The sequence below is a fragment of the Pseudaminobacter soli (ex Zhang et al. 2022) genome, assembly GCF_014595955.1.
GTDB classification, from domain to species: domain Bacteria; phylum Pseudomonadota; class Alphaproteobacteria; order Rhizobiales; family Rhizobiaceae; genus Kumtagia; species Kumtagia pseudosoli.
Map to the genome: position 1 here is coordinate 56,924 of NZ_JABVCF010000009.1, position 54,557 is coordinate 111,480.

Genomic DNA, 54,557 nt, shown 5'->3' on the forward strand with positions numbered 1-54,557 from the left:
ATCGCCCAACTCCAGAGTTCACGCGACAACCAACTCGTCGGCTACGGACTGGTGATCGGTCTTCAGGGCACGGGGGATGGCCTCCGCAACTCGCCCTTTACCGAACAGTCGATCGCCGCCATGCTTGAAAATCTCGGCATCGCCAGCGGGGGCGGCCGGTCGCGTGCAAAGAACGTTGCGGCGGTCATCGTGACGGCCAATCTTCCGCCTTTCGTGGAATCGGGCGCACGCATCGACGTGTCCGTATCCTCACTCGGGGATGCGACCTCGCTCCAGGGCGGAACCCTGGTGATGACCCCGCTCAAGGCGGCCGACGGCGAAATCTATGCGGTGGCGCAAGGTCCCGTCTTCATCTCCGGCTTCACCGCCCAGGGCCAGGCTGAGACGCTCACGCAAGGCGTGCCGACCGCGGGCCGCGTCCCCAACGGCGCCATCGTCGAACGCAGCGTTCCGGCGAACTTCGCCGATCAGGACAAGCTTTGTCTGCAGTTGCGCAACGCCGACTATTCGACCGCGGTGCGCATCGCGGATGCCATCAATGACTACTCGATGGAGCGCTTCGGCACCCGGGTCGCCAGCGAGCAGGACGCGCGTACCGTCATCATCAAGAAACCCGCCAAGATTTCGACCGCGCGGTTTTTCGCCGAACTCGAGAACCTGATCGTCGACACGGATGCGCCCGCGCGCGTCGTCGTCGACGAACGCACCGGCACGATCGTCATCGGCAACGAGGTCAAGATCTCGCGCGTCGCCGTCAGTCACGGCACGCTCACCGTGCGGATCACCGAGACCCCCACCATCGTCCAGCCCGAACCCTTTTCGAAGGGCGTGACCGCCGTGGAGCCGTCCACCGCGATCAGTGCGAGCCAGCCCGATGCGCGCGTTGCAGTGCTCGACGGTCCCGACCTGGAGATGCTGGTCGACGGCCTCAACCGTCTCGGCGTCAAGCCGGACGGCATCATTGCCATTCTTCAGGGCATCAAGTCGGCCGGCGCGCTCCAGGCCGATCTGGTGCTGCAGTAGGTGACAGAGATGACCAGCGCCTCTCGATTCCCGCTCGCCAGGACAAGGTCGGCCGCCGCACTTGGGCTGCTCATGGCGCTCGCATGCGGACCCGCCGCCACGCAGACCTTTCCGCTTTCCGGCACGGAATCGGCTTCCGAAGTGGAGAAGTTCTGTACGGGCATCGCCGACGCGGCGCGCGATCGCCGCTACTCGCTGCAGGCGATGGAACTCAAGAAGCTCAAGGACGAAGTCGACGAGAGGATCAGGCAGCTCGAACAGAAGCGCGCCGAGTACGAAGATTGGATGGAGAGGCGCGAGAAATTCCTCGAGGAAGCCCAGGAGAACGTCGTCAAGGTCTACGCATCCATGAAGGCCGACGCGGCCGCGGAGCGCCTGGCCGAAGTCAACGTCAATCTCGCGGCAGGCATCCTGATGAAGCTCGATTCCCGCAAGGCGGGAGTCATCCTCAACGAAATGGACAGCAAGGCCGCCGCGACGCTCACCGGCATAATGGCGAGCGCGGCGCGCAGGGAAGATCCCTCATGACCAGCCCCGATCAGTTCCTCCCCCCGCACGCCAGAGGGCGGATGATCGTCATCGGCAGGAGCGTGGCGGCGATCGCCGCTATCGGATTCCTGGCCGGCTGCGCCAGCTTGAACGAAGTCGGCAGGGAGCCGGCCATGACGCCTGTCGGGGCGGGTGTCGCAGTGGTGCCGGCCCCATATAGCTACGCCGAGCCGCCCGCACGCCCGGTCAAGCGCTTCTCGCTCTGGGACGACAGGCAGAGCCGGCTCTTCACCGATGCCCGCGCCATCGCCACCGGCGATATCCTGACGGTCTTCATCCGCATCAACGATCGCGCCCGCTTCAAGAACGAATCCGACCGGAGCCGCATCTCGGCGCGGTCGCTGAGCGTGGGGCTGGCCGGCGATTGGAACGGGACCAAGACCGGCACCGCGACCGCAGATGGCGCCATCGACTCCGCCACGAGGACCAATGGCGCCGGCGCCACCGAGCGCTCGGAGGACATGGTGCTGAACGTGGCGGCGGTCGTGACCGACGTGATGCCGAACGGCAATCTGCTGATCAGCGGCTCCCAGGAAGTGCGGGTCAACTACGAGCTTCGCGTGCTCACCATCGCCGGCATAGTGAGGCCCCAGGACATCGGACCGAACAATACGATCTCCTATGAACGCATCGCCGAGGCTCGCATCTCCTATGGCGGCCGGGGCCGCCTGAGCGAAGTGCAGCAGCCGGCCTGGGGCCACCAGATCGTCGATCAGGTCCTGCCCTTCTGAGCGAGGCTTTCAATGGCGATCACCGATCAAAGCGCACCGCCGCCCAGGGGCCCTTCCCTCGTCGTCCAGGGGGCGGTGCTCCTGTTGATGACCGCCGCCGCGGTCGGGGGCGGCTGGTTCGCCGGAGACTACCTCGGCAAGAACAGCGCGCCGGCGGTGGCCGAAGAAGCGACCACCAGCCAGACCCAGGCTGGCGCGCATGGTGCCGCAGGTGCGCCGGGGCAAGCAGGCGCTCATGGCCCCGCAGTTGGTCCCGTCCTGGTTCCTCTGGAGTCGATGACGACCAACCTGGCCGCGCCGACAACGGTGTGGATCAGGCTAGAGATGTCGCTGCTTCTGGAAGAGCCTCTGCCGCTGGAGCTTGTCGAGACGATCCATCAGGACCTTCTCGCCTATCTGCGCACCGTCAAGCTGCACCAGATCGAGGGCGCGAGCGGCTACCAGCACTTGAAGGAAGACCTTGAGGAGCGCGCGCGCATCCGCAGCGACGGCAAGGTGAAGCAGATCCTGGTACGCACGCTGTTGTTCGAATGAAACGCTTCCTTACCACCCTGGTCCTGCTTGCCGCCGCGACAGGAGCCGCCCACGCGCAGCAGCTCGACCTGGGACCCCTGTCCCGGGCCGACGGCACCACGATCGGCTACATCATCCAGATGTTCGGGCTCATCACGGTCTTGTCCGTGGCGCCGGGCCTGCTCATCATGGTCACCAGCTTCACCCGCTTCGTGATCGCCTTCTCGATCCTACGCGCCGGCATGGGCCTGCAGACCACGCCGGCAAACCTCATCCTGATCAGCCTGTCGCTGTTCATGACCTTCTATGTCATGGCCCCGACCTTCGATCAGGCCTGGACCAACGGCGTGCGGCCACTGATGAACAACGAGATCGATGAGACGGTCGCCCTCGAGCGAATCTCGACGCCGTTCCGCGACTTCATGGTCCGCAACGTCCGCGACAAGGATTTCGACCTCTTCGCGGATCTGGCGCGCGAGCGCGGCCAGACGGTATCGGTCGAGGACCCGGACCTGCGCGTCATCATCCCGGCCTTCATGATCTCGGAGATCCGGCGCGGCTTCGAGATTGGCTTCCTGATCGTGCTGCCATTCCTGGTCATCGACCTCATCGTCGCGACCATCACCATGGCGATGGGCATGATGATGCTGCCGCCTACCGTCATCTCGCTGCCCTTCAAGCTGCTGTTCTTCGTGCTCATCGACGGCTGGAACCTGCTCGTCGGCAGCCTCGTGCGGTCTTTTACCTGAGTTCGCTGCCCGACTGAAAATTACCGCCCAAGAGCATCCGCCCCGCAAACCCGCCGGGCGGATATTTTTATCGCGTTAACCATGCCGGTTAGGTCTTTCGTAGGATTCGAAGCCTAAGTCTGAACCTGCATGGCGGGCTGAACTTTCAAGACAACGTTCAAGGCATGATGCCGCCCCGTCATACCGGTCTCGCCCGGTATGTTCCTAGAAAGTACGAATTCAAAAGGAACAGGACTGATGTCCAGTCTTCTCACCAACGCCTCTGCGATGACGGCGCTGCAGACGCTTTCGAACACCAACAAGAACCTTGCCACTACCCAGAACCGCATCGCGACCGGCCTGAAGGTTTCGACCGCTTCGGACAATGCCGCCTATTGGTCAATCTCGACCGGCATGAAGGCGCAGAACGCCGTCAACCAGGCGGTCAAGGAATCGCTGGGCTTCGGCTCCGCCGTCGTCGACGTTGCCTACACCGGCCTCGAAGAGGCGATCAAACTCGGCGAGAAGATCCTTGCCAAGCTGGTGTCCAACGAGCAGGGCGGCATCGATACTGGGGCTACCGACAAGGAAATCACCGCGCTCACGGACCAGATCGCGCAGATCGCCCTCTCGGCCGACTTCGAGGGCCAGAACCTGTTGAAGACCGGTGGTGCCGCCCTGGATGTACTCGCCGGCTACGTCAAGGATTCGGGTACGGTTGACAAGATCACCGTGGCCGCCTACGACCTCGAAGCCGCGGCCTTCACCGATATCGCGACCGCCGAGGCGACGCTCAAGACCATGCGTGAAAACGCCGCCGATTTCGGCGCAGCCAAGATCCGCATCGACTCGCAGCTCGAATTCACCTCGAAGCTGATGGACGCCGTCGACCGCGGCGTTGGCGCACTCGTGGACGCCGACATGGAAGCAGAGTCGGCACGCCTTTCGGCTCTGCAGGTCCAGCAGCAGCTCGGCATCCAGGCGCTCTCGATCGCCAACGGGAGCGCGCAGGGCGTCCTGTCGCTCTTCCGCTAAGCGGCACACAAGACTCTTATCGATCGGGCCGCCCTCGGGCGGCCCGATTTCATTTTCGCACAAGCTTGAACGGCTAGCCTGGCATCGGAATGTCTTGGAGCCGTGATCCGTGCCGGAGCAAATCCAGAAAATCGTCGACAACCTGCAGAGTTTCGGGCCGCGCCGACTCGCCATAATGGGCGGCGTGGCAGCGCTCATCCTGTTGGTTTTGGGCACCGCCTCGTTCTACCTGAACCGCCCCGCCTACGAGACGCTCTATGTCGGCCTGGAGCGGAGCGACGTGAACCAGATCGGCCTCGTGCTGAGCGAAGCCGGCATCGGCTTCGACGTCGCCTCCGACGGCACCACCGTGCTCGTCCCGGCCGGCAAGACGGCGGCGGCGCGCATGCTTTTGGCCGAGAAGGGCCTGCCCACCAGCGCCAATGCCGGCTACGAGCTCTTCGACAATGTCGGCTCGCTCGGCCTCACCTCCTTCATGCAGCAGGTGACGCGCGTCAGGGCGCTCGAGGGCGAAATCGCCCGCACCATCCAGTCGATCAACGGGATCAAGGCGGCGCGCGTGCACCTCGTCCTGTCCGAGCGGGCAAGCTTCCGCCGCGACGAACAGCAGCCTTCCGCCTCGGTCGTGATCCGCGCCGGCGAACTGGATGCCGCCAAGAGCGCAAGCGCGATCCGCTACCTCGTCGCAGCCGCGGTCCCCGGCCTTGGCGTCGAGAAGGTAACGGTCCTCGACGCAAGCGGCACGCTGCTCGCCGCCGGTGACGATCCTGCGAATTCGACCGTCAGCCGCTCCCTCGGCGTGGAGCGCAACGTCGAGATGCAGGTCGAGGACAATATCCGCCGCGCGCTGACCCCATATCTCGGGCCGGAGAACTTCCGAGCCAGCGTGAAGGCGGACGTCAATACCGACATGCGCCAGTCGGAAGAGATGATCTTCGATCCGGAATCGCGCGTCGAGCGCTCCGTCCAGGTCGTTCGCTCCAACGAGAACTCCAGCCAGCAGTCGTCGGCAACGCCAACCTCGGTCGACCAGAACCTGCCGGAAACGCAGACACAGACGACACAGGGCCCCCAGTCTTCCGAGCAGGCCGAGCGTAAGGAAGAAACGACCAACTACGAGATCAACTCCAAGCGCATCCAGACCACCAGCAACGGCTACACGCTGACGAAGCTGTCGATCGCAGTGGTGGTGAACCAGCAGCGCCTGGCCGCCATTCTCGGCAAGGATGCCACGCCGGAGCAGATTGCCCAGCGCATCGAGGAGATTCAGAAGGTGGTCGCCTCGGCCGCTGGTCTCGATTACACGCGCGGCGATCGGCTGAACGTCTCGGCGGTAGAGTTCATCGACGGGCTCGACGGGACCGAGATCGCCACCCCCGGGATCGTGGATAGCATCGGGCAGCATGCCGGCACCATGATCAACGCGGCGGCCTTCGTGCTGGTGGCCTTCCTGCTGGCCTTCTTCGGGCTGCGCCCGATGATCGCTTCGATGCAGAAGCCTGCCGATGTGCCAGCGCTGGCCGGGCCGTCCTTCGAGGAGGTCCAGCAGTCGCTGCCGAACCCGAACTTCGCCGGCCTGGCGAACGCTGCGCTGCCGGGCATGCCCGATGGATCGCAGATCGACGACCTGCGCCAGAAGTTCAAGCCGGCGCCCCAGGAGCGGCTGGCCCGCATGGTCGATCTCAACGAGGAGCGCACCGCAACCATCCTGCGCAAGTGGGCGCATCCGGAACTGGCTAGCTGATGGCCGCCCTCAGGCTCATAGACGCGCTCCCCGACTTCGGAGCGCCCTCGCCGTCGGAGGGAGTGCATGACGCCGCGCCGGGCCCGGCCGTACCCAACGCTCTCGCGCCGTCCGGCCCGTCTACGGACGAACTCATACGTGCCGCGGTAGAACGGGCCGAGCAGGAAGTCGCTATGCGCCTGTCGGTCGAACACGAGGCCACGCTGCTCGCCGAGCGTCAGCGGCATGAAGCGGAGATCGCTCAGATGCAGGCGACGCTGGGCGAGCAGGCCGGCGTAACGATATCCGCCCGGCTAGACGAGCTTGGTCGCGAGGCGAGCCAGCATGCTTCCGCGGCAGTCGCTCGTATCCTGAGCGGCGTCCTCAGCGAAAACCTCCTGGAGCGCTCGGTCGAAGCCCTGGGCCGCTCCGTCGCCGCTGCCATCCAGGACTCCGAGGCGATCCGCGTCGAAGTGCGGGCACCGCAATTCCTGTTTGAAGCGCTGAGCAAAGCCTTGGCCGGCCGGGCTGCCAATCTTCATCACATCGAATCGGAAGGGTTCGATCTCTCAGTTTCCCTTGATGGAACGGTCATGGAAACGAGGCTGTCCGAATGGTCGGCCACATTGTCCAGGATCCTTGAATGAGCGCCGACACCCCCCACGAGATCGTCATCGTCCGACGCGCGCACGGCGATCACGACGACGGCCATCATGGTGGCGTCTGGAAGATCGCCTTCGCCGATTTCATGACGGCGATGATGTGCTTTTTCCTCGTGATGTGGCTGATCAACGCTTCGAACGAGGAAACCAAGGCAGCGGTCGCCAGCTACTTCAATCCGGTCAAGCTGACCGATCGGACCGCCAGCCGCAAGAGCCTCGAGGAGATCGGCCAGGGTCCCGAGCAGGGTATGGATGCGCAGGAGCCGCAGCCAAAGGGCGGCGAGTCCGAGGCGGGTCCTTCCTCGTATGAGGGCACCGTCGAGAGTTCCGAGATCAAGAAGGAAGCCGACGAGCAGCTCTTTGCCGACCCCTATGCCGTTCTCGCCGAGATCGCCTCGGACACGGGCATCAGGCAAAACATCAGCGAACAGGGAGACGGTGGCGCGCAGCTTGCCGGGCCGGCGACGGGCGCCTCGGGCGGCGAGGCCTATCGCGATCCTTTCGCCCCCGACTTCTGGTCGCAGCAGGTGGCCCTGCCCAACGATGCCGAGGCGAGCGCCGAACCGCAGCGGACCGCACACACCGGTGACGGCGGAGACCTCGATGCCAAAGGTGAGGTCGAAGCCAAGCGCGACGCGGCCTCCGTCAGCGCCGAGTTCGAAGCGACGATGAAGGCGTTGGAGAAGCCCGAAGCGGAGCAGCACCCGGTCAAGGCGCCCGATGAGGGTGCCCCCTCCCCCGAAGCCAAGGAGGCCGCGGATCAGATCCGGCGCGAGCTCGCTGAAGCTTTGCTGCCCGGCGACAAGATGAAGGACGGAATCTCGGTCGTGGCGACGGACAAGGGCGTCCAGGTATCGGTGACCGACCAACTGCAGTTCGGGATGTTCGAGATCGGATCGGCGGTGCCACGGCGCGAGTTGGTGCTTGCGATGGACAAGGTCGGCCACGCGATCGCGAAACAGAAGGGCACGGTAACCATCAGCGGCCATACAGATGCGCGACCCTATAGGGGAGAGGCGTATGACAATTGGCGGCTCTCTACCGCCCGCGCCCATTCGGCTCAGTACATGCTTGTGCGAGGGGGCCTCGATGAGGGACGTATCAAAGAGGTCGCCGGCTTCGCCGATCGCAAACCGAAGGATTCCTCAGATCCGCTCGCTGCCGTGAATCGGCGCATCGAGATCCTGCTCGAGATCGGCGGATGAGTTTGCCGTCACGCACTGCTGCGCTACTGCTTTCCGCGTGCCTGGCCGGCAGCATCGTGGGCCCTGCCCGCTCCGAGGGACGGGCCCCTGAACTGCAGCCCTACCAGATGGTCCGCTCGTTGCAGCACGTCCAGGATCGCGTAGCCGCAGGCGATCACGCCGCCCTGCCCATCCAGCGGCGACTGCTCGAACTGGTCGACAAGCGCCTGCGCACCGCGACCGCCGCGGAATTGATGCAGCCGGCCAACCTGCAGTCGATGCTCGTCTATGCAATGAGCGGCGGAAATCCCGACACGTTGAAGTCAATCCTGATGAGGCTGCACCTCGGCCAGAAGGACAGCCTGATTGCTGCGGCGATCCTCGGCTACCTGAATGGAGCGACGCGCAACGCGGCCGCCGCGCTGAAGACGATTGAGCCTATGCAGGAGGCTCGGGAGACCGGCGCATTCCTCGCCCTTCTGAAGGGCTCGCTGGTATCGCTTGAAGATCCCCGGAGCGCGCTGAAGCTCATGGACCAGGCCCGCCTTCTTGCCCCCGGCACCCTCGTAGAGGAGGCGGCGCTGCGAAGGTCGGTGGGTCTCGCCGCCACCATCGACGATCCCGACCGCTTCATCCTGGCATCGAAACAATACGCAATCGCCTATATCCGCTCGCCCTATGCGAGCCAGTTCGCCGATTCAGTCGTGTCGGGCGTGATCAAGCTCTACCCTAAGCTCGATATGGCGGCGCTCGACGGCGTGACCGCTCTGATGCGTTCCGAACAGCGCAAGGTGATCTACCTGCGCATCGCCAGGCGGGCGGCGATCGAGGGTCTGGTCGAACTTGCCAACCTTGCGGCCGAAAGAGCCAGAAAGCTCGAGGAAGCCGATCAGACGGGACAGGACCCGCGTCTTCTACTCTACACCGCCCTAACCGACGTCACGGCGGAATCGGGCGAGGCGCTCCGCTCGAAGCTCGCCGGGATCGACCAATCGAGCCTGTCTGCCGGCGATCGGAAGCTGATGGATGCCGTATTGGCAGTGGCAGACCAGATTTCCGGGAGTCCTGCGGCACCAGTTGCCGGACACTCCCGAGTCCGGCGCATGGAAGCCGCGAGCGATGATGGACCCGGGGCGGCTGCCGGGGAAACGCCTGATGCCGCCGACGAAGCCGAGTTGATTCCAGAGACGCCGGAAGTTGTTGAAGCGTTTGAGAAGAAGAGCGCCGAGACGCGGCGTTCGCATCCTGAGAGCGATCGAACCGGGGCTCCACCAGTCCAGAAGGTCAAGGCCGCATCTGCGGCCCCCACTGTCCAACAGCGGCGGGAAACTCCCGATCTCATCGACGACGCTGTCCTAGACGGACGACGGAGACTCGTCGAAATCGACGAACTGCTCGCCGGAGCCGCAAAGTGAAAACACCTCAGCTCCCCAGTTTTGCATCAATGCCGGGAACGAGCCGGCAACCGAGCACCTCAACCTCCAGCAGTCATGGCGATGAATTTCGCCGCCTTGTCCGCAACGAGGATGCAGCAGGCCACCGCGACATTCGCTCGCCCATAGATGTGGGGCACTCACGCACGCCGGGCCACTCGACATCTGCGATCGAGGTCGAAGACCCTGATGCAGCTTCGCCGGACCGCGACGACGGCGAGGAAGGCGAATCCGAGGGCCAGGACGATACTGCTCAGTTCTCGGCAATCGCCGCGCTTATCATCGAGTCGCGGCAGTCCCATCGGCAGTGGTCCAATACGACCGGCAACAGCAAAGCTGAGGGCCGCACTGGCGAGGCCGGGCAGTCGCATCAAACGAATGAGTCGATGAGTAGCACATCGCGCGTGGCAAAGGGTGCCGATGATGTCGGCCTCCTTACCGGAAACCACTCTGATGCAGCGATTACTCGCCAAAATAGGCCCAGCTCAGCGAGTGCTGTGAACGCGACCGTGGCTGGCGAGTCAGCTCAGGCTCACGCCATCGACGGCTCTGACGCGCCATCGAGTTCGAATCCACTGGCTCCGGAGCAGATACGAGGTTCATTAGGCGCCCAGCAGGTGTCCGCGCAAGGGAACATGCGGAGACCAAACGATGGCACGCTCGGTCCGGCGGGCCTCGCGGCCGCTCACCAGGCTCTTCTCGAGGACAGCGGTGGCACAGATACGTCGCTCGAGCCCCGGCTCCACGGACCTCTTTCCAACTCCCGCGGCAACGATGGCGTCGCTGGCGTGCCGGTAGACGAAGAGAGCGGGGCGACAGTTGGAGGCAAAGGTGCTCGGCCAGACATTCCGCGGGCCGGTGCCGCACTTTCCGCAGAAATCACACTGGCCGCGGCAAAGTATGGCGTGAAGACAGCCGAACGGAATGCAGCGCAGGCTGAACCTGCCGCCGTCATACTGCCGCGTGCGGAACTTCTGGCCCAAGAAAGGCCCGCTTCAACCCTGACACCCGCTGGCACGGTTGCTTCCGCAATGGGCTCGGAGCCGAGTTGGCGCCCTGCAGCTGTGGCGGCAATGTCACAGACACTATCCCAAGTCACTCAGACTGGCCCTGCCACCCTGCAGGTGCAACTCACACCCCATGATTTGGGAGTGGTCACGGCCCGCTTGATCCTGTCCGGCGGACAACTCGAAGTCGAGATCGAGGCCTCGAGCCCCGCCGCACACGAACATCTGAAGGGCGAGGAACACGTCATCGAAAAGGCGATTCGAAGCCTCGGCTACGAGGTCAGTCAGATAAGAATTACTCAATCTCTCGTTGTATCCGCGCCTGTTGGTAAAGACGACTCCGCACTCCCGGGTTCAGCCACGTCAACGAGAGACCAGGCTTCCGGCAACGCCATGTCGTCGGGCAGCGAAGGGCGGTCGAGTGGTCATCATGGAGGACGGAATGATGGCGAACGCTCGGGCGGCTTTGGGGATCGTGCGCCGCGCGATGCTGATCGCAGTCGCCGCGGCATCTATATCTAGCGTTGCCGGCGGCTCGGCTGCCGCGGCAGGCAATGCCTGCGAGCCGGAGATCTTGAAAGCTGCTGACAGGTATGGAGTTCCCGCCGGAATTCTCTACGCCGTCGGCCTCACCGAGACCGGGAAGAAGGGCAGCCTTCAGCCGAACGCGCTGAATATCGAAGGAAGAGCCGTATTTCCTTCCAGCCGGCGCCTGGCGATCCTGGAGGTGGAGAAGGCGCGAGCGGAAGGCGCCAAGCTGATCGATCTCGGCTGCATGCAGATCAACCATCACTATCATCGCCAGCACTTTGCGAGCCTCGAGGAGATGCTCGACCCGCGCAGGAATGTCGACTATGCGGCGCGCTTCCTGGCCAGCCTGCACACGAGGCATGAGACCTGGTCGATGGCGGTGGCGCGCTATCATGCCGGGCCGGACAACGACCCGGCCCAGAAGCGCTATGTATGCCGCGTCATCGCCAACATGGTAGCGACTGGCTTCGGCAAGTGGACCCCGAACGCCAGCGCCTTCTGCAATCCTGGGTAGCAGGTCGATAATGCTGATCGGGCATATCGCGGGCCCTCTTTTCGCCCGCGATTCGGGCAATCGGTTAGTCCTCACGCACGCTTTCTTCTCTCAGTCAACGCGGCTCTGAGTTGCGGAGACTCCCAAAAAAATATCCACAAGATTTGGCGGTTTTTTTGGGGTCCCGGTCACGATTACGCCTTCCAGAACAAACTGCTGCGAATGATTCGGAGGGCGGCCCGATGATTGTGATTGTGGACGAGCGTGAGCTCGTCACCGAAGGCTATTGTTCGATGTTCGACCGGGAGGGCGTCGCCACGACCGGCTTCAAGTCGAACGAATTCGGGGAATGGGTATCGAGCGCCCCCGACGAGGACCTGAGTTCGGTTCGCGCCTTCCTCATCGGCGATTGCAGCGGCGAGGCGGTCTCGCCGCGCACGATCCGCGACCGGACCAAGGCGCCAGTGATTGCGCTCAGCGAACATACTACGCTCGAGAATACGCTCCGGCTCTTCGAGTCAGGCGTAGACGACGTGATCAAGAAGCCGGTGCACATCCGCGAGATCCTGGCGCGCATCGCTGCCATCCAGCGGCGCGGCGCCGAGCAGAAGCCGGTGGCGGCGGGCCGCCTGCATGTTTTCATGGACGGTCGCGATCCGGAGGTCGACGGACAGCCCTTGCCGCTGCCGCGTCGCGAGCGCCGCATTCTCGAGTTCCTGGCGAGCAATAGCGGCCGTCGCGTCACCAAGACCCAGGTCTTCAACGCCATTTACGGGCTCTTCGACGAGGAGGTCGAGGAGAACGTCGTGGAAAGCCACATCAGCAAGCTTCGCAAGAAACTCCGCGAGCGGCTGGGTTTCGACCCAATCGATTCTAAGCGGTTCCTTGGATACCAGCTTGTCGTCTGATCGCGTCAAAGCCGCCTCGCAGCAAAGCGGCTTCCCGCCAGCCTCGCGCAAGACAGGCAGGCTAATCTCTGCACCTGCGGCCTGTATCGAGGAGAGTTTTCGATGAGCCTTTACGGAATGATGCGCACTGGCGTCTCAGGCATGAACGCCCAGGCCAACCGCCTCTCCTCGGTGGCGGACAACATCGCCAATTCCAACACTACCGGTTACAAGCGGTCCACCACGGAATTCTCCTCGCTGGTGCTCCCCCAGACCGGGGGCAACTACACGTCGGGCGGCGTCACCACGACTGTCCGGAACTCGATCACGCAGCAGGGCGACCTCAGGTTCACCACCTCCGGTTACGACCTCGCCGTCAGCGGGGAAGGCTTCTTCGTCGTCCAGGACGCGGCGGGAAAGACCTTCATGACGCGCGCCGGAGCCTTCACGCCGGACGACCAGGGCAGGCTCGTCAACGCGGCCGGCTTTACGCTGATGGGCTATAGCTATGCGAACGGCGTTCCGAGCGCCAACGCGAACGGCTTTGGCGGGCTGGTGCCCGTGAACGTGAACCTGAACGAGATCACCGCATCGCCAAGCCAGCAGGGCGTTTTCAGTGCCAACTTGCCCGCCGCTGCGACGCCCGTTCCAGCAGCGAATCTTCCGTCCACAAACGCGGCGACCGCCCAGTACACGTCGAAATCCAGCCTTCTTGCCTACGACAACCTCGGGCGTGAGGTTATCCTTGACGTCTACAGCACCAAGACCGCCGACGACACCTGGCAGGTCACGATCTTCAATCAGGCCGATGCCGCGCCGGACACGTCATTCCCCTACGGGGCGCCAGCCTTGGCCACTCAGACGCTGACGTTCGATCCCGCCAACAAGGGCAAACTCGCCGGTGGCAGTGCCGACAGCGTCACGTTCACCGTCCCCGGAGGCCAGAGCCTCACTCTTGATCTGTCGGGAATGACGCAGTTGGGCAACACCTACTCGGTTGGCGCCGCAACGATAGACGGCTCGGGCCCGACCACGATCGAAAACATCGAAATCGCCAACGACGGCATAGTGTATGCCCAGTACGGCGATGGCTCAATTAAGGCGCTGTACCGCGTTCCGCTGGCTACCGTTCCCAGCCCGGACCAGCTTACCGTGCTGCCGGGGAACGTCTTCGCAGCCAGCGCGCTCTCCGGCGGTGCTCAGGTCGGCTTCCCGGGCGAAGGAAAGCTTGGCTCGATCATGTCGGGCGCATTGGAAAGCTCGAATGTCGACGTGGCGGAAGAGCTTACGAACATGATCGAGTCCCAGCGCGGATACACCGCCAATTCCAAGGTGTTCCAGACCGGCGCCGAACTCATGGACGTTCTCGTCAACCTGAAGAGGTAGCCTGACGAAGAGGGGCCGTTCCCCTCGCCGCAGGCTGCTCCGGAGGTAAAGCAGGCATGTCGCTATCAACCGCTCTCAACATTGCGCAGTCCTCTCTTCTCAATACGGGTCGCCAGACCAGCGTCGTCTCGCGCAACGTCCAGGAGAGCAACAATCCGGACTACACGCGGCGCATGGCCATGCTGGGGAGCCTGGCGCCTGGCTCGCGCGTCCTGGAGATCCAGCGGGCGACGAACGAGCAGCTTTTCCGCCAAAATCTGGCCGCGCTTTCCGCATGGAGCTCTCAACACGAACTGTACGAAGGGCTGGAGCGGCTCGAAATTGCCGTCCACGGGATCGATAATCAGCAGTCTGCCGCCGCTGCGATCGGCAAGCTGCAGCAGGCACTGCAGACCTATTCCGCCTCGCCCTCCGATGCCACCGTCGCCGAGGATGCCATCGACGCAGCGCGCCAGGTGGTCCGCACCCTGAATGCGGCCACCTACTCCATCCAGTCGTTTCGCGCCGAGATCGACTCGCAGGTCGCCGGGGCGACCGGCGAGCTCAACCAGTTGCTCGCTGCCTTCAAGGATGCCAATGACGCGGTTGTCAAAGGCACACGCGCCGGCACGGACGTGTCGGATGCGCTTGACCGACGCGACGGGCTGCTGAAGAAGATCGCGCAATATGTCCCCGTCTCGACGCTGTCGCGCCCCGGCAATGACCTGGTGCTCATGACCAAGGACGGCGTAACGCTCTTCGAGACGGTGCCGCGATCGGTGACGTTCCAGCCGACGTCCTCCTACACCCCGGGTCTGCCGGGGAACTCGATCTATATCGACGGTGTCCCGGTCGGGCTTGGAACCGGCGGCAACACCGACGCTTCGGGCAAGCTAGCGGGCCTGGTGCAATTGCGTGATGGCGTCGCGCCCAAGCTCCAGGGGCAGATGGACGAAATCGCACGCGGGCTGATCACGGCCTTCGCCGAAGAGAGCACGACTCTTCCGGACGCGCCTGGCCTCTTCACCTGGCCCGGCGCACCTGGCATGCCGCCCGCAGGCACGCTCGTGAACGGATTGGCAGGCTCGATCCGCCTCAATGCCGCTTTCGACTACGGCGCTGGTGGAAATCCGGAGCTGTTGCGGGATGGGGGTGCCAACGGCGCGGCCTATGTGGCCAATACCACCGGTGTAGCCGGATACGCCGATCTCCTGATCGCCTATGGCGACCGGATAGCTGCACCGATGGCGTTCGACATCGCCGCTGGTCTGGCCACGACGCTAAGCCTCAGCGAGTTCTCGACGGCGTCCGTGGGTTGGTTCCAGTCGATCCGGAAGGATGCGTCGGCTGCGGCCCAGACCAAGGAGGCGCTGGCCGCGCGGACAGAAGAGGCACTTTCCAACGCTACGGGCGTGAATGTCGACACAGAGATGGCGCTGTTGCTCGAGCTTGAACGCTCCTACGAAGCGTCGGCCCGCCTCATCAAGGCGATCGACGAGATGCTGGGCGCCTTGTTAGCCGCGGTGAGGTGATCATGAAGACCACATCCGTCTCGACGGCCGCACTATCACAAAGTCTCCGATATTCGCTGATGCGCTCGCAATCCGAGCTGACGCGGAATCAGAAGGAACTGCAGACGGGATTGGTCGCAGATACAGGCCTGGCGCTCGGCGTCCGCACGGCTCAGACGGTTACTTTTTCCCGCGATTTCGAACGCATGCAGGGGATCGTCAATTCCAACAACCTGATCTCCGGCCGCCTGGAGATGACCCAGGAGGCACTCAAGCGAATCCAGACAGCCGCGCAGACATTCCTCACGACGCTTACCGCGAGTTCCTCCGGCAGCGCCACGATTGAGGTGACCCGCGCGAGCGCAAGCACGATGCTGGAACAACTCACGGGCATACTGAACACCAGCTTCAACGGAGAATATGTCTTCGCCGGTACCAACACCGACGTTAGGCCTTTGGACGATTTCACTGCTCCGGCATCGCCGTCCAAGGCAGCGTTCGACGCTGCGTTCCTCGCTCATTTCGGGTTCACGCAGAGCGACCCCGCGACCGCGACGATCACCGCCAGCCAGATGGACATCTTCCTCTCGACCGCCGTCGAACCGCAGTTCCTCGGCGCTGGCTGGTCGGCGAACTGGTCCGCCGCAACCGACCAGAGCATCATCAGCCGCATCACTTTGACGGAGACGACCAAGACCTCCGTCAGCGCCAACGATGACACCATGCGCAAGGTCGCGATGGCGTCCGCGACGTTATCCGAGCTCTTCACCGGCGATTTCGGGCCCGGCGCACGGAAGGTCCTGGTGGACAGGGCCATCACGCTGGTCGCGGAAACAGTCCTCTCCCTCGGAGACTTGCAGGCACGCACGGGCATTATCGAAAAGCGCGTCAGCGACGCCAGCGATCGGCTGAATGTGCAGATGGATCTTTTCGAGAAGCAGCTTGGCAACATGCTGATCGTCGATCCCTATGAGGCGCAGGTCCGCGTCAGCGAGTTGCTCAACCACATCGAGTTGTCCTATGCTCTGACTTCGCGAATTCAGCAGCTCAGTCTGCTGCGCTTCATCAGCTAATCATTGCTTCGGTCAAACATGTACCAATTCTCCTATGCCGACATCCAGGCCGACTCTGTAGCTGATGCCAGAGATCGGGAGCGCCAACTGCTCGACCGCTCGATCCTGCTTCTTACCGAAGCGCACCGATCCGGGCCGCGCACGATGCAGGCGGTCGAAGCGCTCCACTTCACCAGCCGTCTCTGGTCGACGCTCATCGAGGACCTCGGCAGCGAGGACAATGCGCTGCCCAGTGAACTGCGGGCGAATCTGATTTCGATCGGTCTGTGGGTGCTCCGGGAGACCGAGGCTGTGCGACAGGGCCGCTCCAACAACTTCGAGGGCTTGATCGAAGTGTCGCAGATCATCCGGGACGGAATCAGATGAAGCCCACGCTGAAAATCTCTCTCAAGGCGAACGAGAAGATCTATCTCAACGGGGCGGTAATCAAGCCCGACCGGAAGGTGACGATCGAACTCCTGAACGACGTGCACTTCCTGCTGGAGAACCACGTTCTGCAGGCGTCGGACGCATCGACGCCGCTGCGCCAGCTCTATTTCATGGTGCAGGTGATGCTTATGGATCCGCGCGGCGCGGTGCAGGCCCGGGAGATGTTCCGCACTTCGCTTCCGCTGCTTCTTGCAAGCTTCAAGGATCCGCAGATCAGCGCCGCGCTGAAGCAGGTCGACGCGCTCGTCAGCCAGGGCAGCGTCTACGAGGCGCTGAAGACGATCCGCTCGCTCTACCACCTTGAGGCAAAGGCCCTCGGCCAGACCCACGACGTTTTGCCGGAGCGGCGCCCGATCGCGGTTGGGGAGGTGGCCTGATGGTTGGCTCTGTCACCTCCGTCCAGCCCGGCGCGACCACAGCGGCATCGGATGCCGCGTCCAAAACCGCCGTCGACTACCAGTCGTTCCTGAGACTGCTCGTCGCCGAGATGAAGAACCAGGATCCGACCAAGCCGATGGATTCGACGCAGTTCGTGGCTCAGCTCGCCTCGTTCTCGCAGGTCGAGCAGTCGGTGCAGATCAACAATCGGCTCGATCAGCTTCTCCAGGCCTCGACGCTGGCGCAGGCCGACGCCATCATCGGCCGAACCATCACTTCGGCGGACGGCAAGATCTCCGGCAAGGTCGAGGAGGTGCGCCTGACCTCCAGCGGTGCCGTTGCCGTGCTCGACACTGGCAAGGAGCTTCCAGTCGGTCCCGGCATCGTCATCTCCTGAGGTCGGGCCATGAACGAGGCTGATGCGCTCGACATCGTCCAGTTCGCCATCTGGACGGTGATCACCGCCTCGGGCCCCGCGGTCGGGGCGGCGATGCTCGTCGGCATCGGCATAGCGCTCGTCCAGGCGCTCACGCAGATCCAGGAGGTGACCCTCACCTTCGTTCCGAAAATCGTCGCGATCATGGTGGTCATCGCCTTCACCGGGCCCTTCATAGGCGGCCAGATCTCCGCCTTCTCCAATGTGATATTCGAGCGCATCCAGACCGGCTTCTGATCCGGCGAACTCCGTCAAACCGTTCCTCACCATGAGAGGTCTGGTGCCCTTTCGGACCTGAGTCCGACCTAGCCGGACTGCGGTCCGGGATTGGCCGCAATGGTCTCGGCCGGATCGTGTGGGGTATCCGTTCCACCTAACCTCCTCCTGTTCGCAAGACGCGAATCCTATTTGAGGAGGTACCCGTGACTGCAATCTCTCTACACCGCCGGCTGAAGGCGGCCGCGGCACTCGCCGCCCTTGCATTCGGATTCACTGCGGCTCCGGTTACGCTTGATCTGACCCGCTCGTTCCCCACCCTCGCCGACAATGCAGCCTACGCCCGCAAGGGCGCCGACGATCCGGTCGGGCACATCCGCAAGGGTCGCGGAAAGGATGACGCTCCCGGCCATATCCGCAAAGGCCGCGGACAGGACGACGCGCCTGGCCACGTCCGCGGTGGCGGCGGAAAAGATGACGCGCCTGGTGATGACCGCGGCGGCAGGCGGGGTCGCGGCGCCGACGATGGGCCGGGCGATGACCATGGTGGCAAGCATGGGCGTGGTGCCGATGACGGTCCAGGCGACGATCATGGCCGAGGCCGCGGACACGATGCCGGCAATGACTCTGGGGACGATCACGGTGGTCGAGGTCGGGGTCGTGGCCGCGACTAGTCAGACGATTTGCCCTGCTCAATCGCATCGAGATCGTCGGACCTTGGTCCGGCGATCTCGATTGTGAGTGGATGTAAGACTTCGCCCATGGAGAACAGATTTGTCTTCGGTTGGAGTATCGGTGCGACCCTGACAGCCCGCCGGATGGTCATGCGATCGGCCGCCGTTCTGCTGCGGGTCGCGCTGTGCTCCGTTTCCTTGATTGGCACGTCGGCCCTCGCCTATTCCCTCCTCCCGCCGTCGATCGCAATTGCCAAGGATGGCGACAGCGGCGGCGGTGGCAACTCGGGCCGCGGCGGTGGCGGCGGTCATGACAGTGATGGCCGAGACCACGACAACGATGGCGACAGCAGCGGCCATGGCGGTGATGACGGCGGCGACAGCAGCGGCCGCGGCGGTGGGGGCGACGACCGCGACGACGGCAAGGATCGAGGAGACGACCGCTCCGGCCGTCGTGACGGCGAGAGAAGGGACAGGCGCGACGATAGGATCGTTGGGCGCTTCCTCGATTCGCTGAAAAGCCGCGGCCAAGTTGTCTGGTCTTCCAACACCAGGAGTTCGATCGAGGTGCGCTATGCGGACGGATGGAGCGAGCGTGTCAAAGGATCGACCTACTCGCTGACCGATCCCCGGCAAAGAAGCGTCGTCACCCGCCCCGCCCGCAAGTCTGATGTGGAGCGCCTGAAGGCAGCGATCGACTAAGCGCGTTTTATGACGCCGACTGCTTCCAACTCTCCTTGGCGAGCACGGCGGCTTCCACGCGATTGCGAGCATTGAGCTTCTGCAGGATGCTGGTCATGTAGTGCTTGACCGTCTTCTCCTGCAGGTCGAGCTTGCGCCCGACTTCCTTGTTGCTCAGCCCCTGAGCGACCAGCTTGAGGATCTGCTCCTCGCGCGCTGTCAGCGTCGCCAGCGGCGTATTTGTCGGACGAGCCGCGCCAGCCGGGCCGGCTCGCATGCTGACCAGCAGGCGCGCAGCCAGGCCCGGCGACACATAGGACTCGCCATTGGCTATGCCCGCCAGAATTCCCGCAAGTTCTTCAGCACTCACCCCCTTCAGAATGTAGCCCTTCGCGCCGGCCTGCAGAGCGCTCATGATGTCGTCGTCCGCTTCGGATACCGTAAGCATGGCGATGTTCACGCTGGGCACCGACGCCACAATTTGCCGGGCGGCCTCTACGCCATTGCCTGGCATAGAGATGTCGAGCATCATCACGTCCGGCTTCAGTTCCCTCGCAAGCCGGACCGCGTCGTCCGCGTTCGATGCTTCCGCGACAACAGAGAAACGGCCATCGTCGGTCAGCGACTTGACCACCCCGCTGCGATAAAGCGGATGATCGTCGACGACGACCACGGTCTTCGGCTTACTCATCGTCCCCGTCCCTCAGGTACACCCGCATCGTCATCGTGACCTCCCCCCCCTCGGGCGCGTCGAAGGAAAATCTGCCGCCCAGGCTCTCGACCCGCTCGCGTAGCCCTGCCAGGCCGAGGCCTGTACCGTTCCTCGACGTTTCCCCTCCGTTGGCCGGACCGTTCTGCAGAGAGACGGTCAGGATGTGGCCTTCTATGAACGCTTCGACGCGCTGGCCTACTCCCGAAGCATGTCGGAAGGCATTGCTCAGCCCTTCCTGGACGAAGCGGAAGACGCAGATCTTCAGCGCCTCGGAAACCGACGCCGTGCTGAGCTCGAGGTGGACGGATACTGCGGTCGATGTCAGTCGTTCGTGCGCATGGACCAGCCCGGTGATGATCGTCTCCAGCGACTTGCTCTCGATCTCGGGCAGGGAGAGCCCACCGCAAATGTCCCGGATTTCGCGCATGGCGTCGTCAAGGGCGCCCTTCACGACCTGCGCCTCCGCCAGCCTCTCCGACTTGCGAGGGGCGCGGGCAATGCCGGACAGTTTCAGGGCCGCAAGGCTGATCAGTTGCGCCGGACCGTCGTGGAGGTCCGCGCCGACGCGCCGGAGGAAGCGCTCGTTGAGCTCAGCCGCCCGGCCTGCGGCGCGCTCGACGCGCACGCGCAGTTGCCGGTTCTGTTCCGAGGCTTGGACAGCCTCCACCATGCGATCTCTGAGCGCCTGCCGCTGGTCCTCGATGACCCTGCTCGCCCGGTGCACGATCCCGAACAGGGCCGATCCGATCATCAGCATCAGGGCGGCGACCAGCAGCCATGCCTCCACGACCGCTCCCCGCAGCGTCCCGTGAAGCGCCGTGGCGTCCTCATAGAACTCGGCCACGGCGATGATGCGCCCGGTCCAGACTTCGCGGATCGGGCTATAGACTTCGAGGAGAGGCAGCCCGGATCTCCTTTCGCCGGCGCTTTCGTCCTCGTCCAGTTCATCCAGTTCCGAAACGATGCTGCCGGCGAACGCCTTCTCCAGACCCGCCGACACCGGAAAGCGGCGGCCGATCAGGTTCTCGTCTTCGGCATAGGCGATCAGCCCGCCCGGCTTCCAGAGCTTCACGGATATGACGCGCTGGCCGAAGGCGCTGCCTTCGAGCAATTCCTCCATGGCACGTGTCGGTCCGATCGACAGGACGTCGGCCGTGTCGAGTTCCTGGGCAAGGGGCCCGATGAAACTGTCCATGAAGAGCGCGGTGGCGCCGGCCGTGTTCGACACCACGCCGCGCGAGATCACGTTCGTCAGCCAATAGCCCGTGACCACCGCCGCAACGATCATCACCACGCTGCCGGTGAGGGCAAACCGCGTTGAAAGGCTGAGCGAGTCGAGCCGAGCCGATCGTGTCCTGAGGTAATCGGTGAGCGCGATGCCCATGTTCAGCGCTTACCGACATTCGCTGAAACTGACAATTGGACAAGGGTCGGCTGCCATCGGACCAAGGTCCGTCTCTCTGCGTTGGCCGGGGATGCCACCCTCGCACAAGCTTGTCCGACTAGGCTCCCGGCCCAAAGCGTAGAGCAGGTCGGACCGGCCAATGGCGATTACAGAAACGATATCCCCGAGCACCCCCGCCCGACACAGCCGGGACGTGTTCTTCGCCCTTGGCATCGTTGTCATCCTGGCGGTGCTGTTCCTGCCGATCCCGGCCTTCATGATCGACCTCGGGCTGGCGATCTCCATCGCCCTGTCTGTGCTGATCCTGATGGTTGCGCTCTGGATCCAGCGGCCGCTCGACTTCTCTTCCTTCCCGACGATCCTCCTCATCGCCACAATGCTGCGACTGTCGCTGAACATCGCGACGACCCGCATGATCCTGTCGCATGGTAGCGAAGGCACGACCGCGGCTGGCTACATCATCAGCGGCTTCTCCCAGTTGGTGATGAGCGGCGACTTCGTGATCGGCCTGATTGTCTTCCTGATCCTGATCATCGTGAACTTCATCGTGATCACCAAGGGCGCCACCCGTATCGCCGAGGTCGGCGCGCGCTTCACCCTCGACGCCATCCCCGGCAAGCAGATGTCGATCGACGCCGACCTGTCGGCGGGCGTGATCGACGACAAGACGGCGCAGCTCCGCCGGCGCGAACTGGAGGAGGAAAGCTCCTTCTTCGGCTCGATGGACGGCGCCTCCAAATTCGTGCGCGGCGATGCCATCGCCGGCCTGATCATCACCGCGATCAACATCATCGGCGGCATCGCCATCGGCTATTTCCGCCATGGCATGGCCATGGGCGAATCCGCCGACGTCTTCATCAAGCTGTCGGTCGGCGATGGCCTGGTGACACAGATCCCGGCGCTCATCGTCTCTCTCGCCGCCGGCCTGCTGGTGTCCAAGGGCGGCACGCGGGGCTCCGCCGACCAGGCGGTGTTCGGCCAGCTCGGCGCCTATCCGCGCGCCCTCTATGTCGCGGCGGGACTGCTGATCCTGCTCGGGCTGATGCCCGGCCTGCCGATGTTCCCCTTCGTCGCTCTGGCCGGCTCGATGGCAGCAATCGGCTATGTCATCCCGCTCCGCCGCAAGCAGATGATGGAAGAACAGGCCGAACTCGCCCGCCAGCAGAGCGCCACCAAGGAGGACGAGGAGAAGAATTCGGTCAAGGCGTCGCTGAAGACCGCCGAGATCGAACTCCTGATCGGCAAGCAGCTGTCGACCAGGCTGCTCGTCTCGCACCAGGAACTTGCCTTCCGCATGGCGAAAATGCGCAAGAAATTCGCTACGCAGTACGGCTTCGTCGTGCCTGAGGTGAAGCTCACTGACGAGCTCTCGCTGCAGAGCAAAAGCTACCAGATCAAGATCCACGGTACCGTCGTCGCTGAATATCAGATGCGGGTCGGCGACCTCATGGTACTGCTCGGCCAGCGCGAGCCTCCCGAAATCCCCGGCGCGGAGGTCCGCGAGCCGGCGTTCGGCATGCGCGCCTACTCCGTCCCGGAAATGTTCGCCGAGGATCTGAAGCGCGAGCAGTTTACCTACGCCGACAACATGTCGGTCCTGCTCACCCATCTTTCAGAGGTGATCCGCAACAACCTGCCGCAGTTGCTCTCCTACAAGGACATGAAGGCACTGCTGGAACGCCAGGATCCCGAATACCGGAAGCTGGCGGACGATATCTGCACGGCGCACATCTCCTACCCAGGCCTGCAGGCCGTGCTTAAGCTGCTGCTTGCCGAACGCGTCTCCATCCGCAACCTGCACCTTATCATCGAGGCCATTGCAGAGATCGCGCCGCATGTGCGCCGCACCGAGCAGATTGTCGAGCATGTGCGGGTCCGCATGGCCCAGCAGATCTGCGGCGACCTGTCGGAGAGCGGCGTGCTCAAGGTGCTCAGGCTCGGCAACCGCTGGGATCTCGCCTTCCACCAGAGCCTCAAGCGCGATGCCAAGGGAGAGATCCGCGAATTCGACATCGACCCGCGCCAGCTCGAGGAATTCGGCCAGGAAGCGACCACCGCGATCCGTGCGCATATGGAAGCCGGCGAGCGCTTCGTGATTGTCACCGCACCCGATGCCCGGCCCTATGTCCGGATGATCGTGGAACGCCTGTTCCCCACCCTGCCGGTCCTTTCGCATGTCGAAATCGCCAAGGGCGTCGAGATCCGGATCCTCGGCACGATCTCGTGAGCGCATTCACCGACACGGTGGTGATTGCGGCATTCCTCGCCTTCTGCCGCATCGGCGCCTGCTTCATGCTGATGCCGGGCCTCTCCAGCGCCCGTGTGCCGATGCAGGTCCGGCTCTTCGTCGCGATCGCCGCGACGGGAGCACTGCTGGCCCATCTCTGGGACCAGCTGATGCCCTTCGCCAGCCGCGACCCCGCCCTCCTTGGTCCAATGATCGTGTCGGAACTGCTGACCGGCAGCCTCATCGGGCTGCTGGCACGCCTTTACATGCTGGCGCTCGCGTTCATAGGCTCGGCGATCGCCATGCTGGTCGGATATGGCGGCATGGCCGGGCCGGGCATCGAGAACGGCGAGCCGCAGGCGCCACTCGGCGAGATCATATCCTTCTCGGCGCTGATGCTGCTCTTTGTGTTCGACTTTCATCACCAGATCGTCGAGGCACTGGTCCGCTCCTATGAATTTGCGCCGGTGAACGTGTTCTTCAATCCACGCGGGGCGCTGGTGAATGTCGGCGACACGATCGGCGATTCATTCCTCATCGCGCTGCGGCTCGGCAGCCCGTTCGTCGCCTACGCCATTCTGGTCAACCTGACGGTCGGCTTCGTGAACAAGCTGACCCCACAGATCCCGGTCTATTTCATCTCGCTGCCGATGGTGATCGCCGGTGGCCTGATCCTCTTCTACTTCGCCATCGCGACCATGCTCAGCCTGTTTGCCGATGGATTCGCGGCAGCGACGCTGGGAGGCTGAAAGTGCAGGATCGAAGAGAACGGCTTCGCAAGCTAGTGGTCGTCCAGGAGAAGTTGCAGCGTCTGCACGAGACGCGCCACGCCGGATATGTCGCGGCTGCCGCCAAGGAGCGGGCCGAAGCAAACGAACTCGCCAACAGCTTCGACGCGGAAGGGTCAATGGCGAGCCTGTTCCCGGAACTCTACCACAGCCGGATATCGGCTGCGCTTGCCAAGGAGCAGGCGAACCTGCGGCTTGCCGAAGTCGAGGCGCAACACGTCGCCACCGCAACCGCTCGCACCAACATGGTCGAGCGGGCCTGGAAGGATGCCGCGCGCGAGGACGAGCGGGCAAAGGCGGAGCGCGATCGGCTGGAGTTGCTCGGCCGCAAGCCAAGCGCTGAGTAAGGCTCCCACAAGCTTACCGCGTCACATTGCTGACATCTGAATCGGAGCGGCTATTCGTGGCGATCTCACCTCCAAGCGACATTGTCCTCGACGTCGCTCGCGCGGTCGAGCCGGAGGGCGTTCAGGCGGCACGGGCCGCTTTGGCGCAGCGCAGCGGCGCACCGGCGCCGGCGAGCTCCGACGCCGCATTCTCCGTCAATGTCGCGAACCAGACCGCAGCGCCGGGTCTTTCCCGCAGCGCCGAACCTGCCGGGCGGGCCGACGCCTACAAGCGCTTCGAGGCGGTCGTGCTCCAAACCTTCGTCCGCTCGATGCTGCCGAAGGAGGCGGAGCAGGTCTACGGAAAGGGCATGGCCGGCGACATGTGGAAGTCGATGATGGCCGAAAGGCTAGCCGACGTGATTGCGGATCGCGGCGGCATCGGCATCGCCTCGCGGCTGCTCGCCGGCCACTATGTCGAGGGCGAGAAGAAAGTCTCGATCGGGCCCATCTCTCGCGGCACCGAGAACACCGAGGCCGACATGCAGTCGTCCCTCTCCACCGCACTGCTTCATGAACTTCAACGCAAGGCTGCCCAGTCCCTCCGCGGCATCGCCACAACCTCAGACAAAAGCGACACCTAGGATCGACCTATCATGAGCGACCAGTTCACTCCCATGTACAAGGCGCCGGCTGCGAACGATCCAGCTGCTCTCGGCCGGCCAGCGAGCCTTTCCATCATCATCGGCCGCATCGAGGAGGCCGTCGAGGCCGAGACGCACGGGCTGAAGACCGAGCGCAACTTCGACCTGTCGTCGTCGAACGCACGCAAGAGCCGCTATCTCTATGAGTTGACACGCGCCATGAAGGGCGTGACGGAAGCCGAATTCCTGGAGGAACACCGCGACAGCCTGACCCGCTTGCGTGGCACGCTGGCCCGCAACGAGGCGGCCATTCGCGCCCACCTCGATGCCGTCAGCGAAGTCGCCGAACTGATGCGTGACGCCATTCGGCGCGCCGAGGCGGACGGCACCTACTCCGCCGGCGAGTTCGGGTGGGGAACGTGATCAAGTTCGTCCTGGCCGCGGTCTGGATCTGCGTCGCAACCTTGGGCGCGGTCTTCTACGCTTTCCAGTCGGTGGAGTCGAAGTCGACTGCGGATGAGACCGGTCCCCTGACGATGATGGGCGGCCTGGACTATGTGAAGACGGAAGTGATCTCCGTCCCGGTGATCCGCGACGCCGCCGTGGAAGGCTATTTCCTTACAAGACTGGTCTACACTGTGGACCCGCGCGAGATGAAGAAGCTGAAGGTTCCTGCCGAAGCGGTCATAACGGACGTGGTCTATTCCTTCGTGTACTCCAGCCCCAGCCTAGATTTCCGCAAGGTGAAGACGCTGGACCCTGACCGGCTGCGCAACGGCATCCGGGAGGGCATCAATACGCGCATAGGGCAGCAACTGATCCAGGACGTTTTGATCGAGCAGATCGATTACCTCTCGAAGGAGGAAGTCCGCGACAACGCGCTGAAGCGTCGCAAGAGCAGCGCCAAGGTCGTCACTTTCGGCCAGCAGACTGCGGAGCAGCCCGCGGAGGGAGCCGGCCCGGCCCATTGAGCGTACGCCATCCGGCCTGTTGACCTCAAAGTCTCAGTTGACGTAACCGACGTCGGCATTGTGTGCCATCGCCGCTTGCGATCGCCACTCTAGATGAGCAACCATCGCCGTCGGGCCTGCAATGGAGAAGATTAAGATGGGCGTGAAGGAAATTGCGGACCGTTTGCGTCCAAATGTCGAATCCGCTGGTTTTCAGCACTCGGCCAAGTTCGACACGGGACCGGACGGCGTCGTCGTTATCGACGGGAACACCATCTCCACCGAAGACGCGCCGACCGATTGCACCATTTCGCTGTCGCTCGCGGATCTGGAGGCCCTGATCGCAGGGGACCTCAGCCCGACCATGGCGTTCATGACCGGGAAGATAAAGGTCGAAGGCGACATGTCCGTCGCGATGGCGCTCGGTCAGATGGTGGGCTGAGCGGCAGCCGACACGAAGTTGCGCGCATACTCCTCCCAGGCCGGACCTGGGAGGAGAAGCCGAATTCAAACTGCCTTGGGAGCCTTGCTGCTTTCGCCGCCTCTTCCGTCGAGGCTACGCGCCGCAGAACCTTACGCCGCCCGCTTCAGGCCGGCAGCCGACCTCTTCGGAAGCTTCCGGCCGGTGGCCTTCAGCACCCCTTCCGCGCCATCCAACGCGCCTTCCGTCAGCTCGAGCGCCAGGAAGCGGTGCCGCTCATACGGCCCCGGCATGGCAAGCGACGCGGTCTTTTCAGCCGAGAAGCCGAAGCGCGCATAATAGGGCGCGTCGCCAACAAGCAGGATCGCACGGTGGCCGAGCCGCCTTGCTTCGGCAATAGCGTGGCGCATCAGCGCAGAGCCGATGCCAAAGCCCTTCGCATCTGGATCGACGGCAAGCGGCCCGAGGAGAAGCACGTCCCCCTCCGGAAGGGACTTTGCCCTAACCGCCACATCCCACAGCCGCACCGTCCCGACGACCCGCCCCTTGGGATCGCGCGCGACGAACGCCAGCCCTTTGGAGGGTATGCGCCCGCGACGGAGTTTTTCCGACGACTTGCGCGTGCGGCCAAGCCCCATGGCGCGGTCGAGCAATGCTTCGCGGGCGGCAATGTCGGCGTCAGATTCGGGAGTGATGGTGAAGGCATAGCCACTGCCGATCTCCCCCCTTGTGGGGGAGATCAGCCGGCCGCCGATGCCGGCGCCAGCGAAATTGCTGAGAGAATTCATTCCACTATCCCTCACAAGCGGAGATCTGTTTCCACGAGCGAACCCGCCGCCGGCTGGACGGCCGGCGACAGGAGAGACGCTGACGGCGCGAGCCGTCAGATCACGTAGGATCGGAGCGGTTCGAAGCCGTTGAAGGCGACCGAGGCGTAGGTCGTCGTGTAGGCGCCCGTGCCCTCGATCAGCACCTCGTCGCCGATGGTCAGCGACAGCGGCAGCGGATAGGGCGACTTCTCGTAGAGCACGTCGGCCGAGTCGCAGGTCGGCCCGGCGAGCACGCAAGGCGCCTTGGCGTCTCCGTCACGTGGGGTCACGATCGGGTAGCGGATTGCCTCGTCCATCGTCTCCGCGAGCCCGCCGAACTTGCCGATGTCGAGATAGACCCAGCGCACATTGTCGTTGTCGGCCTTCTTGGAGATCAGCACGACTTCCGATTTGATAACGCCGGCATTGCCGACCATGCCGCGGCCCGGCTCGATGATGGTCTCCGGGAGACGGTTGCCAAAATGCTTTGAAAGCGCCTCGAAGATCGCCTGGCCGTAGGCCTGCGCCGCCGGCACGTCCTTGAGGTAGCGGGTCGGGAAGCCGCCGCCCATATTGACCATCCTCAGCACGATGCCCTCATCGGCCAGCGTGGCAAAAACCCGCTTGGCGTCGCCGAGTGCACGATCCCAGGCCGTCAGGTCGCACTGCTGCGAGCCAACGTGGAACGACACGCCGTAGGCATCGAGCCCGAGCATCTTGGCATGACGCAGCACGTCGACAGCCATGGCAGGCACGCAGCCGAACTTGCGCGACAGCGGCCATTCGGCGCCCTCGCCGTCGGTCAGGACGCGGCAGAACACCCTGGATCCTGGAGCAGCGCGCGCCACCTTCTCCACCTCCTCGACGCAGTCGACGGCGAAGAGGCGGATGCCGAACTCATAGGCGCGAGCGATATCGCGCTCCTTCTTGATCGTGTTGCCGAAAGAGATGCGCTCCGCCGGCGCACCGGCATCCATTGCCATCTCGATTTCGGCGACCGAAGCGGTGTCGAAGGACGAGCCGAGGCCGGCAAGCAGGCGCAGGATCTCCGGCGCCGGGTTTGCCTTCACCGCGTAGTAGATCTTGGATTCGGGGAGCGCCTTCTCGAAGGCGCGGTAGTTGTCGCGCACGACATCGAGGTCGATGACGAGGCAGGGGCCCTCCGGTCGTCGGGTGGCGAGGAAGTCGAGGATACGCTGGGTCGCCATGGTCGCTCCATTCGCGCCTTTCCGGCGCGCGCAAGGGCTCGGGCGCTGCGGAGGCTCGTTCCGCGAACGCTCGGTTGGACAAAGGCGGGACGAAAATCCAATGGGACCAGCCGGTGGAGACCCCGGAACCATCGAATGCCGTCTCGCGGCGATGAGCTTGAGCCTTGCCGGGCTCCTGCTCGCTTTGTCTGCCTTGGCTTGGAGGGATGTCCCACCGCACTGCCGGCAATGAAGGTGTGCCTCTTCAGTAACCCCGGTCTTTGGACAACCGGAAGAGAACCAGAAAGGCCCGCACCGTCGTTGCTTCAAGGCGTCCTCGGACTGTGCGGTTGGCCGCTCATCCGACCGGGTTCGTTACTCCCCGGGTACCGTCCCGGTTGCCTCGCCATTCCGAGGACCGGGGGACGCCCACAGGCACGTGCGACTTTGGGCAGCCGCGGATTTAATGATTCGACCTGTCACAATCAATTGGAAATTGATCTCAGGGCGCAAAAAATTGGAGCGGCGATTTCTTGAGCGCTGGGCCGCGCTTTCGGCTCAGTTCGTGGCGATGTTCCGCGCGGCAGCCCTTGCCTTCGCCAACAGCGCGTCATCCCGCGAAACGCCAGAGCGTTCGCAATAACGGCCCAGGCGCCGGACACCCTCGTCTTCCCTGGCGAGCGCGATCAGGAGCAGGCCCCAAGCCAAGTCCGTCTGAACATAATTTTCAAGGGAGAAGCGTTCGAATTGCATTGCGGCCCGTTGTTCGAACGCCGAAAGGACACCCTGGAGAGAATTCAGCTTGGCAAGATCCACGCCGGCTACTCTGAGAGATGCCCGTGCGACGGTCCCGATGCGGCGATCATCGTCGTTGTAGAAGAACGAACACCATTTGGAATTCGAGCCCTTCTTGTCGATGGGATCGATGCACAAGTCCATTCGTGCCGACTTCGACGTTCGCTTCCATGCAAGGCGCCCCCGATTGGCGATTGGCACAAAGTCCAACGACACGCCCCAGCAAGCCGAATAGGTGGCGCCCTTTATCGCCTTGAACTCAAAGATATGGCGAAATTGATCTTCGCGGTGGTGGACCCACCGCAGGTCAGCGACTCTCTCGAGATTTCCGTTTGAGTCTTGGTCGGCTATGACAGCCGATATCACGTCGCCAATCTCGCCGGCCGTACGAGCCGGTTTTCCAGCGTCGAAGCGCCTGCCAAATATCCGTGACAAATCGAAGAGCAAATCGAACTCTGAGCTGCAGGATACATCTTCCCAAACACCACTTGCTGTTCGAGTTCGAGTCAACAACAAACTTGCAAATCGCGTCCGGTCGAACAATGGTGCCCCTGACCACTCCGGGAAGTGAACGATGCCGTCCGTCCAAGATCCCCTGAACGCCTTCGTCGAAACAGACCAAATCACTGTTGCGAATGCGGAATCCGGCCCGCTCGCTGGCCTGTCGCTCGGCATCAAGGACATCTTCGACGTCGCCGGCCTGCGCACCGGCTGCGGCAATCCTCAGAAGCTCGCCGAAGCGTCGCCGGCAGAGCGCAGCGCCTCCTGCGTGCAGCGCCTGCTTGATGCGGGCGCGCGATTCGCGGGCAAGACCGTCACCGACGAACTCGCCTTCTCCCTGTTCGGCCAGAACGTGCATTTTCCTTTTCCCATCAATCCCCGCGCGCCCGAGCGCTACACGGGTGGCTCTTCCTGCGGCTCCGCTGCCGCAGTGGCGGGCGGGTTGGTCGACATCGCGCTCGGCTCCGACACCGGCGGCTCAGTGCGCGCACCAGCGAGCTTCTGCGGCCTCGTCGGGCTTAGAACCACGCACGGCCGCATCCCGATCGATCGCACGATGCCGCTTGCGCCATCGCTCGACACGGGCGGCTGGTTCGCCCGCGACATCGATGTCTACGAAGCGGTCGGCCGGGTACTGCTGGGCGAAGACAGCCACACTGGACAGCTGACCCGCGCAATCACGCTGGATACGATGGATGAACTCGTGTTCGGCAGCGAAGAGGCAGCCGAGTACGAGCGAATGCGCAGACTCGTCGGCCTGCCGATCACGAGCCGCTCCGCATGGCCGTTCTCGTCCTCTCCCGACGAGCTCTACACCTGCTTCCGACTGATCCAGGCGGCGGAAGCCTGGGCAGCGCACGGAGCCTGGATCGGCAAGCACGAGGCATCGCTCGGCCCTGGCACACGCGAGCGCTTCCTGTTCGGCTCGACGCTCGACGGGGAAACGGTAGCAGTGCAAAGGACACGCCGCGAAAAATTCCGCTCCGAAATGCTCGACCTGCTCGGGGACGGCAACGTGCTGGTGCTTCCAACCGTGCCGGGCGCCTCGCCGCTGAAGACCGAAACAGCCGAGGCGCTGCAGTCCTATCGCGAGCGGGCGCTGCATCTGCTTTGCCTGTCAGGACTTTCCGGCTGCCCGCAGATCACCCTGCCCCTCGGTTCGGTGCATGGCGCGCCGTTCGGCCTCTCCGTCGTCGGACCGCACGGCAGTGACATGGCGCTGATCGGGATGGGGCGACGGCTGATGGGCGCGTGATCGGTGCGTCCTTCGAGGCTCGCCCGCAAATGTATTCGCGAGTTCCCGGACACCGTGCGGGCTCGCACCTCAGGATGAGGGAGTTCGAGCCTGAACCGCTGGCCGCCGATGTTTTCGCGGCCTTTGATCGGGTTCAAACAACGCAACCGCCGGCGATTGGGGTTGCTGGTACCACGTTCCTCATCCTGAGGTGCGACCCTGAGCGCGAGCGACTTGGTCGCGAGCAGTCGAAGGGGTGCCTCGAAGGACGCACCCGGAGCTAACATCGAAATGGACACCCTCACCCGCATGCGCGCCTTCATCGAAGTGGTCGAGGCCGAGGGCTTTTCGGCGGCGGCGCGCAAGATCGGCCGCTCCAAGGCGCTGCTGTCGAAATATGTGCGCGAACTCGAGGACGAGCTTGGCGCGCTGCTGCTCAACCGCACGACCCGCCAGTTCTCGCTGACCGAAGCCGGCCACACCTATTACCGGCGCGCTTCCGAGATCGTGCGCGAGATCGACAGTCTGGCCGACAACGTGCGCGATTCCTCAGGCGACGTGCGCGGCCGGATCAAGCTGTCGGCGTCGCGCACCTTCGCCGATGCTCCGATCGGGCAATCGCTGATCGACTTCGCCAAGGAGCATCCCGACATCGTCCTGGAGATCCGACTCGATGACCGTTTCGTCGACCTCGTGGAAGAAGGTTTCGATCTCGCCATCCGCATCACCAGGCTGGAGAGTTCCTCGCTCATCGCACGCCGCCTCGCCCCGTTCGGACTGCGGCTCTGCGCCTCGCCAGACATCGTCGAGAGGCACGGCATGCCCGAACGCCCCCAGGACCTCGCCGGCAAGCCGTGCGTGGTCGACACCAACGGAAGGTGGCTGTCCAACTGGCCGTTCCTGGGTGAAGGCAATCAGATCACGACCGTCTCGGTGAGCGGACCGATCGAGGTGAACAGCCCGATCGTCGCGCGCGCTGCCGCGGTATCGGGGCTGGGTTGGGCAATCCTGCCCGACTTCATCGCCCAGCCGGACATCGAGGCCGGCCGCCTCGTGCCGGCGCTCGACAACCGCCTGCCAGACGGCGCCGGCATTTTCGCCGTCTATCCGCACCGCCGTTATCTCCCGGCCAAGGTCCGGGTGTTCGTCGATTTCATGGCGCAGTGGTTCCGCAAGTACAGCGCCGGATAGAGCGCCACCATCTATTAACCTGTAGAAACATTGTCGATCAACTATCGGCGCAATCCAGGTGTCAACTCGCCTGTCAAGAGTATAATTCGTATCCTTCCTGATCGCAGAACCGGGATCGTCTCGTACGGGCGAGTTCCCTGTTCGAGGAGCACTAGCATGGAGCGCCGGCTGGCCGCGGTCCTTGCCTTCGACATGGTTGGGTACTCCCGCCTCATGGGCGCGGACGAGGAGGTTACGCTCGCCGCCCACCGTCGTCATCGCCGGGTCTTGTTCGCACCCCGTGCCACCCAATACCGGGGCCGCATCATCAAGTTCACCGGCGATGGTGCCCTGATGGAGTTTGCAAGTGTCGTGGATTCACTGTGCTTCTCGGTCGAGATACAGCTTGCACTCCGCGACGAGAACGAAGGCGTGCCTGAAGAATCGCAGTTCCGCTACAGGATAGGGATCAACATCGGCGACATCATCCCTGAAGACGGCGATATTTTCGGCGACGGCGTAAATGTAGCCGCGCGCCTGCAGGAGATCGCCGACCCGGGGGGAATATGCCTTTCGGGCGCCGCCTACCACCAGGTCAGGAGCAAGCTCGACCTGACATTTGAGCACCGCCCCCAAAGGCGCCTCAAGAACATCGCCGAGCCGGTGCAGATCTACAGCGTTCGGCTCGACGAAAAGGCCGAACGCCTCTCTACCCCACCTCCTCCTGCAGCGTCGACGGAGCCTCTGCCGCCACGGCGGAGAGGTTTGGCGTTCCGTATGTCGGCAGTGCTGCTGCTGGCGGCAGCGGCCGGGCTAGCTTGGTGGCAGCCCTGGACGCGCTTCATGCCTTCGGCGCCATTCGAGCGCATTGCCTACCCCCTCCCGGACAGGCCCTCGGTCGCCGTTCTTCCGTTCATCAATGTTAGCGGGGACAAGGAACAAGATCATCTCGCTGAAGGGCTTACCGACGACCTGATCACGGACCTGTCCAAAGTTTCCGGGCTGTTCGTGATCGCGCGACACTCGGTCCTGGCGATCCGCGAAACAGCCGCCACGATTCAGGACGTCGCGACAGAACTGGGTGTTCACTACGTCCTGGAGGGAACGCTTCAACGATCGGCAGACAGGCTTCGGATCAATGTGAAGCTGATCGACGCCCTAAGTGGGCTTTCGCTTTGGGCAGAACGCTACGACCGGCAGTACAGGGACCTGTTTGCCGTCCAGGACGACGTGATCGGAAAGATAATTTCCGCGCTCGAGATCAGGCTGAGCCAAGGCGAGCGCGACCGGCTGGCGCGGATCCCAACCGACAACCTGGAAGCCTACGACTACTACATGCGCGCCGAGCAGGAGGGCTTTTTCTACAGCGACGTCGACACCTATCGCCGGACATTGTCCTACTATCAGCAGGCGATCGACCTCGATCCCAACTTCGCCAATGCTCATGCCGGGATTGCCCGGGTGGCCGTGGACGTCTGGCGCAACGACTACAATTTCCTCTGGTCCGCCGCCGTGGCGCGAAAGATCGCCTACGATGCTGCCGGCGAAGCCCTGAGGCTCGACCCCAGCAATGCGCGTGCCCACACCGTCCTTGCCCTCTTGCAACTCGTCGACGGTCGCGCGGCCGAGGCACGCAATTCGGCGAGGCAGGCGGTGGGAGCCCAGCCCAACGACGCGGAAGCTGTCGGAAGCCTTGCCCTCATTCTCGCGCAAACGGGAAGCCGCGCTGAGGCGGTCCGCGAGATGGAGCGCGCGCTGCGCCTCGATCCCACGCCGGCTCCAAGCTTCCAACTCCTCGCCGGCATCGTGTTCTATCTGGCGCACGACAATGAGCGCGCGATCCCGCTCATCGAAGCCGCACGCGACGCCCTGCCCAAAGCCGAACCCGCACGCGAATATCTAAGCGCCGCCTACATGCACGACGGCAATCGCACCGTCGCGTCCGCCGAACGGGCCAACCTGCTGAAGCTGTTCCCGGACAGCAATTTGACCTACTACAGCTATCTGTATGACTATTGGCGTGAAGATGACCTCGCCTATCATCTCGACGGCTTACGCCATGCGGGCCTGCCTCAATGGCCCTTCGGCTTCGAGGGAAAGGCGACCGACCAACTCCGCGAAGCGGACTTGCGCAGGCTCGTCGACAACAAGACCTGGAAAGGCCGGCACAAGAACGGGACGGAGTTCTTCCAATATTTCGATAAGGCAGGCAACACCGCCTATCGCAGCGCCAATACCAACATCACGGGGCTGGTGGAGATCGAGGATGACCGCATCTGCGAGTTGTTCGCCGGTTATTTCAGGAACCGTAGTGTGTGCGGCTTTGTGTACCGAAACACGTCGCCGGACGAGCCGGGCGCGCAATACGTCCACGTCACGCCTCAGGCGCTTACTTTCTTTTCGATTGAGCAATAACCCAAGCAGAGCCCCCGCCACGCGAGGCAAGTGGGGTGATCGGGGTTCACTGCCACCGCTTCGGGCGGATTCGACCAGCACGTCCTAATTGCCAGTGTGCCGCCAATCCTTCTGGTCCTTTTCCAAGAGCAGCGTCTGCTCGACCTCGGACCAGTGCTTTCGGGATTCGGCCAGCTTGGTGGGGCTCTTCTGAAATCCATCGGCAGTGCCCGGATCGTAGCTCAGGTAAAGCTTGCCATCGATGATCCGCCACGCCTTCGGATCGATATTGGTGGTTACCGTCCCGAAGGAGACACCATCGGCGCAATAGCCCCCATACTGGGGCGCATACTTTGCCGGGTCGGCCTTGAAGAGGTCACGGTTCTCCGCGCTGGCGAACACCCATGTCGCCCCAAGCCATCTGTAGGTGTATTGCTGCGAACCCTGAACGGCAGCATTGTCGGTGAAATATGCTACGGGGTCATAGCCCTTGATCGCCACGTCCCCGAAATAACCTGTGTTCACGAATTCCTCGGCAGCGGCAGGCACGACCGATGCCCCGATGATGGTCACGGCTGCGAACAGCGCCGCAGTGCGAAGACTGCACTTCCTATGTTGGTCAGACACGACGAACCTCCATCCTTGGTCGGAGCACCGTCCGGCAGTTGTCACTGCCGCTTGGTGCATTCCTGGAAGAGCCGATCGCCCACCAAGTCGGCCTTTTGACAGACTGCACCCGCCTTGATCAGCGGAACTGCAGTGTCCCAATGATCGCGCCAGCCTGCCTGACTGAGCGGCGTGTATCCGTTTCGTTCCTTCGCCTCCACTTCTGCCTTGTTCGCCAGCAGGAACACCACCACGTCGGTGTGTCCCTCCTCGGCCGCCGCGTGGAGCGGCGACATGTGATAGAAGTTCATCTGATCGTTCACAGCGGCGCCCTTGGCGACCAGCAACTTCGTTACCTCGAGGTTGCCGGCGTATGCGGCAGCGTGAAGCGCGGTGAGGCCGCCCTTGTTACGAACTGCTATGTCTGCCCCTTGTGAGAGCAGATAGGCGACCACGTCCGCATGGCCAGCGAGCGCGGCAAGGACAAGTGGAGGATCCCCGGCCCGATCCGGCGCGGAGAGGTCAGAACCCTGGCCGACCAGTTGCTGTACCGCCTGGAGATCGCCCGCTTTTGCAGCATCGTGAAGGGGATCGGCAACAGCACTGGCAACGCCGAACGTCAGTCCGATCGCGAAGGCGAATGCAAACCGCATGATTTCTCTCCGCCCCCGCCGTCTGTTCCTGGGCGGACTTCACCAGTACTTAACTCTACCATGAACGTTGCTAGGATCAAGAACGCACAGGCGTTAGAGGCGTCCATTACGGCTCAAACGGGATAATCTGCCGTCCCACTTTCGCCCGGTTTCTGATAATCCTCACCGCGCAAATCACCCGGGATTCGAATGCGCCTCTTCAACCACACCGCGAGGATCGCGACCACGGCTGCGCTGCTTGCTGCTTCTCCGACGCCCGCGCTAGTGCACCCGCACGTTTTCGCCGAGGCCAGGCTCGAAGTCATGGTCAATCCCGATCGCACGGTGAAGTCGCTTCGCCACCTCTGGCGCTTCGACGACGTCTTCTCCTCGACCGTGCTGATGGAGTTCGACCAGAATGCCGACTTGAAGCTCGACGACGCCGAGTTGCAGGAGGTCGCCAACACGGTCCACTCGTCGATTGCCGAATACAAGTTCTTCCAGATGGTGACGGCCGATGGGAAGGACGTTGAGATGGTGCCGCCACCCGGCCTCATTGTGAACTTTGAGGACGGCCAGTTCATCATCCTCTTCGAATCGACCCCGAAGGAGCCGCTCAAGCTCGCCGGCAAGATCAATTTCGCTGTCTACGACCCGACCTTCTATACCGCGATCGAATTCACCGACGACGACAGGATGGCTGTGGCGTCCATGCCCGACGATTGCGGCAGGAAGGTTATCCGCCCTGACCCGGACGAGGCGCTGGCGCAGAACCAGGCAACGCTCACCGAAGCCTTCTTCAACGACCCGGCCGGCACGGACATGAGCAAGATTTTTGCGACAAAGCTGGAGTTGACCTGCAAGGCCAGCGGATGAGCGAGAGAGGACCATGAAGAAATGGATCGTGCGGGCGGTCCTCGCCCTGATCGCCCTTTCCTTTATCGCCAGCGACTTCGTGGCTTATGCCTACGCCCAGAGCTCACTCGGCATCGGCACCAATGAGGCCGCCGTTCCCTCCACCGGCTTGTTTGCCGGCCTGATGAACTGGATCAACGTCCAACAGCAGGGCTTTTACAGGTCGTTGACGGGCGCGCTGAAGGCGATGCGGCAGGACGGCGGCAAGCTCTGGGTCCTGGTCGGCCTTTCCTTCGCCTACGGTGTGTTCCATGCGGCGGGCCCTGGACACGGGAAGGCGGTCATCTCCTCCTACATGCTCGCCAACGAGGTCGCGCTCAGGCGCGGCGTCGTGCTGTCCTTCGTCTCGGCCTTCCTCCAGGCTCTGACAGCCATCGTCGTCATCGGGCTGGTGTACCTCTTCCTGCGCGGCACGACGGTGTCGATGACCGACGCGACATGGTTCCTCGAGGTGGCCAGTTACGGGCTCATCTCCCTGTTCGGAGCCTGGTTGCTGTGGAAGAAGGCGGGGCCTCGGATCGCTGGCCTGTTCGGCGCCCATCCCGCGGTGAGCCTCTCGGCCGCCCACGCGCATTCGCACCGCCATGCGCATCATGACCATGCGCATTGCGGCCACGACCACGCGATGGCCCCTTCGCAAGGACGTCACCATGACCACGCCGCGCATCATGCGCACGGCGAGGTCTGCACGACCTGCGGCCATGCCCACGCGCCGGACCCGGCGATGATCTCGGGCGATCGCTTCGACTGGCGCACCGCCTGGTCGGCCGTCGCAGCGGTGGGCCTGCGGCCCTGCTCCGGCGCATTGATCGTGCTGTCCTTTGCCCTTTTGAACGGGCTTTGGGTCGGCGGCATCGCCTCGGTCCTGGCGATGGCGCTCGGCACCGCCATAACCGTCTCGCTGCTCGCTACACTGGCGGTGACGGCGAAGAACTGGGCGGTCGCCTTCGCCGGCGACGGTCGTACAGGAAACCGCATCCACGCCGCCATCGAGATCGGCGGCGCGGCGATGGTCCTCCTGCTCGGCCTGACGCTGCTCAGCGCAAGCCTCAGCGCGTAAAGCCGCGGCTACCCGTCCCGCCGCTGCCGACGGCCTCTCAGCCAGAACACCAGGAAGAAAGCGGCGACGAACAGGACCGCCACGATGCCGGCGAACAGCGGCGACACCTTGCCCAGCGCGAGCATGATGGTCGGCATGAAGTAGGCGCCAAGCCCGAAGGCCAGCAGGATCACCAGGGCGGCAATAGCGGCGTTCTTGCTGTCGCGGTCCATCACAGCGAGAACCCGCCGTCCACCGCCATGACCGTCCCGGTGGTGAACGCCGCTTCGTCGGACGCAAGATAAACCGCGATGGGCGCGATCTCGGCGGCGTCGGCCACCCGCCCCGTCGGCTGGCGCTGCACGAACATCTCCAGCGCCTTTTCCTTGCTGCCCCATTCCTTGCCGAGCGTCTCGACGCGCTCTTCCCAGGAGGGCGACTTGAAGGTGCCCGGCGCCACCGCGTTGCAGCGGATGCCGTCGCGGATGAAGTCGGCCGCGACTGACTTGGTGAGACCGATCACCGCCGCCTTGCTGGCGCCGTAGGCGTAGCGGTTCGGAATGCCGCGGATCGACGAGGCCCCTGACGAGATGTTCACGATCGAGCAGGTCTTGCCGGTCTCCTTCGCCCGCTCGAGCATCCCGGGCAGGAATGCCTTGATCGTGCGGTGCATGGACTTGACGTTGAGGTCGAAGGAGAAGTCCCAGTCCTTGTCGCTGGTGCTTAGCACGGTGCCGTGGTGTACAAAGCCGGCGACATTGACCAGTATGTCGATGTGCCCGGTGTCGCGCGCATAGGCCTCCACCGCGTCGGTGGACAACACGTCCAGCCTTGCAGCCCGAGCGCCTTGCAGATCAGCCAGCTTGTCGAGGTCGATGTCGGAGGCGTAGACGACGGCCCCCTCGGCCAGGAACTGCTCGGCGATCGCCCGCCCGATCCCCTGCCCCGCGGCAGTCACCACCGCGATCTTGTCCTTGAGCCTGCCTGCCATTGTTCCCTCTGAAGCTGCGTGATCCGACGCTAGTGCAAGTGTTCGCTTCGCCTGTCGGCGCACTGGCCGTATTCGGGCTCAACGGTCGCGTGCTCGATGGCGTGCTCTGTCGCCAGACGCGCCTTGATCGCGGCGACGGCGCCATGCGGGTCGGTTCCCTCGACGAGGCAGGCGTGCAGCGTCGCTATGGTCCTTGTTCCGTCGATGGACCAGACGTGCATGTGATGGATCTCGCGAACCCCGGTGACGGAATTCTGCAGATCGTGAGCTATGCGGTCCCGATCATGCTTGCCGGGAACGCCCTCGAGGAGGACGTGCGCGGCTTCCTTCATCAGAGCCCAGGCGGTCGACAGGATCAACACCGCGACCAGTACCGAGAGGATCGGGTCGATCGGAGTCCACCCGGTTGCGATAATAACAATGGCGGCCACGATCGCTGCCGCGGAGCCCAGCATGTCGCCGAGGACGTGCAGGATGGCGCCGCGCATATTGAGGCTGGTGCGGTCGCCGCCGTGCAGGACGAAGAAGGCCGCGATGTTGACGAGCAACCCGGCGATCGCCACCACGAGCATCGGACCGCCGAGCACCGGCGGCGGGTCCATGAAGCGCACGATGGCCTCGTAGACGATCCAGAGCGCGATGGCGAAGATGGTGATGCCGTTGGTGTAGGCGACGAGCGTCTTCACCCGCCCGAAGCCGTAGGTCATGCGCTGCGTCGCCGGCCTGCCGCCGAGCCGGAACGCATACCAGGCGAGCCACAAGGCGATGGAGTCGGTGAGCATGTGCCCCGCATCCGCCACCAGCGCCAGCGAGCCGGTGATCCAGCCTCCGATCGCTTCGGCGAACATGAAGCCGCCGGTGAGCAGCGCGGCGATCAGCACCCGCTTCTGATCGGCTTTCCCGTGGACGTGTCCGTCCGGACCGTGGCCATGACCATGGGCGTGCCCGTGAGCATGCGAATGCGTCCCATGATCGTGCGCACGCGCGTGCGAATGATCGTGCTTCCGATCATGCCCATGTCCGCCATGTGATTGCGCCATGTGATGCTCGTTCTAAGCGGCGGCGGATCGAAACTCCTCGAGCCGCTTCTTCTGCCTGCCATCGGCGTCGAAGTTCGCCGGGTCCAGCCAGTCCATATAGGCTTGCCGGAGCGAATGCCACTCCTTGTCGATAATGGAGTACCAGGCCGTATCGCGATTTTCACCCTTGATCACCATGTGCTGGCGGAACACGCCCTCGAAGCTAAAGCCGAAACGCTCCGCCGCCCGCTTGGACGGCACGTTGAGGTTGTTGCACTTCCATTCCCAGCGTCGATAACCGAGATCGTCGAAGATGTGGCGCATGAAGAGGAAATGCGCCTCGGTGGCCACCGGCGTGCGCGAGATCGACGGACCCCAGTAGATGTGGCCGATCTCCGCCACCCCGTTCGCCGGGTCGATGCGCAGAAAGGTCTGGCGACCCCCGACCTTGCCCGTCCTCTTGTCGATTACTGCGAAATAAAGCGGATCCTCGCTGGCCTCGGCCTTGTCCAGCCAGGACTGGAAGGCCGCGCGGGAAACAGGCGGATGTTCGCCGAGATAGCGGAAGCGCGCCTCCGCGTCCGGCACCGTGGAAGCCTCGAACAGTTCATCCCCGTGGCTAGCCGCATTGAGCGGCTCCAGCCGCACATAGCGCCCTTCCATCACCTTACGCTCGGGTCGCGGGCGGAGCGTCCAGTTGGAAAGGTCGGTCATGAAAGACACTCTCGACTTTGGGTTGGACAGCGTGGCAGCATATGTTTCCACTATATGCCGAAACGATCCGCAGGATTGAGCCAGTGGCCATCACGATCCGGAACAAGACGACCGAGGACCTGATCCGCCAGATTGGCCGTCGCACTGGTGAGGAACCTGGCGCGGTTATCGAGCGGCTTGTGAAAGCTGAGGCCGGTCGCGATAGAATTGACGAAGTACCAGAAGAGAAGGTTCGTCGCCGGATGGCCGTCTTCGAGGAACTCGATCGGAAATATCCCTACCGCGGTCCAAAGCTGAGTTGGGAGGAAATCAAAGCTGAGATGGACTCCATCTTCGAAGACGAACTGAATCAGCGATGACGGAAATCGTCGTCGACACTTCCGCTTTCGTCGCCATCTTCAAGCGCGAGCCCGAGGCGCCATCCCTGCGAGAACGGCTCAATTCGGCGGGCACCGTTCTCGTCCCGGCATGCTGCCTGGTGGAACTTGCGCTGTTGCGCCGGCTGCACCCCCAACTTCTCGACTGGGCGCAGGAGCTTTGTCTCAAGGCCTCATATAGTCTGATCGAGCTCACGCTCGAGGAAGCCCAACTCGCGGTCAAAGCTGCCAAGAATACGGCAAGGGCTCAAGGCACCCAGCACAGCTCAATTTCGGCGACTGCCTCGTCTATGCCGCGGCGAAGTACCGGGAGGTGCCCCTGCTCTTCGTCGGCACCGATTTTTCCAGAACCGACATAGCAAACGCACTTCTGCAGGAAGATTGAAATGCTCCACACAGTGCCTGCCTTCGACCGTCTCGGCGAGGAAAATGCCTTCGCCGTGCTCGCCCGCGCCACCGCGCTGGCGGCACAAGGACGCGACATCATCAACTTCGGCATCGGCCAGCCGGACTTCAAAACGCCGCCGCACATTGTCGAGGCCGCCATCAAGGCGCTGCGCGACGGACACCACGGCTATACGCCCGCCACCGGCCTGCTCGCCACGCGCGAGGCGGTGGTGCGCCGCACGCTCGCTCTCACCGGCGTCGAGGTCTCGCCCGAGAACGTGATGATCCTGCCGGGCGGCAAGCCGACCATGTATGCGGCGATCGTCATGTTCGGGGAGCCGGGCGCGGAGATCCTATACCCCGACCCAGGCTTCCCGATCTATCGCTCCATGATCGAGTTCACCGGCGCAAAGCCGGTGCCCGTGCCGATCCGCGAGGAGAACGGTTTTGCTTTCTCCGCCGAGGAAACGTTGGCTCTGATCACGCCGAAGACGCGCCTCATCATCCTCAACTCCCCCGCCAATCCGACCGGCGGCGTCACCCCGCGCGCCGAGATCGAGAAGCTGGTGAAGGGCCTCGAGCGCCACCCGGATGTCGCCATCCTCTCGGACGAGATCTACGACGTCATGACCTATGACGGCGAGAAGCACGTGTCGCTGCTCACCTTCCCCGAGATCCGCGATCGCCTGATCGTGCTGAACGGCTGGTCGAAGACCTGGGCCATGACCGGCTGGCGCATGGGGTGGTCGATCTGGCCGAACGGGCCGGAGAGCGCCAACCTCTACGACAAGGTCAGGAAGCTCGCGGTGAACTGCTGGTCATGTGTCAATGCGCCCAGCCAGTTCGCCGGCATCGCGGCGATCGACGGGCCGCAGGATGAGGTCGAGAAGATGATGGCCGCCTTCGACCGCCGCCGGAAGATCGTGGTGGAGGGTCTCAACACGCTGCCCGGCGTCTCCTGCATTACGCCGAAGGGGGCCTTCTATGCCTTTCCGAACGTGAAGAAGACCGGCTGGAAGGCCAAGGAACTGGCCTCGGCCCTGCTCGACCAGGCCGGCGTAGCGCTGATCGGCGGTCCCGATTTCGGCGTGCTGGGTGAAGGCTATATCCGGCTTTCCTATGCGAACTCGGAAGAGAATATACTGAGGGCGCTGGAAAGGATGGAGAGGTTTTTGACGCGTTAGCGCACCCGGCGCGGACGGAGGAACCATGAACTTCCTGAGCAAGATCACCGGATGCTTCGCCATGCCTGCGGCGGAGAACCCGACTGTCGCGATGATGGATGCTGCCTACGCGCACCACGGCATAAATGCCCGTTACATCAACTGCGAAGTCGCGCCGGAGAAGCTGGGCGATGCGGTGCGCGGCGCTCGCGCCATGGGCTGGGCCGGCTTCAACTGCTCGCTGCCGCACAAGGTGGCGGTGATCGAGCACCTCGACGGCCTTGGCGAATCCGCAGCGATCATGGAGGCCGTCAACTGCGCCGTGCTGCGCGACGGCAAGCTGATCGGCGAGAACACCGACGGCAAGGGCTTTCTGAAATCTCTCCGAGAACTCACCGATCCGCGCGGCAAGAACATCGTGGTGCTGGGCGCTGGCGGCGCCTCGCGGGCGATCTGCGTCGAACTGGCGCTCGTGGGGGCGAAGTCGCTGACGGTGGTGAACCGCGGCCGCGACCGGGGTGAGGAACTCGTCCGATTGATCTGCGACCAGACTCCGGTGCAGGCGGACTTTGCGCCCTGGGAAGGCTCATACGCGCTGCCGGCCGATACCGACATTCTTGTCAACGCCACCTCGATCGGCCTCTACCCCGACCTGGACGCCCGGCCGGATCTCGATCTCACAAGTCTTCTTCCCGGCATGATCGTCGCCGACATCATCCCCAACCCACCCCGGACGAAACTGCTGCAAGAGGCGCAGTCGAGAGGCTGCGCGGTGCTCGACGGTCTCGGCATGCTGGTCAACCAAGGCGTGATTAACATCAAGTATTGGACCGGGGTCGACGCCGACGGCAGCATCATGCGCAAGCGTCTGGAGGAGATTTTTTCCGCCTGACCGCGCCGGCTAGTCTCCGCCGCTTGATTGCTGGGCGGCCTCTCACACCGCCTTCTCGAACCAGAAGTGCGCATAGGGATTGTCGTTGTAGCGCTCGGTCTCGCGATAGCCGAGCTTGCGGTACAGCGCATGCGCTTCCGTCAGCACCCGGTTGGTATCCAGCTTCAGCGTCGTAAAGCCCGCGTTGCGTGCGACACACTCCAGCCTGCCCATAATCCGTTCGGCGAGGCCGAGGCCGCGGACCTTCGGTGACACCCACACCCGCTTGATCTCGCCGGTCCGCACATCCAGCCGCTTTAGCGCGCCGCAACCGACCGCCTCGCCTTGCAGCCGCGCCAGCACGAACCAGCCCGAGGGCGGAATGGCGTCGCCCGGATCGAACGGGTTGCCGCCATCAAGTGCGAACCCACCCTCGAACCGCCGATCGATCTCGGCATAGTAGGCTTCGAGGCACTCGCGAGAGTCGGCACTGTCGGCCGGCTCTACGCCGATCTCGATGTTTGCCGCGCGAACGAGGCGCTCGATCTCGGCCATCGCTGCGAGCAGACGACTGCGTTGGCTCACCGTCAGCGGCTCCAGAAGTGAAGACGCAAGCTGGTCGGAGCGTTCGTCATACTGCCGCCAGGCGGCACGGCCCGCATCGGTGAGGCCGATGCGGCGGACCCTCTTATCCTCAGGCGCCGGACGAACTTCGACCAGCCCCTGCGCTTCGAGCGAGCGGACCAGCCTGCTGAGATAGCCAGAGTCGAGTCCGAGGCGGCCGCGCAGGTCCCGCAAGTCCGACCCGTCCGCCAGTCCCAGTTCGAAGATCAGGCGCGCCTCGCCGAGCGGCCGGCCGAGCGCAAGATAGCTCCCCTCCAGCGCGCCGATGCGCTGAGAAACGGTGCGGTTGAACCGGCGAACCTGCGCGATCTCTTGATCCACCATTATCTGACATTAGTCAGATAAATAGGCGACTGCAATAGTGGAGACAGTCGCGAGAGCTCGGAGAATTAGCCGTCCCGAGGAGAACTCGCCGCGACGGCTCATTCTGCGACGGTCAGTGCCCATCCACCATCTTCGTCGGCATCTCCAGCAGGGAGAACTCGTAGTCCTTGCATGTGACGTCCGGGTGGGTTGGGCTGAACATGCCGTTGGGATTGTCCTTGAACACCCAGGCGTGCAGATCATAGTGGTGGAAGCCTTGCGGGATGAGAGGTTCGTGCCCTTCCATCGGCCCCTGGAATTCCTGCCCGAATAGCTTAGGCCGCTCCTTCGCGGCAGCTAGAGGCATAAGCCATTCAGCCGCCACCAGTTGCAGCTTGCCGTCCACAGGCTCGTAGATCAGCACGTTGGGTTTCGTCGGGTCGGGCGGCCCCTGCACGGTCAGGTTGACGAAGTGGACGCCCATGCCGCCCTTCGGGTATTCCATGTGGCCTTCCATCTTCGAGCCGTCGTAATGGACGCAACCGACTGTCGAGAGATAGAGGTCGCGTACGGCAACGTAGGGATCCTTGTATTTGGCGAGCGCCCCGCGCAACGATTCGATCTCGGCGCTCGTAGCCTCTTCGGCGCTCGCAGTCAGGGCGCCCGCGCCGAAAGCGAACAATACAACAGCGGCCGCGGCGCAAAGACGAGCGATATTGCTGACAGGCATCGTGCTTCCTCCTTGGGTTAGACTGGGCGCAGATGCGGATGGATCTCCGGCAAGCCGGTTCGGCATGCGCACGGATAGGACAGCCGCGAGAGAACTGAGGCAGCGAAGAAATGATCCCAGCTCTCTGGCGCCGTATATGTTTCCTCAAGAAAGTATACCCCCATTCCGTGCGCACCCCGCTCCCGCAATAAAGTCTCCTCCAGAATAGATTCTCGATCCATCTTCCTAGATTGAGATGAGATCAGGCTGCTCTCAATCGAGATCAATTGCAAGCGCGACCATTTGCCAGCCTTTTTACAATGCGATTACATAGACCTCATCTAAGCCTATCATCGAAGCCGCAAGCGATTTCAGACCGGCCGTCGAGTTTCAATTATGGCCAAGCGGCTATAGCCGCACTCGCATCAATGTCGGGGCAAGATAAGACTTGCGGGATTGCCGACGGCATGTTCAATCGGCCCAAGCACGGTTCAGCCAAGCAGCCTCCATTGCGCGAGCAGCGGGAGTGGCCCCACGCCGGTACGGCACTGCCTGGTCATGACTCGGCCCACTCCCAAGGAGAAATTCATCGATGGCAACAATAGATGGGGCAAGGCCCAGCGAAGTCGCGCCCGCAAATCCCCGCTCCCGCGTCATCCTTGCGAGCCTGGTCGGCACCACCATCGAGTTCTATGACTTCTACGTCTATGCGACGGCAGCGGTGCTGGTCTTCCCGCACCTCTTCTTCCCCGCCGGCAACGAAACGACGGCGCTCTTGGCCTCGTTTGCCGTCTTCGGCGCAGCGATGATCGCGCGCCCGCTCGGCGCGATCTTCTTCGGTCACCTCGGCGACCGGCGGGGCCGAAAGGTAACGTTGGTCGGCGCCCTCCTCACCATGGGCATCGCCACCTTCCTCATCGGCCTGCTGCCGACCTATGCGACAGCCGGCTGGATAGCACCCTTTCTGCTGGTGCTGCTAAGGCTCGCCCAGGGCTTCGCGCTTGGCGGAGAATGGAGCGGCGCCGCACTTGTCGCGACGGAGAACGCGCCGCCCGGCAAACGCGCAGTCTTCGGCACTTTTCCGCAACTCGGCGCACCGATCGGCTTCATCATCGCCAACGGCCTGTTCCTCATTATCGCGGCCATGCTGCCGTCGGACGACCCGTCGCGGCCTTCCTCTGCCTTCCTCGACTGGGGCTGGCGCATCCCGTTCCTGTTCTCGTTCGTCATGGTTGCGGTGGGGCTCTGGGTCCGACTGAACCTCGTCGAAAGCTCCGCCTTCGAAAAGACGGTCTCCCGGGGCAAGGTCCAGAAGCTGCCGCTGGCGGCAGCGTTCAAGACGCATTGGAAGGAAATTGTCCTCGGCACCTTCTACATGCTCGCGACCTACGTGCTCTTCTACCTGATGACGACGTTCTCGCTTAGCTACGGGCGCGCGGCGACGACCGCCCCTGTGCCTGGCCTCGGCTACGACTACACGACCTTCGTCTTGATGATGATCGTCGGCGTCGTCTTCTTCGGCGTGTTCACGCTCGCGTCTGGCCCTTGGGCGGACCGCTGGGGCCGGCGGCGCACCCTGATCTGGGTCACGCTCGGCATCGCAGCCTTCGGCCTGATCTGGGTGCCGATGCTGGCCGGCGGCCCGGTGGGCGTGATGGCATGGCTGATCCTGGGGTTCAGCCTGATGGGCATGACTTTTGGACCGATGGGCGCCCTGCTACCAGAACTCTTCCCCGCCAACGTCCGCTATACGGGCTCGGGGATAGCCTACAACGTCTCGTCGATCCTGGGTGCGGCCGTGGCCCCGTTCATCGCGGTGGCGCTTTGGAGTGCCGGCCAGGGCAGCCCGTTCTGGGTCGGCATCTATCTCTCTATCATGGCCATGCTGACGCTGGCGGCGCTTCTTGCCGGCAAGGAGACCAAGGAAGTGGACATGGACGCCTAATCAGGAGCGGGCTGGCTCCGGGGCAGGGTTTTCTCGTCGGAGTGCCCGCTCCGCAGCGTGCCCTACCCCCTGCCCACGAACGGCATCTTCGTCGCCATTACGGTCATGAACAGCACATTGGCCTCGAGCGGCAGGCTGGCCATGTGAAGGACGGCGTCGGCCACGTGCTGCGGGTCCATGGTGGCCTCGGCCCTGATCGAGCCGTCCGCCTGCGGCACGCCGAGAGTCATGGCATGGGCCATGTCGGTAAGCGCATTGCCGATGTCGATCTGCCCGCAAGCGATGTCGAACGGCCGACCGTCCAGCGCCAGCGACTTGGTGAGCCCGGTGATGGCGTGCTTGGTGGCCGTGTAGGGCGCCGACCCCGGGCGCGGGGCGTGGGCCGACACCGAGCCGTTGTTGATGATGCGCCCCCCCTGCGGGCTCTGCTGCCGCATCTGGCGGAAGGCGGCGCGCGCGCACAGGAACGAGCCGGTCAGGTTGACGTTGACGATATCGGTCCAGACCTCGACCGGGATCTCGTCGACGGTGGCCGCCTTGAAGCCCAGCCCGGCATTGTTGAAGAGCAGGTCCACCCGGCCGAAGGTTTTTGCCGCGGTCTCGACCATGGAATCGACCTCGTCTGCCTTGGTGACGTCGCAGGGGATGGCAAGCGCCTTGGCACCGGTGTTGCCCGCTTCGGCGGCCGCGGCCTCGAGCAGCGCCTGGCGGCGACCGACAAGGACCGTGTTCCAGCCGTTGTTCAGCATGGTCAAGGCCACCGCCTTGCCGATGCCGGTACCCGCTCCTGTGACGATCGCCGTCTTTTCCGCTGCCATGATAAGCCTCCCACAAGCATGATCCGCAGGCACGAAATCGCACAGGACGCGGCGGCCTGCCAGCAAAAAGGGCGGCCATTTGCGACCGCCCCAATCAGAATCGCGCTTGGGAGGAGGAGAAGGCGATTCGAATAGAAAAATGATGCGCTTCAAGAGTTAACGGAAGGTTAATAGAATATTAACACCACGAAGCGGTTTCATCCGACTCCGGGAAGGAAGGCCCGCCCGGCAAGCGCCTCGGCGAAGACCCAGACCACGAAGGCGATATAGCCGAGCGCGAACAGCCGTACCGGCAAACGCACCGCAGGCCCCCAGAGCGCCACCGAAGCAAGCCCGAAGGCCGGGATGAAATGCATCGCATGCGTGGCGAAGAAGTGGGCGACCCGGAGATCGCCGCCATCGCGCAACCATCCCATCACGGGGAACGTTCCGCCAGCGACCCCCGAGCCGCCGACGCCATGCGCGCCCATCTGGCTCATCATACCGGCCGTGAGCAGCGTGAGCGGCAGGGTCAGCGCCAGCCCGGTCACCAGCGCCTCCTTGAGCGCGGGAGCAAGCCCGGTCGTCGGGTTCCGCGCAATCAGCCAGGCATAGACAGGGGTCGCAGATGTCAGCAGCAGGGCGCCGATGCCTGCGAAGCTGTAGAAGATCTCACCTTCCGGCGACGGATTGAAGTGCGACGCCGTACCGAGGGCGGCCGCGCCGCAGATCCACACCATCTCGAACGCGATCGCCGCCACGACCGAGGCGCTGTAGATGCGGTACCATCGCCTTTGCGCCGTCCCCCGCGGAAGCCAGCGCGCATAGAAGGCAAGCGTGAGCAGATAGACCGAGAGCGCTACCTCGAACTTCAGCGGCTTGATCCAGTTGTCCTCGCCCTGGAAGCTGCGCCCGTCCACGAAGGCGGCGAACAGGGTCGGAGCCGCCAGCAGCGCGAGAAGGATGCCGGCCTCGAAGAAGCGCGGTTCGTGCTGACGTAGAGAACTCCGGAGGCGCACCGCGCCGAAGCTGGGCTGCCGGACAGGAGCGGCAACGATCGCAGTCATGATGCGTCTCCTTTGAGGTGTGCCGCCGCAACACGGCCGGTGCGCGCGGCGCGGATGGAAGTGAAGGCGAGAAAGCCGGCGGGGCCGAACAGGAAGGTGAGCGCAAGGCACGGCACCACGAGATAGAACGGGACGGCCTCGGCGCGGGCGGTCCGAACGATCCACGCCCCGACGAAAAGGTCGAAGGCGAGATAGTGGATCCAGCCGGCAAGCAGCAGTTCCCGGATCTGGAACAGCTGGGCGACTTCGCCGAGGCTTCCGAAACCGCCTTCACCGCTTGACCAGAAGGCGAGGATCAATCCGGCATAGGCGACCGATAGCAGCAGCGGAATGGCCAGCCCGGCGATCCGGTCAGCGCCGGCAGGGAAAAGAGGACTGCCGAGCAGCACCAGCCAGCCGATCAGCGCGCCGGTGTTCGCGACCTGGAATAGGAAGTCCGCCGACATCCGCATCTTCCTTCTAATGTTGACATTGGAAAGATACCTGCAATCTTGACGCTGTCAACTTGAATCTGACACCGTCAAGATTGTACCGACACGGCGCGGCTGCTAAGCACGGCGGAGCAGGCGAGGAAGGCGAGCGGACAGGTGGCGACCGGAAGGCCGAAGAAGCGGTATCATCACGGCGGGCTGCGCGAGGCATTGATCGAGGCGGCCGAGCAGGAATTGGCGGAAAAGGGCATCGAAGGGTTCACGCTACGCGGCGTAGCCAAGCGCGCCGGTGTCTCGCATGCCGCTCCGGCCCACCACTTCCGGGATACCGGAGAATTGCTCACCGCCCTTGCGGCGGTCGGAGCGCAGCGGTTTTTGTCGGGCATGACGGAGCGCGAGGCCGCGGCGGGCGACGATCCGCGGGGCCGCTTCGTTGCCACCGGGCGCGCCTATATCGAGTTCGCGCTCGCCAATCCGGCCCTGTTCGAACTGATGTTCGGCTCGAAGCGGCCCGATTTCGACGAGCCGATTTATACTACTCCGGCATCACAGTCGTTTCGCGTGCTGGTGGACGGAATCGCCGCGCTTCGCGGAGACGATCCCCTAACCTCGCGGGAGGGCCGGGCCGCCGTGATGTCGGCCTGGTCGCTCGTCCACGGCTTCGCCAGCCTGGTCATTGCCGGACGGGTCCGCTTCATCCGCGAGGATTTCGAGGCCGACCCGACCGGTACGATCGAGCGCCTGATCGCGCCGGTTGTGCCCCGTCCTGAAGAAAAGCGCTGATCGCTACCAGCGCGGATTGACGTTGGGGTTCGCTGCCGGCGCCACTTCGGCGCCCTGCCCCGTCTGTGCGGCCGGCGTCGTTTTCGCCGCGGTCACGGTCGCCTCGACATGCTCGACCAGTTCATCGGGCAGATTGAGCCGCCCGGCCAGCAGGTCGAGATAGCCGCGCTCGGCCCGGGAGTCGGGATCGATGGTAAGGCGCGACGCGGTGTAAAGCTCGACTTTCTGCTCCTCGGTCTTCGCTTCGGCAACGATGGCGCCCAGATCGAGCGGCGCGGCCATCTCGTCCAGCAGGAACTTCTCGGCATCTTCGTCCAGTCCCAACGGAGCGAGCCTGTCGCCGATCTTGCGGCGCTCCTCTTCGTCGATACGACCGTCGGCCTTGGCCGCCGCGATCATCGCGCGAACCAGCGTCAGGGCGAACTCGGCCTCGCCCTGCGGCGCGCCGGACGGGTGGAAGCCGCTGTCGGCCGGCGGAGGCAACACCTCCGTCTCGGTCTTCGCCGCTTCGGGCGCGCTGCCAGACTCGAAGTTCTTGTAGGCCTGGTAGGCAAGGCCGGCAATCGCCGCCAGTCCGCCCAGTTGCGCGGCCCGCCCGGTCAGTTGCCGGCCCTGCCGTGTGCCCATCAGCACCGCGGTGATCGCTGCGGTCACACCGGGATTGTCCTGAGCCATCTGGATGGCCCGGTCCGCCTTGTCGCGAATTGTGTCCTGCGTCCCGGGAACCTTGGTGCCGAGCAGGTCGTCGAGCAGTTTCTTGGGATCGAACATATTTGCCTCCCAACGGTGAAACAGGACCTACAAGGTAGGCCCCGCCCGCCAAAAGGCAAAGCTGGCCATTAGCTCTAGACCGCTACGATCCGCTTCCGAGCGGGATCGGCTGTCCGCGATGCAGCGCTTCTTCGACCTGCCGCTGGCGTTCGGCATAGCGGCGGCGGTCGTCTTCCGTGCGTTCGTCGAGGCAGCGCTCGCAGGAAATGCCCTCCTGGTACTTCGGCGACAGCTTCTCCTCGGGCGTCACCGGCATTCGGCAGGCGCGGCAAAGCTCCGCCTCCCCCTCAGCCAAGCCATGCTTCACCGCCACCCGCTCGTCGAAGACGAAGCACTCGCCCCGCCACAGGCTCTGCTCTTCCGGCACTTCCTCCAGATATTTGAGGATCCCGCCCTTCAGATGGAAAACTTCGTCGATGCCGAGCGACTTCACGAAGGCCGTGGCCTTCTCGCAGCGTATGCCGCCGGTGCAGAACATCGCCACCTTTCGGCCGGCGAGTGCTTCCCGGTTCTCCTCGGCCCACGCCGGAAAATCTCGAAAACTGCGTGTGCCCGGGTCGATGGCGCCGGAGAAGGTACCGAGCCGCACCTCATAGTCATTGCGGGTGTCGACGACGATCGTGCCGGGGTCGGAGATCAGGCCGTTCCAGTCGGCCGGCTCGACATAAGTTCCGACGCTGGCGAGAGGATCGACGCCTTCCACGCCCATCGTGACGATCTCGCGCTTCAGCCGCACCTTCATGCGGTAGAACGGCATCTCCTCGGCGGAACTGTATTTCACGTCGAGGCCTGCCAGTTCCGGCACCTCTTCCAATCGAGCGACCAGGGCGGCAACCGCCTCCGGCCTGCCGGCGACTGTGCCGTTGATACCTTCCGGCGCCAGAAGCAAGGTGCCCTTGATCCCGCGGCCGCAGCAGAACGCAGCGAGCGGCGCGCGCAGGCTCTCGTGGTCGCGTAGGCGACAAAACCGGTAGAGGGCAGCCACCCGGTACTGCCCGTGGGATGGGGAGGAATTCATTCCCCGCCGCGTACCGCTTCCGGTCCTTCATTTCAAGCACGCGCCGCCTGACTCACTTACCACCGCGCGTGGACTTGGGCGGTGGACCGCGCTAAATCGGTTGAAGCTCGGCGGCAACATCCGCCCCCTCTCTCCAATCGTCGGATCATCCCCCATGTCGCAGAAGACCGAAAAGCTGTTGTCGCTCCTCGACGGCCAGCCCGTTATTCCCGTGCTGAAGATCGAGAATGTCGAGGATGCCGTGCCGCTGGCCCGTGCCTTGGCGCGCGGCGGACTGAAGGTGATCGAGATCACGCTGCGCACCAAGACCGCGCTGGAATCCATCCGCCGCGCGGCTGCGGAAGTGCCGGAAGCGGTCGTCGGCGCGGGGACAATCCTCGACGCCAGGCAGTTCGACGAAGCGGCCAAGGCGGGCTCGCGCTTCATCGTCAGCCCCGGCCTCAGCCGTGAACTGCTCTCCGCCGCTGCCGGCAGCGAGGTGCCGCTGCTTCCGGGGGCGATCACACCCTCCGAACTCATGACCGCACGCGAGGCAGGGCTCGACTTCCTGAAATTCTTCCCGGCGGAACAGGCAGGTGGCGCCGCGTTCCTCAAGGCGCTCGCATCGCCGTTCGCCGGCATTCGCTTCTGCCCGACCGGCGGCGTCTCGGCGAGGAACGCGAAGGACTATCTCGACCTTTCCAATGTGATCTGCGTCGGCGGCTCCTGGGTCGCGCCGGACGATCTGGTCAAGGCCCAGGACTGGGCGGGCATCGAAGCGCTGGCGCGCGATGCAGCCGGTCTGGCGAAACACTGAGACTTCGCAAAACTCTGAGACCGACCTGAAAGCAAAAGAGGCGCCGTGTGGGCGCCTCTGGTTTCCTCAGTCGAGCGGACCCGCTCTATTCGAACCGGGTGACCGGCATAAAGGTCACCGCCTTGCCGCTGAAGCGGTTGGCGTTGGCGACACCCTCGTCGCCCTTCATGAAGCCCGCGGTGTAGACTTCGCGCGGGGCGGTCACAACCACGTTGTAGGCGAAGGACGGGGCCGTCGTGTTCTGGCTGGCGTTCAGCACATAATCCTTGTTGATCACCCAGCGCGCGGCTTGCGGCTCGGCTGCCTTCACCCGTGTCTTGCGGTCCGGCTTGGCGTCCTGAGCGGTCGGCCGCGCCAGCTTCGGCGTCGTGCGCACGCCGAGTGCGGCGACGGCCTGCGGATCAAGGCCATCAGCGATGGCGCGCTTGGGCGAAGCGGCCGAGATCGAGGCCAGCGCCGCGACGCGCTCCTCGCTGGCTTTCACCGCAGCCGCCAAGGCGACCCGGTCGTCTTCGTTTTGCACTGCCGGCACCTCGGGACGCGGCGCGGGAGAAATCATGGACTGGAGCACGTCGTCGTGTTCCGGGCGCGGAGCCGGCATCGGCACGGCTTGCGCATCGCTGGCAGTCAGCGGATCGCGTTCCGCGGCCGCGAGAGCGAGAAGCACTTCGTCCTGCGGGCCCGGATCTACGTCCTGCGCGGCTCGGATGAGGTCCGGTCGCGGCGTCGGCAGCGGAACGCCGGCCGCGACCTGAAGAGGCTGGTTGGCGGCGCCATTGGGGTCAGCCGCTGCCATATCGGCTGGAGGCTCCTGGGCCATGCCGAAGGGAATGTTGTCCGGAGTTGGCTCGTTGGAAGCCACTTGGGTCGCCCCGGCATTCGGTTGCTGCTCAAAGCCTACATCGGCCTGGGGACGCGGCGCCATCATCGGCAGCGGAACCTCCCGGGCCGGCAATGCCGCTATGATCGTCTCCGGCGCTGCAGCTTCTTCCGCGGCAGGCAGGTCGACTCTCTGCGCCTGTTCAGGCGGGACGACCTGGATGCCGGGCAGCCTGGCGTCGGCCTTGGGCTCGGCTTTCGCGACGACTGCCCCAGTCTGCGGCGCAGCCCTTGCCGGGGCTTGCTGCACGACCTGCGGCTGCGGTGCGACGAATCCTTCCTCGTCCTCGTCTTCGCCATTGCCGAACAATGCCGCAAGCAGGCCCTTCGAGGGCTTCTTGGCACCCGCTGATGCTAGTGCAAGCGCAGTCCCGCCGTTCTTCTTGCGCGCTTCATAGGAGGCCAGCGCCTGCTCGAAGCCAGGCAACGGCTTGCCGTCAGTGGGGACGTGCAGCGTCTTTCCGTCAGGGAAGAGCGCAACCAGTTCCCTGCGGCTCATGCGCGGCCAGTGCCGCACGTTGCCGACGTCCATATGCACGAAGGGCGAGCCCGAGTTGGGATAGTAGCCGACCCCGCCGACCTCCATCTTCATGCCGGCCGCGCGCAGTTGCTTCAGGCTGACGCCGGGGATGTAGAAGTCCATCGCCTTGCCAAGCATGTGCTGGCTGCTCTTGGCCACGCCCTTGCTGCGGCTGCGCAGCATGGAATTGGTGGCCGGCGAACGGTAGGCAGACACCACATGGACGTAGTCTGTCGCACCGACTGACCGGTAAACCGCCCAGAGGAGGTCAAGCAGTCGCGGATCCATCTTGGTCGGCTCGTTGCGCCGCCAGTCGCGCAGGAACTGATTGATCTTCTGCAGCCCGGCCTGATCGTAGCGCCCGTTGCGCTTGAA

The 54,557-nt window shown here is 63.8% G+C and carries 60 protein-coding genes (2 of these 60 running past the window's edge); 40 read left to right on the forward strand and 20 right to left on the reverse strand.

What is annotated here, in order from left to right:
• The 20 genes from HUI96_RS17090 to fliQ form a co-directional block, all read left to right on the forward strand.
• Positions 1-1,023, forward strand: partial view of a flagellar basal body P-ring protein FlgI gene (locus tag HUI96_RS17090; RefSeq protein WP_188255894.1) — the 3' portion only. Its footprint begins 162 nt before the window's first position; only the last 1,023 of its 1,185 coding nucleotides appear in the window; its start codon lies off the left edge, out of view; the stop codon is at positions 1,021-1,023.
• A 9-nt stretch (positions 1,024-1,032) separates the two neighbouring features.
• The gene (locus HUI96_RS17095) at positions 1,033-1,551 is read left to right on the forward strand and encodes a MotE family protein (protein WP_188255895.1); all 519 of its coding nucleotides are present in this window, start codon (positions 1,033-1,035) and stop codon (positions 1,549-1,551) included.
• A 50-nt stretch (positions 1,552-1,601) separates the two neighbouring features.
• Positions 1,602-2,303, forward strand: a complete 702-nt coding sequence (gene flgH / locus HUI96_RS17100; RefSeq protein WP_425299234.1) for a flagellar basal body L-ring protein FlgH — start codon at positions 1,602-1,604, stop codon at positions 2,301-2,303.
• Between the two features lie 12 nt (positions 2,304-2,315).
• Positions 2,316-2,837: a flagellar basal body-associated FliL family protein gene (locus HUI96_RS17105; protein WP_188255896.1), complete on the forward strand. Its 522-nt coding sequence runs from the start codon at positions 2,316-2,318 to the stop codon at positions 2,835-2,837.
• Positions 2,834-3,565, forward strand: a complete 732-nt coding sequence (fliP, locus tag HUI96_RS17110; protein ID WP_188255897.1) for a flagellar type III secretion system pore protein FliP — start codon at positions 2,834-2,836, stop codon at positions 3,563-3,565. Before HUI96_RS17105 ends, fliP begins: the two co-directional genes overlap by 4 nt.
• Before the next feature lie 237 nt (positions 3,566-3,802).
• Positions 3,803-4,579 (forward strand): flagellin, encoded by a 777-nt coding sequence (locus HUI96_RS17115; protein WP_188255898.1) that lies wholly within the window; start codon positions 3,803-3,805, stop codon positions 4,577-4,579.
• 109 nt (positions 4,580-4,688) lie between these two features.
• Complete coding sequence (gene fliF / locus HUI96_RS17120) at positions 4,689-6,323, forward strand: flagellar basal-body MS-ring/collar protein FliF (RefSeq protein ID WP_188255899.1); 1,635 nt, start codon at positions 4,689-4,691, stop codon at positions 6,321-6,323.
• Positions 6,323-6,949, forward strand: coding sequence for a hypothetical protein (locus tag HUI96_RS17125; protein ID WP_188255900.1), 627 nt, complete (start codon positions 6,323-6,325; stop codon positions 6,947-6,949). The genes fliF and HUI96_RS17125 overlap by 1 nt, the downstream gene beginning before the upstream one ends.
• Entirely contained in the window at positions 6,946-8,169 is a 1,224-nt protein-coding gene (locus tag HUI96_RS17130; protein ID WP_188255901.1) for a MotB family protein, read from the forward strand. The genes HUI96_RS17125 and HUI96_RS17130 overlap by 4 nt, the downstream gene beginning before the upstream one ends.
• Positions 8,166-9,563 carry a chemotaxis protein MotC gene (locus HUI96_RS17135; protein WP_188255902.1) on the forward strand — a complete coding sequence of 466 codons (1,398 nt, stop codon included), beginning with the start codon at positions 8,166-8,168 and terminating at the stop codon, positions 9,561-9,563. The genes HUI96_RS17130 and HUI96_RS17135 overlap by 4 nt, the downstream gene beginning before the upstream one ends.
• Positions 9,560-11,110: a flagellar hook-length control protein FliK gene (locus HUI96_RS30070; RefSeq protein WP_188255903.1), complete on the forward strand. Its 1,551-nt coding sequence runs from the start codon at positions 9,560-9,562 to the stop codon at positions 11,108-11,110. Before HUI96_RS17135 ends, HUI96_RS30070 begins: the two co-directional genes overlap by 4 nt.
• Positions 11,034-11,633: a transglycosylase SLT domain-containing protein gene (locus tag HUI96_RS17145; RefSeq protein WP_188256113.1), complete on the forward strand. Its 600-nt coding sequence runs from the start codon at positions 11,034-11,036 to the stop codon at positions 11,631-11,633. The genes HUI96_RS30070 and HUI96_RS17145 overlap by 77 nt, the downstream gene beginning before the upstream one ends.
• A gap of 221 nt (positions 11,634-11,854) precedes the next feature.
• The gene (locus HUI96_RS17150) at positions 11,855-12,520 is read left to right on the forward strand and encodes a response regulator transcription factor (RefSeq protein WP_188255904.1); all 666 of its coding nucleotides are present in this window, start codon (positions 11,855-11,857) and stop codon (positions 12,518-12,520) included.
• Positions 12,521-12,622: 102 nt separating this feature from the next.
• Complete coding sequence (locus HUI96_RS17155) at positions 12,623-13,885, forward strand: flagellar hook protein FlgE (protein ID WP_188255905.1); 1,263 nt, start codon at positions 12,623-12,625, stop codon at positions 13,883-13,885.
• A gap of 56 nt (positions 13,886-13,941) precedes the next feature.
• Entirely contained in the window at positions 13,942-15,396 is a 1,455-nt protein-coding gene (gene flgK, locus HUI96_RS17160) for a flagellar hook-associated protein FlgK (RefSeq protein WP_188255906.1), read from the forward strand.
• 2 nt (positions 15,397-15,398) lie between these two features.
• Complete coding sequence (locus HUI96_RS17165; protein WP_188255907.1) at positions 15,399-16,448, forward strand: flagellar hook-associated family protein; 1,050 nt, start codon at positions 15,399-15,401, stop codon at positions 16,446-16,448.
• An 18-nt stretch (positions 16,449-16,466) separates the two neighbouring features.
• On the forward strand, positions 16,467-16,814 hold the full coding sequence (gene flaF, locus HUI96_RS17170; RefSeq protein WP_188255908.1) for a flagellar biosynthesis regulator FlaF: 348 nt from the start codon (positions 16,467-16,469) through the stop codon (positions 16,812-16,814).
• On the forward strand, positions 16,811-17,254 hold the full coding sequence (flbT, locus tag HUI96_RS17175) for a flagellar biosynthesis repressor FlbT (RefSeq protein ID WP_188255909.1): 444 nt from the start codon (positions 16,811-16,813) through the stop codon (positions 17,252-17,254). The genes flaF and flbT overlap by 4 nt, the downstream gene beginning before the upstream one ends.
• Positions 17,254-17,652, forward strand: a complete 399-nt coding sequence (gene flgD, locus HUI96_RS17180; RefSeq protein ID WP_188255910.1) for a flagellar hook assembly protein FlgD — start codon at positions 17,254-17,256, stop codon at positions 17,650-17,652. Before flbT ends, flgD begins: the two co-directional genes overlap by 1 nt.
• Positions 17,653-17,661: 9 nt before the next feature.
• Positions 17,662-17,928 carry a flagellar biosynthesis protein FliQ gene (fliQ, locus tag HUI96_RS17185; RefSeq protein ID WP_188255911.1) on the forward strand — a complete coding sequence of 89 codons (267 nt, stop codon included), beginning with the start codon at positions 17,662-17,664 and terminating at the stop codon, positions 17,926-17,928.
• 200 nt (positions 17,929-18,128) lie between these two features.
• Here fliQ and HUI96_RS17190 read toward each other — a convergent pair whose 3' ends face one another.
• A complete protein-coding gene (locus HUI96_RS17190; RefSeq protein ID WP_188255912.1) occupies positions 18,129-18,548 on the reverse strand; it encodes a hypothetical protein in 420 nt (139 codons plus the stop codon).
• Between the two features lie 120 nt (positions 18,549-18,668).
• Between HUI96_RS17190 and HUI96_RS17195 the strand changes: the two genes are divergently transcribed.
• Positions 18,669-19,283 (forward strand): hypothetical protein, encoded by a 615-nt coding sequence (locus tag HUI96_RS17195; RefSeq protein ID WP_188255913.1) that lies wholly within the window; start codon positions 18,669-18,671, stop codon positions 19,281-19,283.
• A 7-nt stretch (positions 19,284-19,290) separates the two neighbouring features.
• Here HUI96_RS17195 and HUI96_RS17200 read toward each other — a convergent pair whose 3' ends face one another.
• Together HUI96_RS17200 and HUI96_RS17205 are read right to left on the reverse strand one after the other, a co-directional pair.
• The gene (locus HUI96_RS17200) at positions 19,291-19,953 is read right to left on the reverse strand and encodes a response regulator (protein ID WP_188255914.1); all 663 of its coding nucleotides are present in this window, start codon (positions 19,951-19,953) and stop codon (positions 19,291-19,293) included.
• The gene (locus tag HUI96_RS17205; protein WP_188255915.1) at positions 19,946-21,358 is read right to left on the reverse strand and encodes a sensor histidine kinase; all 1,413 of its coding nucleotides are present in this window, start codon (positions 21,356-21,358) and stop codon (positions 19,946-19,948) included. The genes HUI96_RS17200 and HUI96_RS17205 overlap by 8 nt, the downstream gene beginning before the upstream one ends.
• A gap of 160 nt (positions 21,359-21,518) precedes the next feature.
• Between HUI96_RS17205 and flhA the strand changes: the two genes are divergently transcribed.
• The 7 genes from flhA (at position 21,519) to HUI96_RS17240 (ending at position 26,756) form a co-directional block, all read left to right on the forward strand.
• Positions 21,519-23,606 carry a flagellar biosynthesis protein FlhA gene (flhA, locus tag HUI96_RS17210; RefSeq protein ID WP_188255916.1) on the forward strand — a complete coding sequence of 696 codons (2,088 nt, stop codon included), beginning with the start codon at positions 21,519-21,521 and terminating at the stop codon, positions 23,604-23,606.
• Complete coding sequence (gene fliR / locus HUI96_RS17215) at positions 23,603-24,355, forward strand: flagellar biosynthetic protein FliR (RefSeq protein ID WP_188255917.1); 753 nt, start codon at positions 23,603-23,605, stop codon at positions 24,353-24,355. The genes flhA and fliR overlap by 4 nt, the downstream gene beginning before the upstream one ends.
• 2 nt (positions 24,356-24,357) lie before the next feature.
• Positions 24,358-24,741, forward strand: a complete 384-nt coding sequence (locus tag HUI96_RS17220) for a hypothetical protein (RefSeq protein WP_188255918.1) — start codon at positions 24,358-24,360, stop codon at positions 24,739-24,741.
• 56 nt (positions 24,742-24,797) lie between these two features.
• Complete coding sequence (locus HUI96_RS17225) at positions 24,798-25,364, forward strand: rod-binding protein (protein WP_188255919.1); 567 nt, start codon at positions 24,798-24,800, stop codon at positions 25,362-25,364.
• A 12-nt stretch (positions 25,365-25,376) separates the two neighbouring features.
• Complete coding sequence (locus HUI96_RS17230) at positions 25,377-25,787, forward strand: hypothetical protein (protein WP_188255920.1); 411 nt, start codon at positions 25,377-25,379, stop codon at positions 25,785-25,787.
• The gene (locus tag HUI96_RS17235) at positions 25,784-26,335 is read left to right on the forward strand and encodes a hypothetical protein (protein ID WP_337918426.1); all 552 of its coding nucleotides are present in this window, start codon (positions 25,784-25,786) and stop codon (positions 26,333-26,335) included. Before HUI96_RS17230 ends, HUI96_RS17235 begins: the two co-directional genes overlap by 4 nt.
• 136 nt (positions 26,336-26,471) lie before the next feature.
• Complete coding sequence (locus HUI96_RS17240) at positions 26,472-26,756, forward strand: SCP2 sterol-binding domain-containing protein (RefSeq protein WP_188255921.1); 285 nt, start codon at positions 26,472-26,474, stop codon at positions 26,754-26,756.
• 131 nt (positions 26,757-26,887) lie between these two features.
• On the opposite strand, the gene HUI96_RS17245 is transcribed toward HUI96_RS17240, so the two are convergent.
• The 3 genes from HUI96_RS17245 to HUI96_RS17255 all read right to left on the reverse strand — a co-directional run bounded on the left by HUI96_RS17245 (position 26,888) and on the right by HUI96_RS17255 (position 30,069).
• A complete protein-coding gene (locus HUI96_RS17245) occupies positions 26,888-27,523 on the reverse strand; it encodes a GNAT family N-acetyltransferase (RefSeq protein ID WP_188255922.1) in 636 nt (211 codons plus the stop codon).
• 95 nt (positions 27,524-27,618) lie between these two features.
• The gene (gene odc2 / locus HUI96_RS17250) at positions 27,619-28,752 is read right to left on the reverse strand and encodes an ornithine/lysine decarboxylase (protein ID WP_188255923.1); all 1,134 of its coding nucleotides are present in this window, start codon (positions 28,750-28,752) and stop codon (positions 27,619-27,621) included.
• A gap of 537 nt (positions 28,753-29,289) precedes the next feature.
• Positions 29,290-30,069, reverse strand: coding sequence for a hypothetical protein (locus tag HUI96_RS17255; RefSeq protein ID WP_188255924.1), 780 nt, complete (start codon positions 30,067-30,069; stop codon positions 29,290-29,292).
• Positions 30,070-30,100: 31 nt separating this feature from the next.
• Here HUI96_RS17255 and HUI96_RS17260 point away from each other — a divergent pair, with 31 nt between their 5' ends.
• From HUI96_RS17260 to HUI96_RS17270, 3 genes are all read left to right on the forward strand, one after another.
• A complete protein-coding gene (locus HUI96_RS17260) occupies positions 30,101-31,282 on the forward strand; it encodes an amidase (RefSeq protein ID WP_188255925.1) in 1,182 nt (393 codons plus the stop codon).
• A 270-nt stretch (positions 31,283-31,552) separates the two neighbouring features.
• The gene (locus HUI96_RS17265; protein WP_188255926.1) at positions 31,553-32,452 is read left to right on the forward strand and encodes a LysR family transcriptional regulator; all 900 of its coding nucleotides are present in this window, start codon (positions 31,553-31,555) and stop codon (positions 32,450-32,452) included.
• Between the two features lie 156 nt (positions 32,453-32,608).
• Entirely contained in the window at positions 32,609-34,846 is a 2,238-nt protein-coding gene (locus tag HUI96_RS17270; protein WP_188255927.1) for an adenylate/guanylate cyclase domain-containing protein, read from the forward strand.
• A gap of 84 nt (positions 34,847-34,930) precedes the next feature.
• Here HUI96_RS17270 and HUI96_RS17275 read toward each other — a convergent pair whose 3' ends face one another.
• Positions 34,931-35,410, reverse strand: coding sequence for a YHS domain-containing (seleno)protein (locus HUI96_RS17275; protein WP_237684200.1), 480 nt, complete (start codon positions 35,408-35,410; stop codon positions 34,931-34,933).
• Positions 35,411-35,493: 83 nt separating this feature from the next.
• Positions 35,494-36,084: an ankyrin repeat domain-containing protein gene (locus HUI96_RS17280; RefSeq protein WP_188255929.1), complete on the reverse strand. Its 591-nt coding sequence runs from the start codon at positions 36,082-36,084 to the stop codon at positions 35,494-35,496.
• 189 nt (positions 36,085-36,273) lie between these two features.
• Here HUI96_RS17280 and HUI96_RS17285 point away from each other — a divergent pair, with 189 nt between their 5' ends.
• A complete protein-coding gene (locus HUI96_RS17285; protein WP_188255930.1) occupies positions 36,274-36,939 on the forward strand; it encodes a DUF1007 family protein in 666 nt (221 codons plus the stop codon).
• Between the two features lie 13 nt (positions 36,940-36,952).
• Entirely contained in the window at positions 36,953-38,038 is a 1,086-nt protein-coding gene (locus tag HUI96_RS17290) for a nickel/cobalt transporter (RefSeq protein ID WP_188255931.1), read from the forward strand.
• Between the two features lie 8 nt (positions 38,039-38,046).
• Here the strand turns inward: HUI96_RS17290 and HUI96_RS17295 are convergent, their stop codons facing one another.
• The 4 genes from HUI96_RS17295 to HUI96_RS17310 are packed head-to-tail and all read right to left on the reverse strand — an operon-like array spanning position 38,047 to position 40,741.
• Positions 38,047-38,250, reverse strand: coding sequence for a hypothetical protein (locus HUI96_RS17295; RefSeq protein ID WP_188255932.1), 204 nt, complete (start codon positions 38,248-38,250; stop codon positions 38,047-38,049).
• The gene (locus tag HUI96_RS17300) at positions 38,250-39,008 is read right to left on the reverse strand and encodes an SDR family oxidoreductase (protein ID WP_188255933.1); all 759 of its coding nucleotides are present in this window, start codon (positions 39,006-39,008) and stop codon (positions 38,250-38,252) included. The genes HUI96_RS17295 and HUI96_RS17300 overlap by 1 nt, the downstream gene beginning before the upstream one ends.
• A gap of 29 nt (positions 39,009-39,037) precedes the next feature.
• A complete protein-coding gene (locus HUI96_RS17305; RefSeq protein ID WP_188255934.1) occupies positions 39,038-40,048 on the reverse strand; it encodes a cation diffusion facilitator family transporter in 1,011 nt (336 codons plus the stop codon).
• A 12-nt stretch (positions 40,049-40,060) separates the two neighbouring features.
• The gene (locus HUI96_RS17310) at positions 40,061-40,741 is read right to left on the reverse strand and encodes a GNAT family N-acetyltransferase (protein ID WP_188255935.1); all 681 of its coding nucleotides are present in this window, start codon (positions 40,739-40,741) and stop codon (positions 40,061-40,063) included.
• Positions 40,742-40,824: 83 nt separating this feature from the next.
• Here HUI96_RS17310 and HUI96_RS17315 point away from each other — a divergent pair, with 83 nt between their 5' ends.
• Genes HUI96_RS17315 through aroE form a run of 4 tightly spaced genes read left to right on the forward strand, consistent with a single transcriptional unit; the run spans position 40,825 to position 43,560 of the window.
• A complete protein-coding gene (locus HUI96_RS17315) occupies positions 40,825-41,100 on the forward strand; it encodes a type II toxin-antitoxin system VapB family antitoxin (RefSeq protein ID WP_188255936.1) in 276 nt (91 codons plus the stop codon).
• Positions 41,097-41,477: a type II toxin-antitoxin system VapC family toxin gene (locus tag HUI96_RS30280; protein ID WP_188255937.1), complete on the forward strand. Its 381-nt coding sequence runs from the start codon at positions 41,097-41,099 to the stop codon at positions 41,475-41,477. The genes HUI96_RS17315 and HUI96_RS30280 overlap by 4 nt, the downstream gene beginning before the upstream one ends.
• A 27-nt stretch (positions 41,478-41,504) precedes the next feature.
• Positions 41,505-42,689, forward strand: a complete 1,185-nt coding sequence (locus HUI96_RS17325; RefSeq protein ID WP_188255938.1) for a pyridoxal phosphate-dependent aminotransferase — start codon at positions 41,505-41,507, stop codon at positions 42,687-42,689.
• A 25-nt stretch (positions 42,690-42,714) separates the two neighbouring features.
• Positions 42,715-43,560, forward strand: coding sequence for a shikimate dehydrogenase (gene aroE, locus HUI96_RS17330; RefSeq protein ID WP_188255939.1), 846 nt, complete (start codon positions 42,715-42,717; stop codon positions 43,558-43,560).
• A 42-nt stretch (positions 43,561-43,602) separates the two neighbouring features.
• Here the strand turns inward: aroE and HUI96_RS17335 are convergent, their stop codons facing one another.
• Complete coding sequence (locus HUI96_RS17335; RefSeq protein ID WP_188255940.1) at positions 43,603-44,487, reverse strand: bifunctional helix-turn-helix transcriptional regulator/GNAT family N-acetyltransferase; 885 nt, start codon at positions 44,485-44,487, stop codon at positions 43,603-43,605.
• A gap of 112 nt (positions 44,488-44,599) precedes the next feature.
• The gene (locus HUI96_RS17340) at positions 44,600-45,196 is read right to left on the reverse strand and encodes a hypothetical protein (RefSeq protein ID WP_188255941.1); all 597 of its coding nucleotides are present in this window, start codon (positions 45,194-45,196) and stop codon (positions 44,600-44,602) included.
• 571 nt (positions 45,197-45,767) lie between these two features.
• Between HUI96_RS17340 and HUI96_RS17345 the strand changes: the two genes are divergently transcribed.
• Positions 45,768-47,120 (forward strand): MFS transporter, encoded by a 1,353-nt coding sequence (locus tag HUI96_RS17345; RefSeq protein WP_188255942.1) that lies wholly within the window; start codon positions 45,768-45,770, stop codon positions 47,118-47,120.
• A gap of 62 nt (positions 47,121-47,182) precedes the next feature.
• On the opposite strand, the gene HUI96_RS17350 is transcribed toward HUI96_RS17345, so the two are convergent.
• The 3 genes from HUI96_RS17350 to HUI96_RS17360 form a co-directional block, all read right to left on the reverse strand.
• Positions 47,183-47,938 carry an SDR family oxidoreductase gene (locus HUI96_RS17350; RefSeq protein WP_188255943.1) on the reverse strand — a complete coding sequence of 252 codons (756 nt, stop codon included), beginning with the start codon at positions 47,936-47,938 and terminating at the stop codon, positions 47,183-47,185.
• A 197-nt stretch (positions 47,939-48,135) separates the two neighbouring features.
• Positions 48,136-48,984 (reverse strand): hypothetical protein, encoded by an 849-nt coding sequence (locus HUI96_RS17355; RefSeq protein WP_188255944.1) that lies wholly within the window; start codon positions 48,982-48,984, stop codon positions 48,136-48,138.
• The gene (locus HUI96_RS17360; protein ID WP_188255945.1) at positions 48,981-49,430 is read right to left on the reverse strand and encodes an ABA4-like family protein; all 450 of its coding nucleotides are present in this window, start codon (positions 49,428-49,430) and stop codon (positions 48,981-48,983) included. The genes HUI96_RS17355 and HUI96_RS17360 overlap by 4 nt, the downstream gene beginning before the upstream one ends.
• Before the next feature lie 141 nt (positions 49,431-49,571).
• Between HUI96_RS17360 and HUI96_RS17365 the strand changes: the two genes are divergently transcribed.
• Positions 49,572-50,198, forward strand: coding sequence for a WHG domain-containing protein (locus HUI96_RS17365; RefSeq protein ID WP_188255946.1), 627 nt, complete (start codon positions 49,572-49,574; stop codon positions 50,196-50,198).
• A gap of 3 nt (positions 50,199-50,201) precedes the next feature.
• Here HUI96_RS17365 and HUI96_RS17370 read toward each other — a convergent pair whose 3' ends face one another.
• Together HUI96_RS17370 and HUI96_RS17375 are read right to left on the reverse strand one after the other, a co-directional pair.
• Positions 50,202-50,969, reverse strand: coding sequence for a tellurite resistance TerB family protein (locus tag HUI96_RS17370; RefSeq protein ID WP_188255947.1), 768 nt, complete (start codon positions 50,967-50,969; stop codon positions 50,202-50,204).
• Between the two features lie 82 nt (positions 50,970-51,051).
• Positions 51,052-51,987, reverse strand: a complete 936-nt coding sequence (locus HUI96_RS17375; RefSeq protein WP_188255948.1) for a rhodanese-related sulfurtransferase — start codon at positions 51,985-51,987, stop codon at positions 51,052-51,054.
• Between the two features lie 154 nt (positions 51,988-52,141).
• Here HUI96_RS17375 and HUI96_RS17380 point away from each other — a divergent pair, with 154 nt between their 5' ends.
• A complete protein-coding gene (locus HUI96_RS17380) occupies positions 52,142-52,783 on the forward strand; it encodes a 2-dehydro-3-deoxy-phosphogluconate aldolase (RefSeq protein ID WP_188255949.1) in 642 nt (213 codons plus the stop codon).
• A gap of 85 nt (positions 52,784-52,868) precedes the next feature.
• On the opposite strand, the gene HUI96_RS17385 is transcribed toward HUI96_RS17380, so the two are convergent.
• A protein-coding gene (locus HUI96_RS17385; protein ID WP_188255950.1) for a DUF882 domain-containing protein crosses the window boundary here: on the reverse strand, positions 52,869-54,557 show its 3' portion. Its footprint extends 69 nt past the window's final position; the window shows 1,689 of its 1,758 coding nt (coding positions 70-1,758); its start codon lies beyond the right edge, outside the window; its stop codon occupies positions 52,869-52,871.

Bases quoted from the DNA above. Each gene is read 5' to 3' on its own strand.
- HUI96_RS17095 (WP_188255895.1), top strand. From the start codon at position 1,033: ATGACCAGCGCCTCTCGATTCCCGCTCGCCAGGACAAGGTCGGCCGCC.
- HUI96_RS17105 (WP_188255896.1), top strand. From the start codon at position 2,316: ATGGCGATCACCGATCAAAGCGCACCGCCGCCCAGGGGCCCTTCCCTC.
- fliP (WP_188255897.1), top strand. From the start codon at position 2,834: ATGAAACGCTTCCTTACCACCCTGGTCCTGCTTGCCGCCGCGACAGGA.
- HUI96_RS17115 (WP_188255898.1), top strand. From the start codon at position 3,803: ATGTCCAGTCTTCTCACCAACGCCTCTGCGATGACGGCGCTGCAGACG.
- HUI96_RS17125 (WP_188255900.1), top strand. From the start codon at position 6,323: ATGGCCGCCCTCAGGCTCATAGACGCGCTCCCCGACTTCGGAGCGCCC.
- HUI96_RS17130 (WP_188255901.1), top strand. From the start codon at position 6,946: ATGAGCGCCGACACCCCCCACGAGATCGTCATCGTCCGACGCGCGCAC.
- HUI96_RS17135 (WP_188255902.1), top strand. From the start codon at position 8,166: ATGAGTTTGCCGTCACGCACTGCTGCGCTACTGCTTTCCGCGTGCCTG.
- HUI96_RS17145 (WP_188256113.1), top strand. From the start codon at position 11,034: ATGGCGAACGCTCGGGCGGCTTTGGGGATCGTGCGCCGCGCGATGCTG.
- HUI96_RS17150 (WP_188255904.1), top strand. From the start codon at position 11,855: ATGATTGTGATTGTGGACGAGCGTGAGCTCGTCACCGAAGGCTATTGT.
- HUI96_RS17155 (WP_188255905.1), top strand. From the start codon at position 12,623: ATGAGCCTTTACGGAATGATGCGCACTGGCGTCTCAGGCATGAACGCC.
- flgK (WP_188255906.1), top strand. From the start codon at position 13,942: ATGTCGCTATCAACCGCTCTCAACATTGCGCAGTCCTCTCTTCTCAAT.
- HUI96_RS17165 (WP_188255907.1), top strand. From the start codon at position 15,399: ATGAAGACCACATCCGTCTCGACGGCCGCACTATCACAAAGTCTCCGA.
- flaF (WP_188255908.1), top strand. From the start codon at position 16,467: ATGTACCAATTCTCCTATGCCGACATCCAGGCCGACTCTGTAGCTGAT.
- flbT (WP_188255909.1), top strand. From the start codon at position 16,811: ATGAAGCCCACGCTGAAAATCTCTCTCAAGGCGAACGAGAAGATCTAT.
- flgD (WP_188255910.1), top strand. From the start codon at position 17,254: ATGGTTGGCTCTGTCACCTCCGTCCAGCCCGGCGCGACCACAGCGGCA.
- fliQ (WP_188255911.1), top strand. From the start codon at position 17,662: ATGAACGAGGCTGATGCGCTCGACATCGTCCAGTTCGCCATCTGGACG.
- HUI96_RS17195 (WP_188255913.1), top strand. From the start codon at position 18,669: ATGGAGAACAGATTTGTCTTCGGTTGGAGTATCGGTGCGACCCTGACA.
- HUI96_RS17200 (WP_188255914.1), bottom strand. From the start codon at position 19,953: ATGAGTAAGCCGAAGACCGTGGTCGTCGTCGACGATCATCCGCTTTAT.
- HUI96_RS17205 (WP_188255915.1), bottom strand. From the start codon at position 21,358: ATGGGCATCGCGCTCACCGATTACCTCAGGACACGATCGGCTCGGCTC.
- flhA (WP_188255916.1), top strand. From the start codon at position 21,519: ATGGCGATTACAGAAACGATATCCCCGAGCACCCCCGCCCGACACAGC.
- HUI96_RS17230 (WP_188255920.1), top strand. From the start codon at position 25,377: ATGAGCGACCAGTTCACTCCCATGTACAAGGCGCCGGCTGCGAACGAT.
- HUI96_RS17240 (WP_188255921.1), top strand. From the start codon at position 26,472: ATGGGCGTGAAGGAAATTGCGGACCGTTTGCGTCCAAATGTCGAATCC.
- HUI96_RS17245 (WP_188255922.1), bottom strand. From the start codon at position 27,523: ATGAATTCTCTCAGCAATTTCGCTGGCGCCGGCATCGGCGGCCGGCTG.
- odc2 (WP_188255923.1), bottom strand. From the start codon at position 28,752: ATGGCGACCCAGCGTATCCTCGACTTCCTCGCCACCCGACGACCGGAG.
- HUI96_RS17260 (WP_188255925.1), top strand. From the start codon at position 30,101: ATGCCGTCCGTCCAAGATCCCCTGAACGCCTTCGTCGAAACAGACCAA.
- HUI96_RS17265 (WP_188255926.1), top strand. From the start codon at position 31,553: ATGGACACCCTCACCCGCATGCGCGCCTTCATCGAAGTGGTCGAGGCC.
- HUI96_RS17270 (WP_188255927.1), top strand. From the start codon at position 32,609: ATGGAGCGCCGGCTGGCCGCGGTCCTTGCCTTCGACATGGTTGGGTAC.
- HUI96_RS17280 (WP_188255929.1), bottom strand. From the start codon at position 36,084: ATGCGGTTTGCATTCGCCTTCGCGATCGGACTGACGTTCGGCGTTGCC.
- HUI96_RS17285 (WP_188255930.1), top strand. From the start codon at position 36,274: ATGCGCCTCTTCAACCACACCGCGAGGATCGCGACCACGGCTGCGCTG.
- HUI96_RS17290 (WP_188255931.1), top strand. From the start codon at position 36,953: ATGAAGAAATGGATCGTGCGGGCGGTCCTCGCCCTGATCGCCCTTTCC.
- HUI96_RS17295 (WP_188255932.1), bottom strand. From the start codon at position 38,250: ATGGACCGCGACAGCAAGAACGCCGCTATTGCCGCCCTGGTGATCCTG.
- HUI96_RS17300 (WP_188255933.1), bottom strand. From the start codon at position 39,008: ATGGCAGGCAGGCTCAAGGACAAGATCGCGGTGGTGACTGCCGCGGGG.
- HUI96_RS17305 (WP_188255934.1), bottom strand. From the start codon at position 40,048: ATGGCGCAATCACATGGCGGACATGGGCATGATCGGAAGCACGATCAT.
- HUI96_RS17310 (WP_188255935.1), bottom strand. From the start codon at position 40,741: ATGACCGACCTTTCCAACTGGACGCTCCGCCCGCGACCCGAGCGTAAG.
- HUI96_RS30280 (WP_188255937.1), top strand. From the start codon at position 41,097: ATGACGGAAATCGTCGTCGACACTTCCGCTTTCGTCGCCATCTTCAAG.
- HUI96_RS17325 (WP_188255938.1), top strand. From the start codon at position 41,505: ATGCTCCACACAGTGCCTGCCTTCGACCGTCTCGGCGAGGAAAATGCC.
- aroE (WP_188255939.1), top strand. From the start codon at position 42,715: ATGAACTTCCTGAGCAAGATCACCGGATGCTTCGCCATGCCTGCGGCG.
- HUI96_RS17335 (WP_188255940.1), bottom strand. From the start codon at position 44,487: ATGGTGGATCAAGAGATCGCGCAGGTTCGCCGGTTCAACCGCACCGTT.
- HUI96_RS17340 (WP_188255941.1), bottom strand. From the start codon at position 45,196: ATGCCTGTCAGCAATATCGCTCGTCTTTGCGCCGCGGCCGCTGTTGTA.
- HUI96_RS17345 (WP_188255942.1), top strand. From the start codon at position 45,768: ATGGCAACAATAGATGGGGCAAGGCCCAGCGAAGTCGCGCCCGCAAAT.
- HUI96_RS17350 (WP_188255943.1), bottom strand. From the start codon at position 47,938: ATGGCAGCGGAAAAGACGGCGATCGTCACAGGAGCGGGTACCGGCATC.
- HUI96_RS17355 (WP_188255944.1), bottom strand. From the start codon at position 48,984: ATGACTGCGATCGTTGCCGCTCCTGTCCGGCAGCCCAGCTTCGGCGCG.
- HUI96_RS17360 (WP_188255945.1), bottom strand. From the start codon at position 49,430: ATGTCGGCGGACTTCCTATTCCAGGTCGCGAACACCGGCGCGCTGATC.
- HUI96_RS17370 (WP_188255947.1), bottom strand. From the start codon at position 50,969: ATGTTCGATCCCAAGAAACTGCTCGACGACCTGCTCGGCACCAAGGTT.
- HUI96_RS17375 (WP_188255948.1), bottom strand. From the start codon at position 51,987: ATGAATTCCTCCCCATCCCACGGGCAGTACCGGGTGGCTGCCCTCTAC.
- HUI96_RS17380 (WP_188255949.1), top strand. From the start codon at position 52,142: ATGTCGCAGAAGACCGAAAAGCTGTTGTCGCTCCTCGACGGCCAGCCC.